Annotated in this window: 59 protein-coding genes (2 of these 59 cut by a window edge); 28 read left to right on the top strand and 31 right to left on the bottom strand. The window is 64.0% G+C overall.

Going from position 1 to position 54753, the window contains the following annotated elements:
* The 5 genes from AB8717_RS08400 to ygfZ all read right to left on the bottom strand — a co-directional run.
* A protein-coding gene (locus AB8717_RS08400; RefSeq protein ID WP_443750575.1) for a ribonuclease HII crosses the window boundary here: on the bottom strand, positions 1-544 show its 5' portion. 59 nt of this gene lie to the left of the window's left edge; the window shows 544 of its 603 coding nt (coding positions 1-544); it begins with the start codon at positions 542-544; its stop codon lies beyond the left edge, outside the window.
* Positions 545-603: 59 nt separating this feature from the next.
* Entirely contained in the window at positions 604-1197 is a 594-nt protein-coding gene (locus tag AB8717_RS08405; protein WP_443750576.1) for a DUF805 domain-containing protein, read from the bottom strand.
* A gap of 10 nt (positions 1198-1207) precedes the next feature.
* Positions 1208-1777, bottom strand: coding sequence for a DUF805 domain-containing protein (locus tag AB8717_RS08410; protein ID WP_443750577.1), 570 nt, complete (start codon positions 1775-1777; stop codon positions 1208-1210).
* A 176-nt stretch (positions 1778-1953) separates the two neighbouring features.
* Positions 1954-2538 carry a DNA-3-methyladenine glycosylase I gene (locus AB8717_RS08415; protein WP_443750578.1) on the bottom strand — a complete coding sequence of 195 codons (585 nt, stop codon included), beginning with the start codon at positions 2536-2538 and terminating at the stop codon, positions 1954-1956.
* Positions 2539-2601: 63 nt separating this feature from the next.
* Complete coding sequence (gene ygfZ, locus AB8717_RS08420) at positions 2602-3447, bottom strand: CAF17-like 4Fe-4S cluster assembly/insertion protein YgfZ (RefSeq protein WP_443750579.1); 846 nt, start codon at positions 3445-3447, stop codon at positions 2602-2604.
* 53 nt (positions 3448-3500) lie between these two features.
* Here ygfZ and AB8717_RS08425 point away from each other — a divergent pair, with 53 nt between their 5' ends.
* Positions 3501-4499, top strand: coding sequence for a glycosyltransferase family 9 protein (locus AB8717_RS08425; protein ID WP_443750580.1), 999 nt, complete (start codon positions 3501-3503; stop codon positions 4497-4499).
* Positions 4500-4519: 20 nt separating this feature from the next.
* Positions 4520-5848 (top strand): dihydroorotase, encoded by a 1329-nt coding sequence (locus tag AB8717_RS08430; protein ID WP_443750581.1) that lies wholly within the window; start codon positions 4520-4522, stop codon positions 5846-5848.
* Between the two features lie 97 nt (positions 5849-5945).
* Here AB8717_RS08430 and AB8717_RS08435 read toward each other — a convergent pair whose 3' ends face one another.
* Positions 5946-6860, bottom strand: coding sequence for an MBL fold metallo-hydrolase (locus AB8717_RS08435; RefSeq protein ID WP_443750582.1), 915 nt, complete (start codon positions 6858-6860; stop codon positions 5946-5948).
* A 116-nt stretch (positions 6861-6976) separates the two neighbouring features.
* Complete coding sequence (locus AB8717_RS08440) at positions 6977-8365, bottom strand: hypothetical protein (RefSeq protein ID WP_443750583.1); 1389 nt, start codon at positions 8363-8365, stop codon at positions 6977-6979.
* 220 nt (positions 8366-8585) lie between these two features.
* On the opposite strand from AB8717_RS08440, the gene AB8717_RS08445 reads away from it, so the two are divergent.
* The 5 genes from AB8717_RS08445 to AB8717_RS08465 all read left to right on the top strand — a co-directional run bounded on the left by AB8717_RS08445 (position 8586) and on the right by AB8717_RS08465 (position 12419).
* The gene (locus tag AB8717_RS08445; protein WP_443750584.1) at positions 8586-9338 is read left to right on the top strand and encodes an enoyl-CoA hydratase-related protein; all 753 of its coding nucleotides are present in this window, start codon (positions 8586-8588) and stop codon (positions 9336-9338) included.
* A gap of 137 nt (positions 9339-9475) precedes the next feature.
* Positions 9476-9994 (top strand): GNAT family N-acetyltransferase, encoded by a 519-nt coding sequence (locus tag AB8717_RS08450; protein WP_443750585.1) that lies wholly within the window; start codon positions 9476-9478, stop codon positions 9992-9994.
* A gap of 57 nt (positions 9995-10051) precedes the next feature.
* Complete coding sequence (locus AB8717_RS08455) at positions 10052-11287, top strand: CCA tRNA nucleotidyltransferase (RefSeq protein WP_443750586.1); 1236 nt, start codon at positions 10052-10054, stop codon at positions 11285-11287.
* A 26-nt stretch (positions 11288-11313) separates the two neighbouring features.
* Positions 11314-12039 (top strand): glutamine amidotransferase-related protein, encoded by a 726-nt coding sequence (locus AB8717_RS08460; RefSeq protein ID WP_443750587.1) that lies wholly within the window; start codon positions 11314-11316, stop codon positions 12037-12039.
* A complete protein-coding gene (locus AB8717_RS08465; RefSeq protein ID WP_443750588.1) occupies positions 12036-12419 on the top strand; it encodes a hypothetical protein in 384 nt (127 codons plus the stop codon). The genes AB8717_RS08460 and AB8717_RS08465 overlap by 4 nt, the downstream gene beginning before the upstream one ends.
* Positions 12420-12464: 45 nt before the next feature.
* Here AB8717_RS08465 and hemF read toward each other — a convergent pair whose 3' ends face one another.
* Positions 12465-13352: an oxygen-dependent coproporphyrinogen oxidase gene (hemF, locus tag AB8717_RS08470; RefSeq protein ID WP_443750589.1), complete on the bottom strand. Its 888-nt coding sequence runs from the start codon at positions 13350-13352 to the stop codon at positions 12465-12467.
* 17 nt (positions 13353-13369) lie between these two features.
* A complete protein-coding gene (locus tag AB8717_RS08475; RefSeq protein ID WP_443750590.1) occupies positions 13370-13843 on the bottom strand; it encodes a tRNA (cytidine(34)-2'-O)-methyltransferase in 474 nt (157 codons plus the stop codon).
* 377 nt (positions 13844-14220) lie between these two features.
* Between AB8717_RS08475 and petA the strand changes: the two genes are divergently transcribed.
* From petA to AB8717_RS08490, 3 genes are read left to right on the top strand one after another with little or no spacing between them, the layout of a single operon-like run.
* The gene (gene petA / locus AB8717_RS08480; protein ID WP_443750591.1) at positions 14221-14769 is read left to right on the top strand and encodes a ubiquinol-cytochrome c reductase iron-sulfur subunit; all 549 of its coding nucleotides are present in this window, start codon (positions 14221-14223) and stop codon (positions 14767-14769) included.
* 5 nt (positions 14770-14774) lie between these two features.
* A complete protein-coding gene (locus AB8717_RS08485) occupies positions 14775-16076 on the top strand; it encodes a cytochrome b (protein ID WP_443750592.1) in 1302 nt (433 codons plus the stop codon).
* A 17-nt stretch (positions 16077-16093) separates the two neighbouring features.
* Complete coding sequence (locus AB8717_RS08490) at positions 16094-16960, top strand: cytochrome c1 (protein WP_443750593.1); 867 nt, start codon at positions 16094-16096, stop codon at positions 16958-16960.
* 49 nt (positions 16961-17009) lie between these two features.
* Here the strand turns inward: AB8717_RS08490 and AB8717_RS08495 are convergent, their stop codons facing one another.
* The gene (locus AB8717_RS08495) at positions 17010-17894 is read right to left on the bottom strand and encodes a LysR family transcriptional regulator (protein WP_443750594.1); all 885 of its coding nucleotides are present in this window, start codon (positions 17892-17894) and stop codon (positions 17010-17012) included.
* 100 nt (positions 17895-17994) lie between these two features.
* Between AB8717_RS08495 and AB8717_RS08500 the strand changes: the two genes are divergently transcribed.
* Entirely contained in the window at positions 17995-18837 is an 843-nt protein-coding gene (locus AB8717_RS08500) for an oxidoreductase (protein ID WP_443750595.1), read from the top strand.
* 14 nt (positions 18838-18851) lie between these two features.
* Here the strand turns inward: AB8717_RS08500 and AB8717_RS08505 are convergent, their stop codons facing one another.
* The 12 genes from AB8717_RS08505 to lgt all read right to left on the bottom strand — a co-directional run bounded on the left by AB8717_RS08505 (position 18852) and on the right by lgt (position 30797).
* Positions 18852-19673: a hypothetical protein gene (locus AB8717_RS08505; protein WP_443750596.1), complete on the bottom strand. Its 822-nt coding sequence runs from the start codon at positions 19671-19673 to the stop codon at positions 18852-18854.
* A gap of 86 nt (positions 19674-19759) precedes the next feature.
* The gene (locus AB8717_RS08510; RefSeq protein ID WP_443750597.1) at positions 19760-20593 is read right to left on the bottom strand and encodes a hypothetical protein; all 834 of its coding nucleotides are present in this window, start codon (positions 20591-20593) and stop codon (positions 19760-19762) included.
* A 54-nt stretch (positions 20594-20647) separates the two neighbouring features.
* Entirely contained in the window at positions 20648-21760 is a 1113-nt protein-coding gene (ychF, locus tag AB8717_RS08515; RefSeq protein WP_443750598.1) for a redox-regulated ATPase YchF, read from the bottom strand.
* 64 nt (positions 21761-21824) lie between these two features.
* A complete protein-coding gene (locus tag AB8717_RS08520) occupies positions 21825-23156 on the bottom strand; it encodes a glycosyltransferase (protein WP_443750599.1) in 1332 nt (443 codons plus the stop codon).
* A gap of 119 nt (positions 23157-23275) precedes the next feature.
* On the bottom strand, positions 23276-23908 hold the full coding sequence (gene pth / locus AB8717_RS08525; protein WP_443750600.1) for an aminoacyl-tRNA hydrolase: 633 nt from the start codon (positions 23906-23908) through the stop codon (positions 23276-23278).
* A 110-nt stretch (positions 23909-24018) separates the two neighbouring features.
* Positions 24019-24618, bottom strand: coding sequence for a 50S ribosomal protein L25/general stress protein Ctc (locus AB8717_RS08530; RefSeq protein ID WP_443750601.1), 600 nt, complete (start codon positions 24616-24618; stop codon positions 24019-24021).
* A gap of 178 nt (positions 24619-24796) precedes the next feature.
* On the bottom strand, positions 24797-26137 hold the full coding sequence (locus AB8717_RS08535; protein WP_443750602.1) for a hypothetical protein: 1341 nt from the start codon (positions 26135-26137) through the stop codon (positions 24797-24799).
* 275 nt (positions 26138-26412) lie between these two features.
* The gene (locus tag AB8717_RS08540) at positions 26413-27348 is read right to left on the bottom strand and encodes a ribose-phosphate pyrophosphokinase (protein WP_443750603.1); all 936 of its coding nucleotides are present in this window, start codon (positions 27346-27348) and stop codon (positions 26413-26415) included.
* A 118-nt stretch (positions 27349-27466) separates the two neighbouring features.
* Complete coding sequence (locus AB8717_RS08545) at positions 27467-27829, bottom strand: nuclear transport factor 2 family protein (protein WP_443750604.1); 363 nt, start codon at positions 27827-27829, stop codon at positions 27467-27469.
* Positions 27826-28608, bottom strand: a complete 783-nt coding sequence (gene pgeF, locus AB8717_RS08550) for a peptidoglycan editing factor PgeF (protein ID WP_443750605.1) — start codon at positions 28606-28608, stop codon at positions 27826-27828. Before pgeF ends, AB8717_RS08545 begins: the two co-directional genes overlap by 4 nt.
* Positions 28609-28786: 178 nt before the next feature.
* The gene (locus AB8717_RS08555) at positions 28787-29848 is read right to left on the bottom strand and encodes a class I SAM-dependent methyltransferase (RefSeq protein ID WP_443750606.1); all 1062 of its coding nucleotides are present in this window, start codon (positions 29846-29848) and stop codon (positions 28787-28789) included.
* A gap of 16 nt (positions 29849-29864) precedes the next feature.
* Positions 29865-30797, bottom strand: coding sequence for a prolipoprotein diacylglyceryl transferase (gene lgt, locus AB8717_RS08560; protein WP_443750607.1), 933 nt, complete (start codon positions 30795-30797; stop codon positions 29865-29867).
* 175 nt (positions 30798-30972) lie between these two features.
* On the opposite strand from lgt, the gene AB8717_RS08565 reads away from it, so the two are divergent.
* The 3 genes from AB8717_RS08565 to proC are packed head-to-tail and all read left to right on the top strand — an operon-like array spanning position 30973 to position 32601.
* Positions 30973-31233, top strand: a complete 261-nt coding sequence (locus AB8717_RS08565; RefSeq protein WP_443750608.1) for an accessory factor UbiK family protein — start codon at positions 30973-30975, stop codon at positions 31231-31233.
* A 15-nt stretch (positions 31234-31248) separates the two neighbouring features.
* The gene (locus AB8717_RS08570) at positions 31249-31788 is read left to right on the top strand and encodes a YbjN domain-containing protein (protein ID WP_443750609.1); all 540 of its coding nucleotides are present in this window, start codon (positions 31249-31251) and stop codon (positions 31786-31788) included.
* Positions 31789-32601, top strand: a complete 813-nt coding sequence (gene proC, locus AB8717_RS08575; protein WP_443750610.1) for a pyrroline-5-carboxylate reductase — start codon at positions 31789-31791, stop codon at positions 32599-32601.
* 78 nt (positions 32602-32679) lie between these two features.
* Here proC and AB8717_RS08580 read toward each other — a convergent pair whose 3' ends face one another.
* Entirely contained in the window at positions 32680-34035 is a 1356-nt protein-coding gene (locus AB8717_RS08580; protein WP_443750872.1) for an ATP-binding protein, read from the bottom strand.
* 5 nt (positions 34036-34040) lie between these two features.
* A complete protein-coding gene (locus AB8717_RS08585) occupies positions 34041-34733 on the bottom strand; it encodes a response regulator (RefSeq protein WP_443750611.1) in 693 nt (230 codons plus the stop codon).
* 238 nt (positions 34734-34971) lie between these two features.
* Between AB8717_RS08585 and AB8717_RS08590 the strand changes: the two genes are divergently transcribed.
* A complete protein-coding gene (locus AB8717_RS08590; protein WP_443750612.1) occupies positions 34972-36255 on the top strand; it encodes a NupC/NupG family nucleoside CNT transporter in 1284 nt (427 codons plus the stop codon).
* Positions 36256-36467: 212 nt separating this feature from the next.
* Here AB8717_RS08590 and AB8717_RS08595 read toward each other — a convergent pair whose 3' ends face one another.
* The gene (locus AB8717_RS08595) at positions 36468-36923 is read right to left on the bottom strand and encodes a PaaI family thioesterase (RefSeq protein ID WP_443750613.1); all 456 of its coding nucleotides are present in this window, start codon (positions 36921-36923) and stop codon (positions 36468-36470) included.
* 22 nt (positions 36924-36945) lie between these two features.
* Between AB8717_RS08595 and AB8717_RS08600 the strand changes: the two genes are divergently transcribed.
* Both AB8717_RS08600 and AB8717_RS08605 read left to right on the top strand, forming a co-directional pair.
* Entirely contained in the window at positions 36946-37212 is a 267-nt protein-coding gene (locus tag AB8717_RS08600; RefSeq protein ID WP_443750614.1) for a DUF3253 domain-containing protein, read from the top strand.
* 57 nt (positions 37213-37269) lie between these two features.
* Entirely contained in the window at positions 37270-37815 is a 546-nt protein-coding gene (locus AB8717_RS08605; RefSeq protein ID WP_443750615.1) for a dihydrofolate reductase family protein, read from the top strand.
* Positions 37816-37869: 54 nt separating this feature from the next.
* On the opposite strand, the gene AB8717_RS08610 is transcribed toward AB8717_RS08605, so the two are convergent.
* Together AB8717_RS08610 and AB8717_RS08615 are read right to left on the bottom strand one after the other, a co-directional pair.
* Positions 37870-39600, bottom strand: a complete 1731-nt coding sequence (locus tag AB8717_RS08610; protein ID WP_443750616.1) for a hypothetical protein — start codon at positions 39598-39600, stop codon at positions 37870-37872.
* A gap of 186 nt (positions 39601-39786) precedes the next feature.
* Positions 39787-40200: a response regulator gene (locus tag AB8717_RS08615; protein ID WP_443750617.1), complete on the bottom strand. Its 414-nt coding sequence runs from the start codon at positions 40198-40200 to the stop codon at positions 39787-39789.
* Positions 40201-40407: 207 nt separating this feature from the next.
* Here AB8717_RS08615 and AB8717_RS08620 point away from each other — a divergent pair, with 207 nt between their 5' ends.
* The 7 genes from AB8717_RS08620 to AB8717_RS08650 all read left to right on the top strand — a co-directional run bounded on the left by AB8717_RS08620 (position 40408) and on the right by AB8717_RS08650 (position 46829).
* Positions 40408-41142, top strand: coding sequence for a Crp/Fnr family transcriptional regulator (locus AB8717_RS08620; protein WP_443750618.1), 735 nt, complete (start codon positions 40408-40410; stop codon positions 41140-41142).
* A gap of 142 nt (positions 41143-41284) precedes the next feature.
* Complete coding sequence (locus AB8717_RS08625; protein ID WP_443750619.1) at positions 41285-42913, top strand: DUF1800 domain-containing protein; 1629 nt, start codon at positions 41285-41287, stop codon at positions 42911-42913.
* A 2-nt stretch (positions 42914-42915) separates the two neighbouring features.
* Entirely contained in the window at positions 42916-44142 is a 1227-nt protein-coding gene (locus AB8717_RS08630; RefSeq protein WP_443750620.1) for a DUF1501 domain-containing protein, read from the top strand.
* Positions 44143-44202: 60 nt separating this feature from the next.
* Positions 44203-44376, top strand: a complete 174-nt coding sequence (locus AB8717_RS08635) for a hypothetical protein (protein ID WP_443750621.1) — start codon at positions 44203-44205, stop codon at positions 44374-44376.
* A gap of 45 nt (positions 44377-44421) precedes the next feature.
* Positions 44422-44967 carry an NADAR family protein gene (locus AB8717_RS08640; protein WP_443750622.1) on the top strand — a complete coding sequence of 182 codons (546 nt, stop codon included), beginning with the start codon at positions 44422-44424 and terminating at the stop codon, positions 44965-44967.
* 48 nt (positions 44968-45015) lie between these two features.
* A complete protein-coding gene (locus tag AB8717_RS08645; RefSeq protein WP_443750623.1) occupies positions 45016-46239 on the top strand; it encodes a pyridoxal phosphate-dependent aminotransferase in 1224 nt (407 codons plus the stop codon).
* Between the two features lie 44 nt (positions 46240-46283).
* Entirely contained in the window at positions 46284-46829 is a 546-nt protein-coding gene (locus AB8717_RS08650; protein WP_443750624.1) for a GNAT family N-acetyltransferase, read from the top strand.
* Between the two features lie 40 nt (positions 46830-46869).
* Here the strand turns inward: AB8717_RS08650 and AB8717_RS08655 are convergent, their stop codons facing one another.
* Positions 46870-48888 (bottom strand): VIT domain-containing protein, encoded by a 2019-nt coding sequence (locus AB8717_RS08655; protein ID WP_443750625.1) that lies wholly within the window; start codon positions 48886-48888, stop codon positions 46870-46872.
* Positions 48845-49234, bottom strand: coding sequence for a helix-turn-helix domain-containing protein (locus AB8717_RS08660; RefSeq protein ID WP_443750626.1), 390 nt, complete (start codon positions 49232-49234; stop codon positions 48845-48847). The genes AB8717_RS08655 and AB8717_RS08660 overlap by 44 nt, the downstream gene beginning before the upstream one ends.
* A gap of 313 nt (positions 49235-49547) precedes the next feature.
* Between AB8717_RS08660 and AB8717_RS08665 the strand changes: the two genes are divergently transcribed.
* The 4 genes from AB8717_RS08665 to AB8717_RS08680 are packed head-to-tail and all read left to right on the top strand — an operon-like array spanning position 49548 to position 53090.
* On the top strand, positions 49548-50687 hold the full coding sequence (locus tag AB8717_RS08665) for an MlaE family lipid ABC transporter permease subunit (RefSeq protein WP_443750627.1): 1140 nt from the start codon (positions 49548-49550) through the stop codon (positions 50685-50687).
* On the top strand, positions 50687-51487 hold the full coding sequence (locus AB8717_RS08670) for an ABC transporter ATP-binding protein (RefSeq protein ID WP_443750628.1): 801 nt from the start codon (positions 50687-50689) through the stop codon (positions 51485-51487). Before AB8717_RS08665 ends, AB8717_RS08670 begins: the two co-directional genes overlap by 1 nt.
* Before the next feature lie 2 nt (positions 51488-51489).
* Positions 51490-52425 carry an MlaD family protein gene (locus AB8717_RS08675; RefSeq protein ID WP_443750629.1) on the top strand — a complete coding sequence of 312 codons (936 nt, stop codon included), beginning with the start codon at positions 51490-51492 and terminating at the stop codon, positions 52423-52425.
* Entirely contained in the window at positions 52422-53090 is a 669-nt protein-coding gene (locus AB8717_RS08680) for an ABC-type transport auxiliary lipoprotein family protein (RefSeq protein ID WP_443750630.1), read from the top strand. The genes AB8717_RS08675 and AB8717_RS08680 overlap by 4 nt, the downstream gene beginning before the upstream one ends.
* A 422-nt stretch (positions 53091-53512) precedes the next feature.
* Here AB8717_RS08680 and AB8717_RS08685 read toward each other — a convergent pair whose 3' ends face one another.
* Together AB8717_RS08685 and AB8717_RS08690 are read right to left on the bottom strand one after the other, a co-directional pair.
* Positions 53513-54157, bottom strand: a complete 645-nt coding sequence (locus AB8717_RS08685; RefSeq protein ID WP_443750631.1) for a 3-oxoacid CoA-transferase subunit B — start codon at positions 54155-54157, stop codon at positions 53513-53515.
* A 3-nt stretch (positions 54158-54160) separates the two neighbouring features.
* A protein-coding gene (locus AB8717_RS08690; protein WP_443750632.1) for a CoA transferase subunit A crosses the window boundary here: on the bottom strand, positions 54161-54753 show its 3' portion. It continues 142 nt past the right edge of the window; the window shows 593 of its 735 coding nt (coding positions 143-735); its start codon lies off the right edge, out of view — the gene reads right to left on this strand; the stop codon is at positions 54161-54163.

Here is a 54753-nt window from a genome sequence, read left to right on the forward strand (position 1 = left end):
AGGGGCCGTGTTGGCGCAGGGCGTCGAGGTGCGTGGCCGCCTGATAGCCCTTGTGCTTCTTGAAGCCGTAGACGGGATAGACGTCGTGGAGTTCGATCATCACGCGGTCGCGCGCCGTCTTGGCCAGGATCGAGGCCGCCGCGATCGACAAAGACAGGGCGTCGCCGCCGACCAGGACCGTCGAGGGGATGGCCAGCTTCGGGCTGCGGTTGCCGTCGATCAAGGCGTGATGCGCGGCCGGCATAAGCTCCGCCACGGCGCGCGCCATGCCGGCCATGGTGGCGGCCAGGATATTCATCGCGTCGATTTCCTCGACCGTCACGGTCACCACCGACCAGGCGATGGCGGCGGCCTTGATCTCGGGCTCCAGGGCAAACCGCCGGGCCTCGGTCAGGGCCTTGGAATCGTCGATGCCTTCGGGCAGGCGCGAAGGATCGAGAATGACGGCGGAGACGCACAGCGGGCCGGCGCACGGACCGCGTCCGGCCTCGTCGACGCCGCAGACCAGGCCGCCGATACGGATTTCGTGGGAAAAATCGACCATTCCGACTGAATACTCCGATTCAGCCGGAATGTCTGCGCCTTCAGGCAAATGTGTTCCGGCTATCGCGCCCGGGGATTGGCGCCGAAACGGTTGTCGCCGCGCGTCCCTGGCCAGAAGAACAGCACCAGAAGCACGAGATAGGCGGCGGCGCTCGGCACCATGGTATAGGGCAGGGTCAAGGCATAGAGCGGCAGTTCTGCCTCGAAAACCTTCGAAAGGTCGAAGCCGTGCTGAACAGCGCCCTGCATGGCCGGGGTCATGTTCATCGACAGCTGCATCATCTCGTCGGCATGGAACAGGTACAGGACCGATTGGCCGATCGTGCTGGCGGCCATCGGCAGCAGCAGCCACCAGCCCGAGCGATTGGAGTCGTGGAGCCTGCGGACCTGGACGGCCAGCGTCGGAATGAACAGGGCCAGGCCGAGTACGAAGGTGATCATTGCCAGCGCCACTATTTGGCCGACGGCGTCTCCGCCAGGCGCCGCCCCTGTCTTACCGAACAGCGAGAAGATGAGATAGAACAGCCAGCCATACAGGGCCGTCACAATCACCCATACGGGGATCAGGAAGCCGAACAGTTCGAGGCGGCGTGACCGCCCCTGAAAGTCGGCATAGCGGACCAGCGGACGTAGGACGAGCGGCGTACCGGCCATGGCGGCCCCCTTAGAATACGTTGACGTCGCCGCCGCGGCCCTTGGGATCGGGACCGAAGCGATTGCTGCCGACCGTTCCATCAAGACAGAAAAAGACCAGCATGACGATAGAGGCTATTATGATCGGCAGCCAGATGAACAGCATAGCGCTGCCGATCACCGCAAAGACCGCCGATGGGTCGGTATTGCCGGTGTGATTGTTCATCAGGCTCATGAACTTGCCCATATTCGTGATCAGGAAGAGGGTTACGCCCAGGATAAATACGCCCAACGGCATGACTATCCACCAGCCCGTACGGTTGCTGTCATGCAGACGGCGCACCTGCACCGCCAGGCTCGGCAAGAAGAGCGCAAGGCTGATCAGATTGACGACGGCGGAGAAGCCCATGAAGTGACTGGCGAACTTCGAAGGATCGGATGACGCGGTCATTGCTGGCAGGGTCGACATAAGGACTGTGTCAAGCACTATGAAGAGGACGACCTGCGCCAGTGTCCAAAGCCAGAATTCGGATCGCCGCGCCCGTCCCTTGAAATCTACATATTTGACCAAAGGCTGAAGAAACAAAGGAACCTGTTGCATGACTTTTTTCCGAAAGCTCTATGGATGGGAAGCGAAATGGGTGCCGGATATGGCCGCCGGCGCATGATGGAGGCGCGGAAAGACGAACCGGCACCCAGAAGGTCCGATGAACAGGCAGTCTTTACAGGATGAAGATGTGCCCCGCATGCGTCCCCCAAGTTCGCATGGGCCAGAGCCTACGACCTTTTCATCAGTTCCGCAACTTCAGCGTGACGGAAGCAGGTAACGACGTGATCGTTGACCATGCCGACCGCCTGCATGAAGGCGTAGACGATGACCGGGCCGCAGAACTTGTAGCCATATGATTTGAGCAGCTTGGCCAGGTCCTGGGAGGTCTTCGTTTCCGCCGGAACCTCGCCGTGTTCGAAATGGTTGATCACGGGGTGGTGGTCCTGGATCTGCCAGATCAGGTCGCTGAATTCCATGCCCTTGTCGCGAAGCGAAAGCGTGACGCGCGCGCTGTCGATGGCCGAAGCGATCTTGGCGCGGCTGCGGATGATGCCGGCGTCGTTCATCAGACGTGCCACATCCGTGTCATCGAAACGCGCTACGATTTCGGGATCGAAACCTGCGAAGGCTTTACGCAAGGCTTCGCGTTTCCTGAGGATGGTGATCCACGACAGGCCGGCCTGGAAGCCGTCGAGCACCAGTTTTTCCCAGAGGGCGCGCGAGTCAAATTCTGGCACACCCCATTCGATGTCGTGATAGGCAATGTATAACGGATCCTGGTTTGGCCAGTGGCAGCGTTCGTGAGCCTCCATCGCCATTTCCTTAAACGAATCCAGTTGTTATAACGCCTGTATTATTATGGTTAACGTGCGTTACTACGAAGCGTCTTCTGCCGACTGAATGTGCGGAGCGATCCAGGCCGGGACTGCCACGACGACGGGGTGATCGCTGCTGTGGGGATCGGCATTCGTCATCCGGTCGAGGCGCATCAGGCCCAGCCCGATGCGGCCATAGGCGGCTGCTACCTCGCCGATCTTGCGCTCCGCGACCAGGATTTCGGCGCCTTTTTCGAGATCGCCGGCACTGGTGAGCGGCAGCAGCCGGTTCTTGATCTGGCCGCGCCGTTTCATGCGCGACGTCAGTTCCTGCCCGACATAGCATCCCTTGTGGAAGTCGATGGCGTCGAGGAGGTCGAGGTTGGCGTCGATGGCATAAAGCGCGTCCGCGTCGAAGTCCTCGCCGGCCGAGGCGATGCCAAGACCGACGCGGAAAGCGGTCCAGGCGCCTTCGTCTGCGGTGGCCGTCCGGGTATCATAGGCAAAGCCGAAAGTATCTCCGGCGATGACGCCGCGCGGATCGTCGGCAAAGCCTTCCGGCAGGTCGCCGCCGAAGGCCACGAAGACCGGTTGCTCCAGCGCCTCGATCGTCACGTGAGCGCGCAGCTTGTACATGTTGAGCTTCGCCAGCAGTTCGGGGCGCGCGGACAGGGGCACATCCAGCCAGATGTCCTCAGATCCTTTGGCCATCAGCAGGCAATCGGCGTACATCTTTCCCTGTGGCCGCAAAAAAGCGCCATAATGCAGCGTACCCATGCGGCCGTCCGCCACCTCGGCGGTGATTCGGTCGATATGGGCCGTGCACAGCCCTTTCAGGAAGGCTGCCCAGTCGGGTCCGGTAATACGGATCAGGGCGCGATGGGGGAGGCGGGCGATCTCGGTCATGTGAGCACGTCGTTTCTTGCGGTCGTTAGCTTATGTCGTAAGTAGATAGGATTATGAAGGCGAGTTTTCCGATTCTTTTGCTGGCGATCTGCGAACCTGCCAAGGTGATGACCCTGGGCGGGCTGATCCGGCGTTTCAAGCAGGAGATCCCCAATGCGCGTATCACCCTGGTCACCTCGAAAGCGTCGGCCGAGCTGTTCGGTGACGACGATTGCGTCGATGAGATCCAGGTTTTCGACGGCGCCCTGTTCAAGCTGAAGAGCCTGGGTATGCTGAGCGAGATCAGCCGCCGCCAATGGGGATTGTGCGTCGATATCGGTCCGACCATGGTGTCGCGCCTGATCCCGGCAAAGACGCGTTTCACCCTGAACGCCAACGATCCGGCCAGTCCGCTGGTCCAGATCTGCAAGGCCCTGCGCTTGCCCGAGGCCGAGGTTCGGCCGTCCCTGAGGGTTTCGCCGGCGCGCGAGGCCGGCGTTCGCACCTTTCTAGACAACGGCCGCGGCATCGCGCCGCTGATCGTCATGGCGCCCGGCGCCTCCTGGATCGGCAAGCGCTGGCCGACCGAACGCTTCGCCGTGCTGGCGACCAAGCTGATGCGCGACAACGGGCCGTTCGGCGGCCACTCGCTGCTGATCCTGGGCGGAGAAGAAGACCGCGACACGGCCATCGCCCTGCGCATGGCGACGCCGCGCGCCCGTGTATTCGAGTTGACCGGCCGCCTCGACCTGTTGAGCGCCTATGCCGCGCTGAAGCACGCCTCGGTCTTTATCGGCAATGACGAGCAGTGGCTGCACCTGGCCGCCGCCGCCGGCATTCCGTCGTTCGGGCTGTTCGGGCCTTCCGACGACACGACCGCGCCGTATGGCGACAATGTCCACGTCGTGCGCGGTCCACGCAGCTTCGCCGAGGTCCAGGCCGTTGACCCGAAATTGAAGCAGAACGTCTGCCATATGCTCGACCTTTCAATCGATCGCGCCTATGACGGCATCGTCCGCGTCATGACCGGTGCGCAGGAGTTGCGCGCCTCGGCCTGGCAGGCGGTAGGATAATCCCAAACAGGAGACCCAAAATGGCCCGTACCTTCGATCTGATTATTAGAAACGCCGACATCATCAATCACGCGGGGCGGGGCAAGGGCGACATCGGCATTGTGAACGGCAAGTTCAATGCCTTCGGCGACCTGTCGCAGGACAGCGCCGGCGAGATTTTCGACGCCACGGGCCTGCTGGCCATGCCGGGCGTGATCGACACCCAGGTCCACTTCCGCGAGCCGGGCCTGGAATGGAAGGAAGACCTGGAAACGGGGTCTCAGGCCGCCGTCATGGGCGGGGTCGTGGCCGTGTTCGAAATGCCGAACACCAATCCGAACACGGTCAATGTCGCGACCTTCGAAGACAAGCTCAAGCGCGCCCACCACCGCATGCATTGCGACCATGCCTTCTATATCGGCGGCACGCATGAAAACGTCATGCTGCTGGGTGAACTCGAGCGCCTGCCGGGCTGCTGCGGCGTAAAGGTCTTCATGGGTGCGTCGACGGGGACGCTATTGATCGCCGACGACGCGGGCGTCGCCGCCGTCCTGGCCAATGTCAACCGCCGCGCCACCTTCCATTCGGAAGACGAATACCGCCTGGCCGAGCGCCGGCCGCTGGCGCGCGAAGGCGACTGGACCAGCCACGACTATGTCCGCGACGCCCAGTCCGCGATCCAGTCGACCCAGCGCCTGGTGCGGCTGGCGCGCGAGGCCGGCAAGCGCATCCACGTCCTGCATGTCACGACGCGCGAGGAGATCGAGTTCCTCAAGGATCACAAGGATATCGCGACCGTCGAGTTGACGCCGCAGCACCTGACGCTGGAGGCGCCCGAGGCCTATGAGCGCCTGAAGGGGCTGGCGCAGATGAACCCGCCGATCCGCGACCGCTATCACGTCGAAGGCCTGTGGCGCGGCATCACCGGCGGCATCGCCGACGTGCTGGGTTCGGACCACGCGCCGCACACGCTGGAAGAAAAGGCCAAGCCGTATCCGCAGTCGCCGTCCGGCATGCCGGGCGTGCAGACCCTGCTGCCGGTCATGCTGAACCATGTGAACGAGGGCCGCATGTCGCTGGAACGCCTCGTCGACCTGACCTCGGCCGGCGCGCAGCGCGTCTTCGGCGTCGCCAACAAGGGCCGCATGGCCGAAGGCTATGACGGCGACGTCACCCTGGTCGACCTCAAGATGAAGCGCGTGTTGCAGCACAAGGACATGCGCACCAAGAGCGGCTGGACGCCGTTCGACGGCATGGAGGTCACGGGCTGGCCCAAGGCCACCATCATCCGCGGTAAGGTCGTCATGCGCGACGACGAGATCATCAGGCCGAGCCAGGGCGAAGCCTGCCGGTTCATGGAATCGCTCTAAAGCATGGATTTGGCTTCGCTCAAATCCATGCTTCAGGTTTTTGTTTTGTCGCGCAATCCAAAAGGCCTCCCGTTTCCGACGGGAGGCCTTTTCTCTTTTAGGGCTTGTGCTTCTTCTTCCCTGGCTTGGCCGTCAAATCCGCCGGCTGCCAGGCGAAGCCGTCGCCCGAGGCCACGACCGTGCCCACGCCGGGATAGGGGAAGTGCGGGGCAAACACCCGTTCATGATCCTTGGCCAGTTCCGTCAGCGTCTCGCGGCGGCTGGCCTTGGCGACGGCGGCGTCGCTGTCGAAACCCATGGTCCAGTCGGGCTTGGCCAGGGATATGATCGAGCTGTGCGCCGTATCGCCGATATCGAGCAGGCGGTCCTTGCCCGACACGATCTGATAGCCGACATGGCCGGGCGTATGCCCCTTGATGGCGATCGCGGTGATCGACGGCGTCACCTGCGCGCCCGGTTCGAAGGTCGCCACCTGCGGCGCGATCGCCTTGACCATGTCGGCCATGCCGTCCTGGCCTTGCAGATAGGTCCAGTCGGCCGAAGACAGGCGGACCTTGGCCTTGGGGAAGGCCGGTTGGCCGGAGGCGTCGAGCAGGCCGCCGATATGGTCGCCATGGGCATGGGTGACCAGCACGTCGGTGATCTGGTCGGGCGTCACGCCGGCCAGTTTGAGGCTGGCGGTCAGGGCGCCGCCCATCTTGGCGCCGAAGCCCGTGTCGATCAGCACCAGGCGGGCGCCGTCGCGCACCAGCAGGGCGTCGACGCTAAGCGTAATGGTGTCGGTCGGCGCGTGCGCGGCCTTGAGCACATCGGCAACCGCGGCCGGACCCGCGTCGCCGCCGAAGATCTTGCCGTCATTGGGCGTGGAGAAGGTCGCATCGCTCAACGACACCAGCGACAGCTTGCCGACATGGAAGGCGGTGGCGGCGGGCTGGGCCGGAGCGGGGCCGGCGAACGCGGGCAGGGCGAAGACCAGCGCTGACGCGGCGAGAACACTGATAACGGTTTTCATGAACAGCCTCCATCGTTTCGGATGCAGACTCCATAGGGCAAAACCAGGCCCCGGGGCCATAAAAAAACGCCCGCGAGGCGAACCTCGCGGGCGTCGTTCATGAAAAGGGACCGGCCCTATTCGTTGTAGGTGCCGTTGCCGGCGATCTGGCACTGCTGCTCGTCATTGTGCGCCTTGGCGATGCGGCAGGGGGTAGCCTGCTCGGCCAGCTTGGTGCGGTCGCCGCTGACGACGACGATGTAGCCGCGCTTGTTCTTGCAGGCCAGTTCGGCGATGACGCCGTTGGCGACGCCCGTCGACTCGCCGATGTAGCGGACATCCGCGACATCGCAGGCCTTGGCGGGCTCGGCCGCCTTGATCAGCACGTCCAGTTGCGCCTTGAGCTGGTCGGTGGTGACGAAGCTGCAGCCCTTGTGGCCGACCTGGTCGAGGAAGCAGTCGGTGACGCGAACGCCGGCGCTCGAGCCCTGTTGCGGAACGAAGCCGATCAGGCCCCACTTCTGTTCGGGGCACTTGAATTCGACATAGTCGCGCTTGCTGCTTTCCTGGGTGCCGAGGACGTTGAAGTCCGAAACCGTGCAGGAGATGCCGGCCTTCTTCAGAGTGTCGGTGTAGTAACCCTTCTGGCCGCCGGCGGCAGCCGCCATGTCGGTGAATGTACAGCCGCCGCCCAGGCCCGCGGCTTGCGCGCACGGAATGGCCTTGACGAAGGTGTTGTCCATCTTGGTCTGGACCATGAAGCCCGGCTGGTTCGCGCAGCCGAATTCATAGAAGGTCGAGTCGTTTTCCTTGGAGACGCCGACAAAGCGGACATTGTTGACCTGGCACTTGGGGTCGCCCTTGGCGCCCAGCGGCGCCATCTGGGCCGACAGCTGTTCCTTGGTCGTGAACTGGCAGGCCGAAGCGCCTTCCATGACCAGGCAGCTCTTGAAGGCGGGCTGGCTGGTCGTGCCGAGTTGCGGATAGTCGAGGATGCCGCCGGCCTTGCCGGTACAGCCGACTTCGTAGCGGTCGATCAGCGGTTCCGTCTTGCTGGAGCCGATCAGGCGGGCATTGGCGGCGTCACAGCCCGGGACATAGGGCTGGATCACGGCGGCCAGCCACTTATAGGGCTGAGCGTTTTCCGGCAGGGTGCAGTTCACGCCCTGGGGGTTCTTCTTGTGCGCTTCGAAGGCCGCGGCGCAGGTGAAGGTCTGCGAGATATCGGTGGGGCTGGCGACGACGGCGATGAAGCCCGGGCCGACCTTGCAGCCGACCTCATATATGTTGCCCTTGACCTTGGTGCCGTCGGCCTTGGTCACGTCGGTCGGGCCGACCAGCTTGGCGCCGGACGGATCGCAGGCGATCTTGGCGGTGGCGATGATGACCGGGGCGTCGGCGGCCGGATCGACCTTGGCCTTGGCGTCGGCGGCGTAGGCCTGGGTCGAACCCAGGCTGGCCACGACGGCAAGACCCGCGGCCACGACGAGGGTACGGACCCGCTCGGCGAGAGGAGTGAGTTTCATGGGGCGACTTTCTGTAAGTTGCGCGAAAAGCCTGTAGTCCACCGCGCCGGGCGCGGCCGTATTCTTGTTAACCGAGGCTATTTACAGGATGTGGCGAAGCGATGGCAAGGGCCTGTTATGTCATAACCTGGGAATACACTTGACCTTGCGTCATAGTTGCCGTCAACGTCAATTTAGAGTACCTCTATCGACTGATTTTGTAGGATTAATGGAGGCGCGCGTGGCTGAAATTCTTTGCGATACCGATCGGGGCGTCATGCGCCTGCGACTCAACCGGCCGGAAAAGAAGAATGCGCTGACGCGGGCCATGTACAGCGAGCTGACCGCGCGGCTCGACGCGGCGTCGGGTGACGATGCCGTGCGGGCCGTGGTGATCTCGGCCGAAGGCGGCGACTTCTGCGCCGGCAACGATATCCTCGATTTCGCGCAAGGGGCGGCGGAGCTGCAGACGGCCGATATCGACGCCATCCCGGTGTTCCGGTTCCTGAAGGCGCTGACCTTTTTCGAAAAGCCCCTGGTCGCCGCCGTGCGCGGCCAGGCGGTGGGCGTCGGCGTGACCATGCTTCTGCACTGCGATCTGGTCGTGGTGGCCGACGATGTGCGTCTGAGCCTGCCGTTCCTCAAGCTGGGCCTGGTGCCGGAGGCCGGCTCGACCCTGCTTTTGCCGCAACGTATCGGTCATCAGCGCGCCTTTGCCTGGATGGCGCTGGGCGAGGTCATCGGGGCGGACGACGCCAAAGGCCTGGGCCTGGTAAACCGCATCGCACCGGCGGCTGAGGTCGAGATCGTGGCGGGCGAGATGTCGGCGAAGGTCGCTTCGTTGCCGCCGACGGCGTTGAAACACACCAAGGCCTTCCTGCGCGATGCCGAAGACGTTTGGGACGTCGTCAAGGCCGAGGGCGAAGTCTTCCGCACGCTGCTGACCAGCCCGGAAGCCATGGCGGCGTTTTCGGCCTTCATGAGCAAGGCCTGACAGAGACGTTCGAAAACCTTCACCATAAACCGTTACAACCGCTGGCATGTTGTGATTTGACGGCTGCCGCGTTTGACCGTATTGGCGCGGCTCTTTTTTCCTGCGGGGTGGTCCCGCGAAGGTCAACGGACATGCCCTTGGACAGCCGCGATTCGGAGCCCCTGCTTCAGGGCTTCACCATCGGGACCGAGACGCCCGAAATGGATGCGCACATTATCGGAATGACCGACCGTGCCTTCGGTCCGGGCCGATATGTCAAAACCGCCGAGCGCCTGCGCGAAGGCGCTGTGCCGTACCGCGACATGAGCTTCGTCGCCCAGAAGAACGGCCGCCTTGCCGGCTCGGTTCGCCTGTGGCCGATCGTCGTCAAGACCGACGAGACCTCCGAGACCATCGCCTTTCTCGGGCCGATCGTGGTCGAGCCGGAATTCCGCTCGCTGGGCCTGGGCAAGCAACTGATCCGCCGCGCGCTCGAAGCCGCCGCGCGGTCCGGCCTGCGTGCCGTCGCCTTGGTCGGCGACGCCACCTATTTCGGCGAGCTGGGCTTTGCCCGCGCCGACCTGACCCTGCCGGGGCCGGTCGATCCGCGCCGCGTGCTGATCCACTATTTCGAAGACGGCGTGTCGCTGTCGGGTGAGATCACCAGAGCCGGCTAACCTGGCAGACTGACCTGACCGATTGATCTTGCGGGCGCAACTGGTTAAGCGTCCGGCATGACCCAGATCACCCTGTCCGCCGATATGGGCGCGCCTGCCACGCGCGCCGTCTTTGCCGCCCTGGAAGCCAGGGGCGGAAAGGGCTGTGTGCGCTTCGTCGGCGGCAGTGTGCGCAATGCCCTGATGGGGCGGGATATCAGCGACCTCGACCTGTCGACGCAGCTTCTGCCCGATGAGACCGAAGCGGCGCTCAAGGCCGCGGGCATCAAGAGCATCCCGACCGGCAAACCGTTCGGCACCATCACGGCCGTGATCGATGTCGACGGGGTGCCGCAGCTGTTCGAGATCACGTCCTTGCGCGAAGACGTCGAGACCGACGGCCGCCGGGCCGTGGTCAAGTACACGACCGAATGGGAAAAGGACGCCCAGCGCCGCGACTTCTACCTCAATGCCCTCTATGCCGATATCGAAGGCCAGGTCTACGACCCGACCGGCCACGGCATTGACGACGCCAGGGCGGGCAGGGTGCGTTTTATCGGCGAGGCCGAGCAGCGTATCCGCGAGGATTACCTGCGAATCCTGCGTTTCTTCCGGTTTTCGGCTGGCTATGCGCAAGGCTTCGACCAGCCGTCGCTCGAGGCCTGCATCGGCCTGATGGCTGGCATAGATGGCCTGTCGGGCGAGCGCATCTGGCAGGAGATCGGCAAGATGCTGGTCCTGGCCGATCCGCTCAAGGCGTTCGAGACCCTGTCGGGCAGCGGCATCATGCATCATGTCCTGCCGGGCTGGACGCATGACGCAAAGACCTTGCCCGAACTGTCGGCCATGATCGGCCTGACGCAGGACCTGCCGCGCCGGCTGATGGCGTTGCTCGACAACGGCATCGGGCTCGATGAAACCCAACTCGAAGCCGTGCAGGCCCGGCTGAAATTCTCCAATGTGCTTTATGACCGGCTGTTGCAGGCCGGGCGCGCGGCGGCGCAACTGGCCGATGTCGACGAGGGTGTGCTGAAGCGCCTGATCTACCGCCAGGGCCGCCTGGCGGTCGAAGACGCCGTCTATCTGATCGCGGCGCACCTCGGGCGTTCACCGCACGGCCTGCTGGCCCACATCGCGGCCATGGACATTCCGGTCTTTCCGCTGAAGGGCGCCGACCTGATCGCGCGCGGCGTAAAACCCGGAAAAGTCCTGGGCGAGCATCTTAAGCAAATCGAAACCGAATGGCTTAATCATGATTTTTCACAAAGCGTGATTGACCGGAACCTTGACGGCATTGGCAAAAAGCCAAACTAATTGAGGCGAACTCGGACGAAATTGTGATGCGTAACCCAGACTATGTCGCCATCCTCGAGACCGGCGTGCCGCCGGCGGGCCTCGACGAAACCTACGGCAGCTATGCCGACATGTTCCAGGGCACCCTGGCGCGCGAGGGGCGGACGTTCCGCGTTTTCAAGACATTGCAGGGCGAACTGCCCGATGCCGACGCGCATCTGAGGGGCGTGGTCATCACCGGCTCGCCGTCTGGTGTCTACGAAAGCGATCCCTGGATCGGCGCGCTGATCGGCTGGCTGCGCGGGCTCGACCCGGCCATTCCGGCCGTCGGCATCTGCTTCGGCCACCAGATCATGGCCCAGGCCTGGGGCGGCCATGTGGAAAAGTCGCATAAGGGCTGGGGCGTAGGCTTGCACGAATACGAAATCCATGACCAGGCCGTCTGGAAAGGGCTGCTGGGACCGGCGGCCGAGCATTCCGCCATCCGCATCGCGGTGACCCACCAGGACCAGGTCGTGAAGAAGCCGGACGCGGCGATCTGCCTTGCCGGCTCTGACTTTACGCCCAATGGCGCGCTGTTCTACACCGACCGCAAGGCGCTGTCCTTCCAGTGCCACCCGGAATTCTGCGAACGTTTCGCCAGCGACCTGCTGATCAGCCGGCGCGGTGTGCGGATTTCGGAAGAGCTTGTGGACAAGGCTGTGGAAACCTTGAAAGGCGATAACCACCGCGCCGATGTGCTGGGCGCCATTTCGAAGTTCCTCGGCGCATGAACGGGACCCACCCCTATTACGAAGCTGTCGACGACCTGAAGAACGTTTATCTTGAAGACAGTTTCGTGCTGGGCATCCACGAGGGCGAGGACAGCCTGTTCTTCGACCTCGACGCCGTGTTGACGGACGAACATCCGCTGTATCGTCCGCCGCCCGAGGATCTGCGCTATTGCTACCGGACGGCGCGGCTGATCTTTTCGGGCGATATCCGGGTGACCTGGGTCGAGCGCAATCTCGAGGCGCGCAACGAGGACGGCATGGGCAATGTCGACCTCGGCGAAATCGACGGCTTCGAATGCGGGCCGGACGGCTATTACCTCGACGGCGAATGGGGCGCGGTCAAGGTCGCTGCGCAGGAAGTGCATCTGGTTTTCAGATGAATTGCACCTCCCCATTTTCTGCGAAAACGGGGAGGTCAAAGCGGCCTACGGCCACTTCACCACGGGCGGCATGGACGACAGGATCGAAGCGACATTGCCGCCGGTCTTGAGCCCAAACAGCGTGCCGCGGTCGTAAAGCAGGTTGAACTCGACATAGCGCCCGCGCTGGACAAGCTGCGCTTCGCGGTCGTCCTCGGTCCACGGCTGGTTCAGCCGGCCGCGCACGATCTGCGGATAGATGGCGAGAAACGCTTCGCCCACGGCCTGCGTAAAGGCGAAATCGGCGGCATGGTCGCCGCTGTCGAGATGATCGTAGAAGATACCGCCGACACCGCGCGGCTCATCGCGGTGCGGCAGGTAGAAGTATTCCTCGCACCACGCCTTGAAGCGCTCGTAATAGCCGGCGTCGAAGCGGTCGCAGGCCGCCTTGAAGGCGCCGTGGAAGGCGACGGCGTCGGGCGCGTTCTGGTGCCGGTCGGCCGCCATCAGCGGCGTCAGGTCCGCGCCGCCGCCGAACCAGCTCTTTGTCGTCGTGATGAAGCGCGTATTCATATGCACGGCCGGCACGTGCGGATTGGTCATGTGCGCGATCAGCGAAATGCCGGTGGCGTGGAAACGCGGATCCTCGGCGGCGCCGGGAATCGACCTGGCGAACTCCTTTGAGAAACTGCCATGCACGGTCGAGATATGGACCCCGACCTTTTCGAACAGCCGGCCGCGCAGGATCGACATCTCGCCGCCGCCGCCTTCCGGGCGCTGCCACGGCGTGCGCTCGAACCGGCCGGGTGCGCCGGCGTAAAGCGGTTCCGGCGCTTCATCCTCCAGCGCTTCGAAGGCCGTGCAGAGGGCGTCGCGCAAACGGCGAAACCAGGCGGCGGCGTCGGCCTGGCGGTGCGACAGGATATCGGCGGTGAGGGGAGCGGCTGCGGTCATGGGCGTCTCTTATCCTGTCAGTCGCGAACCGGAAAGCTGTTCGTTTGCCGCAGGGCTTCGGCCAGGCCGATGGCGGCGGCCGTCACCACGTTGATCGAGCGTGCGGCGCGACTAATCGGAATGAAGACGCGGGCGTCGGCGGCGTCGTGCACGTCGTCTGGCACGCCCGCGCTTTCACGGCCCATCAGCAGGATGTCGCCGGGGCGGAAAACGAAGTCTGTCATCGGGACCGCGCCCTTGGTCGTGAACAGAATCAGCCGGGCTTCGGCGCCCAGGACATCGCGCCGGAAATCGAGAAAAGCCTCCCATCCGGAGTGGTGCGACACTTTGGCGCACTGGCCGTAATCCATGGCGGCGCGGCGGATCGCCTTGTCGCTCAGCGGGAAGCCGCAGGGCTCGATAATGTCGAGATCGGTCTCGAACGCGGCGCAAAGGCGGATGGAAGCCCCGAGATTCTGCGGGATGTCCGGCTGATAGAGCGCAAGGCGCATGAGGCTTACTCCGCAAGGCAGTGATTCGGCGCACTTGCCAAAAAATACCGTTCTCCGTCCAGCCGAAAGTGCCGCCGGCGCCTGTCTTTTACCGCCAAAGCGGACATGCGCGAAAAACGGCAAAACGGCGTTTGGACATGCGGCATAATTGTGTTTATAGACGACGTTATCTACGCAGGCCGCGCATCCCTGCGGCAATTCGCGCCGGGCCTTGCCCGCAACGGCGAATTGCGTCACGGGAAGCGTTTGAGCTTTTTAAAAATTCGTCTATGTAGCTTCGGCATCCTGCCGAACGCGACAACGACTCAAATAAGTGGCGTGGCGCGGACGACCCGCAAGGGGCGGCAGGGCGCGAGAGGTAACGAAGAGGTGGCAAGGTGAGCGAACCTGGGCAGAATCACGCGTCGATCGGGGATCACAAGGACCCCAACCGGCGCGACTTTATCTATATCGCGGCCGCGGCAGGTGCCGCCGGTGCGGCTGCGATGGCGGCCATCCCCCTGATCGGGCAGATGAATCCGGCCGCCGACACGCTGGCGCTCGCGTCCATCGAATACGATCTCGGCAAGGTCGCCGAAGGCCAGCAGGTCGTCGTCAAGTGGCGCGGCAAGCCCCTGTTCGTCCGCTACCGCACGCCCAAGGAAATCAAGGAAGCCCAGGACGCGGACTGGAAGACCTTCCGCGACCCGCAGCCCGACGCCGACCGCGTCAAGAAGGGCCACGAGCAATATCTCATCCTGGTCGGCGTCTGCACCCATCTGGGCTGCGTGCCGAACTTCGGCGCCGGTGACTACGGCGGCTGGTTCTGCCCGTGCCACGGCTCGCAGTACGACACGTCCGGCCGCATCCGCCAGGGACCGGCGCCCAAGAACCTCGAGGTTCCGGACTACACCTTCCTCTCCGACACCAAGATCAAGGTGGGCTGACAGCGATGAGCGACCATAAATCGACCTATGAGCCCAAGACGGGCATCGAAAAGTGGCTGGACGCGCGCCTGCCCATCATCCGCCTCGGCTATGACAGCTTCGTCGACTATCCGACGCCAAAGAACCTGAACTACTGGTGGACCTTCGGCGGCATCCTGTCGCTGTGCCTCGGCATCCAGATCATCACCGGCGTCATCCTGGCCATGCACTACGTGGCCAGCGCGGACCTGGCCTTCAACAGCGTCGAGCGCATCATGCGCGACGTCAACTACGGCTGGCTGATCCGCTACGCGCACGCCAACGGCGCGTCGATGTTCTTCTTCGCGGTCTACATCCACATGTTCCGCGGTCTCTACTACGGCTCGTACAAGGCGCCGCGCGAAGTGTTGTGGCTCCTGGGCTGCGTCATCTACTTCCTGATGATCGCCACCGCCTTCATGGGCTACGTCCTGCCGTGGGGCCAGATGTCCTACTACGGCGCCGTCGTCATCACCAACCTGATCGGCGCGATCCCCGTGGTCGGCCCGTCGATCCTGACCTGGCTGCAAGGCGGCTTCTCGGTCGACCAGCCGACGCTGAACCGCTTCTTCTCGCTGCACTACCTGCTGCCGTTCGTCATTGCCGGCGTCACCGTCCTGCACGTCTGGGCGCTGCACGTCACCGGCCAGAACAACCCGACCGGCGTCGAGATCAAGTCCAAGGAAGACACGGTTCCGTTCACGCCGTACGCCACGATCAAGGACGGCTTCGCCATGATCCTGTTCCTGATCATGTTCGCGGTCTTCGTCTTCTTCGCGCCGGATGCTCTGGGCCACGCCGACAACTACGTGCCGGCCAACCCGCTGCAGACGCCGAACCACATCGTGCCCGAATGGTACATGCTGCCCTTCTACGCCATCCTGCGCAGCATGGTGTTCGACATCGGCCCGATCCCGTCCAAGCTGATCGGCGTCGTGCTGATGTTCGCGGCCATCGCGGTCATCTTCCTGCTGCCCTGGCTCGACACGTCGAAGGTGCGCTCGATGCGCTACCGCCCGGTCATGCGCTGGTTCTTCGTGCTGTTCGTCATCACCTGCGTCGCGCTCGGCTGGTGTGGTGGCAAGCTTCCGACGGACATGGTGTTCTCGATGGGCACGGACAGCCACAACAACCCGATCGGCCTGTCGGTCGTGCTGCTGTCGCAGATCCTGACGGCCTATTATTTCGCCTTCTTCCTCATCATCATGCCCTGGATCGGCCTCAAGGAAGATCCTCTGCCCCTGCCGGCCTCGATCTCCGAAGCCGTGCTGGCCGGTCAAAAGCACTAAGAAGGGGGAGGAGCATAATGTCCATCTTGACCAAAAGCTTAAAGGCCCTCTCGGGCGCCGTCCTCGCGGTGTCCCTGATGGCCGCGCCGCACTCGATCGCGGCGGAAAACTTCAAGGAGCCGGAAGCTCCCAAGGAAGGCTTCTCGTTCGAAGGGCCGTTCGGCACCTTCGACCAGGCCCAGCTGCAACGCGGTTACAAGGTCTACCGCGAAGTCTGTTCGGCCTGTCACTCGATGAAGCTGCTGTCGTTCCGTAACCTGGCGCAGAAGGACGGTCCCTTCTACGACGAGAAGTACAAGAACCCGAACGACAACCCGATCGTGAAGCAGATCGCGTCGGAATACGACATTCCGACGATCGACCCCGACACGGGCGACGAGACGACCCGCAAGGGCACGCCGTCGGACCGCTTCGTGTCGCCGTTCAAGAATGACGAAGCCGCCAAGGCTTCGAACGGCGGAGCCTTGCCCCCCGACCTGTCGGTCATGGCCAAGGCCCGTGAAGGCGGCGCCCGCTATATTTATTCGATCCTGACGGGCTTCCGCGCGCCGCCGGCCGGTCTGACGGTCGCCGACACCCAGCACTACAACCCCTACGTCCACGGCTCGCTGGCCACCCAGTGGAAGGGCGACCCGAAGGACGTGCCGCCGGGCGGCGTCCTGGCCATGCCGCCCCCGCTGGCGGACGGCCGCGTGACGTTCGACGACGGCCGCAAGTCGACGCTGGACAACGAAGCCGCCGACGTGGCGACCTTCCTTGAGTGGGCGTCCGACCCGCACGCCGTCGAGCGCAAGCAGACCGGCTTTGCCGTGATCATCTATCTGCTGCTGATGGCCGGCGTGACCTACATTGCCTACCGCCAGGTCTGGAAAGGAAAGCACTAAGCTTTCCGTTCGCTGAAAATTGGAAGCCCGCCGGAAACGGCGGGCTTTTTCATACGTGGATCAGGTCGAGCAGGGCGCGCAGTTTCGGTGCATGGCGCTGGCGTTCGGGGAAGTAGAGAAAGAAACCCGGTTCCTCGATCGCGGTCTCGGGCAGGATCTGGACCAGTCGGCCGGCGGCGATATCATCGCTGACCTGGAAGTCGAAGACGTAGGCGATGCCCATCCCCGCCAGGGCCAGTTCGCGGGCATAGAGCCCGTCGGTGATGCGGACCGGGCCTGAGACGCGCACCGACACGTCATGGCCCCGGTCAGCGAGGTCCCATTCGTAGATGCCGCCGGACGCGAGCTGGCGATAGCCGATGCAGGCGTGCTTTTGCAGATCGGCCAGGGTCTGCGGCAGGCCTTTGCGCCCGATATAGGCGGGCGCCGCCACCATGATGGCCTTCATCGGCGGCGTCAGGCGCACCGCCACCATGTCCTGGGCAATCATATTGCCGAGCCGGATGCCGGCGTCGAAGCCCTGGCCGACAATATCGGCCAGGGCTTCGTCGGCAATGATCTCGACCGTCAACTCCGGATGGGCTTCGGCCGTGCGCACCAGCAATGGCGTCAGGTGGGGCAGGGCGACACGCGGTACATTGAGCCGCAAGGTGCCCGTCACGCGCCCACGATCGGCGCGCAAACGCTCGGAGACTTCCGACAGGTACCTCAAGCCCGGCAGGACAGCGTCCAGCAGGTCGCGCCCGGCGTCGGTCAGGCGCACGCTGCGCGTGGTCCGCACGAAGATAGGCTGCCCCAGGTGCGTCTCGACCACGCGCACGGCGTGGCTTACGGCGGAGGGGCTCATCTGCAATTCCGAAGCGGCGCGGGCAAAGCTGGCATGGCGTGCCACGGCGGAAATCACGGGCAGGTGCGGCAGGAGATTGCGATCCATTATGCAATCATATCGCATAATTCATGCGCAATGAAACGGATTTTCATTCAATGCCAGCAGCGGCATCATGGTCTCGTTCTCAAGGACAGGAGAGACCATCATGACCAGGACAGTTTTCATCACCGGCGCCTCGGCGGGGTTCGGCCGCCACTTTGCCGAAGAAGCCTTGCGTCTCGGCTACAACGTCGTCGCCACCGCGCGCCGCCTGGACCGGCTCCAGGCGCTGGCCGCGCAGGCGCCGGATCGCGTGCTGCCGCTGAGTGTCGATGTCGACCGGCCCGACATGATCGCGTCCGCTGTCGAAGCGGCGATAAGGCGTTTCGGCCGGATCGACGTGCTGATCAACAATGCGGGCTACGGCCTTGTCGGCGCGCTGGAAGAAACGCCGGCCGAGGAATGGCAGGCGGTCTTCCGTACCAACCTGTTCGGCGCGGTCGAGACGACGCGGGCTGTCCTGCCGGTCATGCGCGCCCAGCGTTCGGGAATGATCGTCAATATCTCGTCGATGGGCGGCCAACTGTCGTTCGCCGGTTTCTCGGCCTATTCGGCGACCAAGTTCGCCCTCGAAGGGCTGAGCGAAGCCCTGGCCGACGAGGTCAGGGGCTTTGGCATCAAGGTGATGATCGTCGAGCCCGGCGCCTTCCGTACCGACTTCGCCGCCGGCGGCGCACTCCGTCACATGCCGGTTATCGACGCCTACGACGACAGCGTCGGGCCGACGCGCGCCTTCGCCCATGGCATGGACGCCACCCAGCCCGGCGACCCCGTAAAGGCCGCCCGTGCCGTCTTCCAGGCGATCGTGTCGGACAATCCGCCGCTGCGCCTGGCGCTGGGCAACGATTCGCTCGACGGCATCCGGGCGCACGCCGAAGCCGTGCTCAAGGACCTGAAGGACTGGGAGGCCGTATCGCGCGGCGCGGTGTTTGAGGCCGAGACAGCCTAAGGCAGGGCCGGCGGTCAGCCGGCGCCTCGTGGCTTGCCTTTGAAGACCCGGTGCCCATCAGGCGCCGGGGCAGGCTTCTGCTCCGGCGAGTAGGCCAGGATGCGCGTGGTAACGAGAGTCCATTGGCCTGTGGCGTCCAGCGCTGCCAGGGCTTCGAATTTTACCTCTCCGGCATCATCCAGGGTCTCGCACAAGGCGGTGAATTGCGCAGGGCCGGTCCATTGATTGGGCATGCAGGACGGTTCGAAGACGATCTCCGGCTTTTGGCCGGTCATATCCCGGATCGTCAAGTTCTGGTTGGTGTTCAACTCGTCGACCCCTTCACCGCCGGAAGCCAGCCAATGCCCGTCCGGAGAGCCCGAGGCTTCACCATTCGTCCGGATGGGCTTGCCGTTTTCCAGCGGAATGAAATAGCCGTAGGTCTCGTCATGCAACTCGACGATTTGAGCGTAGGCTTCCATCTTGTGCGTCGACGGCGAGATCAGGGCAACGGGGCCCACGAACGCGAAATTATGGCAGCCCGCCGTCGCAATCTTCCCGCAACTGGTCAGAGTCGTAATCAGCTTGCCGTTATGAAAAATCTTGAGCTTGGCGCCATCGCGCTTCGCCAGCTCCGGGTACGCCGCCAACTCTTCGGCTTTCGGGTTACCGCCCGCAAACGATGTTCGATAATTGGTGGGCAGCGCATTTTGGTAATCGGGCCAGGCTGCCGACGAATTCGTGGCCGAAGTGGAAACAGACGCGTTTTCCGCCGGCTGTGAATGCCCGACGGCCAGCCGGTCGCATCCCGAAACCGCGACGGCCGCGGCCATCAGCGCAATAAGGCGTATATGCATGGACTTCCCCCTCCAGACCGTAACCACGTTACGATCCGGAGCGAGGTGGGTCAACCTGGACCTTGAAGCGGAGGTTCATGACGGCCTCAGTCTGATCCGCCGGTCTGCGGGGATTGCGGGGACGGCGTGAACGGCGTTCCCACATAAACCTGGTGCGGATCGACCGGCGTATTGGTCTTGCCGAAGGGCTGATAGGCCAGGATCCGCGTGGTGGTCAGCGTCCACTGTCCCTTGGCGTCCAGGGCGGCCTGGGCTTCGAACCACAGATCGCCGGTGATGGTGGTGCGTTCGCACAGGGCGGTGAACTGGTTCGGGCCCGTCCACTGGTTGGGCATGCATGATGGATCGAAAATGATATCGGGGTGCTTGGCCGCCATGTCGCGGATCATCAGATTGCCCAGGGTTTCGCCCTGGTCGTCGATGCCGTCGCTGCCCGAAGCCAGCCAGTGGCCGTCGGGGGAGCCGCTGGCCTCGTGATCCGTATCGACGGATTTGCCGCTTTCGAGCGGAATGAAGTATCGGGCAGCCCCTTCGTAAAAGCCTTCGGCGACCTGGGCGTAGGGCTCCATCCTGTGCGTTACAGGCGACATCAGCGCCACCGCGCCGATGAAGGTGAAGGCGTCGCAGTTCTCGGGATCCTTGTCGCAATCCGTCCCTTTCAGGGTCCGAATCAGCTTGCCGTTATGGAAAATCTTGAGCGTCAGACCGGACCGCACCGCCAATTCCGGATGCGCCGCCAGCCGCTCGGTCTCGCCTTCATTGAGATCGGTCGCATGGCGATAAGTCGTCGGCAGGCGATGGTCGAGGTTCGGCCAGGTCGGTGCGGTCGCGGAAACTGACTGTACGGGCGGTGCCGGCAGCCGGTCGCATCCCGAAACCATGACGACCGCAGCCGTCAACGCGATAAGGCGTATGTGCATGGATTTCCCCCTCCAGACCGTAAGCAGATTACGGCGTGGAAGGGGATCGGTCAATTACACGTTGAAGCGGAAGTTCATGACGTCGCCGTCCTTGACGACGTACTCCTTGCCTTCCTGGCGGAACTTGCCCGCATCGCGCGCCCCGGCTTCGCCTTTGAACTGCACGTAGTCGGCATAGGCGATGGTTTCGGCGCGGATGAAGCCCTTTTCGAAATCCGTATGGATGACGCCGGCGGCCTGGGGCGCCGTACAGCCGACGGGGATCGTCCAGGCGCGGGCTTCTTTCGGACCCACGGTAAAGTAGGACTGAAGGCCGAGCAGCTTGTAGGCCTCGCGGATCAGGCGGTTCAGGCCCGGCTCTTCGAGGCCGAGCGTTTCCAGGAACTCCTGGCGCTCTTCGGCGTCGAGCATGGCGATTTCGGATTCGATCTGCGCCGAGATGACGACGCTGTTGGCGTGGTCGGCTTTTGCGCGTTCGGCGACCTTGGCCGACAGGTCGTTGCCCTTGTCGGCAGCGCCTTCCTCGACGTTGCATACATAGAGGGCGGGCTTGGAGGTCAGCAACTGGAGCATGGCCCAGGCCTTCATGTCTTCCTTGCTGACCTTGCCGTTTTCGACGGCCAGGCGGGCGGGGCGGCCTTCGCGCAGGTAACCCAGCGCCGCATTGATCAGCGACACGGTGATGGCCGCTTCCTTGTCGCCGCCGGTCTTGGCGCGCTTTTCCAGCTGCGGCAGGCGCTTTTCGAGGCTTTCGAGGTCGGCCAGCATCAGTTCGGTTTCGATGATCTCGAGGTCGCTGATCGGATCGATGCGGCCTTCGACGTGCGTGATGTCGGTGTCGACGAAGCAGCGCGCCACATAGGTGATGGCGTCGCAGTCGCGGATATTGGCCAGGAACTGGTTGCCCAGGCCTTCGCCCTTCGACGCGCCGCGCACCAGGCCGGCGATATCGACGAAGTTGATGCGCGCCGGGATGATTTCCTTCGAGCCTGCGATTTCGGCCAGCACGTTCAGGCGCGGCTCGGGCACCGCGACATCGCCGGTATTGGGCTCGATGGTGCAGAAGGGATAGTTGGCGGCCTGGGCGGCGGCCGTCTGGGTCAGGGCGTTGAACAGGGTCGACTTGCCGACGTTCGGCAGCCCGACGATAGCGACTTTAAGGGCCATTATGGGTCTCGGGAAACGAATATGGCCGCTTCCCTAGAGCATTTCGGCGCCAATCACCAGCGACTTATATGGAATTCAGCACCACGTCGGCGGCGCGGCGGGCACCGTCTTCGGCCGCGATCATCACGGCGCAGGCTGCGGCCTGGGCGGCGATCGCCGGATTGGCCAGCAGGTCGCGGATCTGGCGGACGGCGGCGCTCTTGCGCCACTTGTCGTAGTTCAGCGTCAGGCTGGCGCCCGACTTGGCGATGCGGAAGGCATTGTCGAACTGGTCGCCGAACACCGGCGTGACGAGCTGCGGGCGGCCTGAACGCAGGGCCTGGGCGGTCGAGCCGATGCCGCCGTGGTGGATCACGGCCTTGCAGCGCGGGAAGAGCAGGGAGTGCGGTGCATAGGCGACGACGCAGACGTCCGGCCCGAAATCCTCGTTGAGCAGCGGGCTTTCACCACCGACCAGGATGACGCAGCGCTCGCCCAGCGCCTTGGCGACATCGACGGCACGGCGATAGAAGACTTCGCCGCCATAGACGACCCAGGTGCCCAGGCTGAAGACCAGCGGCGCGGGACCGGTGTCGAGGAAGGTTTGAAGCTTGGCCGGCAGGGTCGGCGTCGTGCCGGACTCGCTGTCGTGGAAGGGGAAACCGACGATTTCGGTATTGGCCGGGAAGTCCGGTTGCAGGTCCTGCAGGACCTTGGAATAGAAGGCGATCGTCTGGTGGTCCGAAACGATCCCGCCCAGGCCGATCGTCGGGTTCAGACCATAGCGGCGATAGATGGCCATGACCTCGATATGGCTGGCGGCCATGAACTTTTCGCCGGTCTTCATGATCAATCGATTGTAGGCGGCGGCCAGTTTCGATTGCGGTGACAGGATGAAGGGGGCCTGCTTGATCTTGGGCGGGTCGTAGCGCGACATCATGACGGTCGGCTGTAACGCCACGGTGGTGAAGGGCTTGCCGGCCAGGCTGGCGGCGATATGGGCGCCGTAGGCGAAGGGTGAGCCCAGTACGATGTCGCAGTCGCTGACGGCGGCCTGGATGTCGCGAATCGACCGTTCCAGATAGGGGGCGATCAGGCGGCGGATCAGGAAGCCGTGGTCCGACGAGATGCGCTTGACGATCTCGGCCGGGCGCAGGCGCAGGGTCTGGACATAGTCGTCGCGGCTGATGCCGTAGGGAATAAAGTTAAGGCCCGCGGTTTCGACCTTGGGGCGGTAGTCGGGGTGCGAGGCGAGGCTGACTTCGCAGCCCTTGTCGGCCAGGGCGCGGCCCAGCGCGATGAAGGGATGCAGATCCCCCAACGACCCATGGGTCGCCAAAACGACCTTGCGCTGCGCCGGTAAGGGCTGCGCGCCGTTGTCTGTCCGTCTTTCGTCTGACAGAGTCCCGTGTGCCACTGATTAAGCCCTGAAATTACCCCGAACGCTTATGCGCTCGCACGACAATGGGGCGAAATAGCGACCAAAATCAATCCCGACTTTCACACTTAGGCCTTTCGTTACCATAAAAAGTAACATTACTGCGGCTTTTGCGCAGCCAGCTGGCGCGCATCGAACTTGGGGGCGGGGGCCAGGCGCATGACTTCCGCCTGGTAGCGGTCTGCCGCGTCCGGCGCGCCGGAAAAGAGCATGGGAAGGGCGCGAACGCAAGCGTCGTCGAGGGATTCGACCCAGGTTTGATCGCTTTTCGCGAAGTCGGCCAATACCCAGGTCAGCACCAGTTCCTTGGCGCCCGGGTGGCCGATTCCCATCCGGCCGCGCATGAAGTTCGGACCGATATGCGCCATGATCGAGCGCAGGCCGTTATGGCCGGCATGACCGCCGCCCATCTTCATGCGCAGGCGGCCGGGCGCCAGGTCCAGTTCGTCGTGGAAGACGGTGATCTGTTCGGGCTTGAGCTTGTAGAATTGCAGGGCCTTGGCGACGCTAAGCCCCGAATTGTTCATATAGGTCTGGGGCTTCAGCGCCAGGACCTTTTCCTTGCCCTTGGGCGTGTCGATCAGGCCTTCGGAGACGAAGCCGTCGAAGGCCTTTTTTTCAGGGCCGAAGCTGCCCGACGCGATCAGGGCGTCGACCATCATGAAGCCGATATTATGCCGGTTTTTCGCGTATTGCGCCCCGGGATTGCCGAGGCCGACGATGAGGTGCATGAAGCGCTCCGGCGAAAGTTGACCCGTGACCTAATAAAAAAGACCCATCCAGAGGACGAGTCTTTTTATCGTGTAATCTGTGAAGAGGCGAAAAGGGCCTCTCCGTGGCCTTAGCCTTCCGAAGCCGCGGCGGCGTCTTCCGACTGGCTGGCGCCCGACGAGCGGACCGAAGCGACGACGACTTCGCCCTTGAGAACGGGAGCGACGTCCGACGGCAGCTTGAGGTCCGAAATGTGGACGCTCTGGCCGATTTCATAGCCGGTCAGGTCGATGATGATGTCTTCCGGAATGTGATCGGCGGGAACCAGGATTTCCAGCTCGTGGATCGAAACGTTGAGCGCGCCGCCCTTCTTCAGGCCGGGCGAGGCTTCGTGGTTCTTGAAGTGCACGGGAACCGCGATGCGGATCTTGGCATGCTCGTCGACGCGCAGCAGGTCGAAGTGCACGGGCACGTCGGTGACCGGGTGGAAGTCGATCGCCTTGGCGATGACCTTCTGGGTTTCGGTGCCGTGCTTCAGCGTGACCAGGTGGCCAGCCAGCTTGCCCGTGTACAGGGCCTTCTTGAATTCATTCAGGCTGACGGCGATCGGCACGGGGCCCAGGTTGCCACCGTACAGGATACCCGGCAGCTTGCCGGCATTGCGAACTTCGCGGGCGCCGCCGGTACCGGTGCGTTCACGCACTTCGACGTCCAGAACAATCTCGGCCATGAGCCTTCATCCTCAAACAGAAAACAGCGCCGCGGCCGCTTGGGCGCAGCGCGAAAATTTCAAGAGCGCGGGACATACACGACTCCGTTCAGGGACGCAACCGCCTGCAAGCGCCAATTCCCAATAAAAAATACGCCGGGGGGCAACCCCGGCGTATTTATCGAAATCAAAGGGAAGATCAGCCCTTTTTCTTCTTTTTCGACGTGCTCTTGGTCGTGGCGGACTTGGTGGTCGCGGCCTTGGCACCGGACGGCGCGGCCTTGCACTTCTTGCCCTTCCGGCACTTCACCGTGGGCTCGGGCTGCAGGTAGGGCTGGGCGTCGGCGTGGGCGATCGAGCCGTCGTCGTTGAAGCCGATCTTGCGGACGGGATCGAAGCTGAGCGCATTGCTCGACATCTTGCCCAGGCACTGGCCGGTATCCATCAGCACGTGCTGGCCCAGGCAGAAGACGTCCTCATAGTGCGGCTTGGCCACGGCCAGGCACTGATAGAGGTTCAGTTTGCTCATGCTCAGGCACTTGGCGCCGTCGCCTTCGTCGAGCAGGGCCACCAGGTTCGGCGCGTTGTTGTCGCCACCTTCGCCCAGGATGGCGACGGCCGCGATGGTCAGCGCGCGGTTGACCGTCTGGGTATAGGGCTGGTCGAACAGGTCCGGACGGCCGAAATTGGCGTTGGGATCGTCGACCTGGGCAGCGGCCGGATTTGCCGAAGCGGCGGCGGGCGCCGGATCGGTCGAAGGCGCCGTGGTGCTGGCATTGGTGCCGGCGGGCAGGGGGCTGCCGCCGACCGCGGCGTCGCCGGTGGCTTCACCCGTGCGGGCGCGCGTCACGAGGCCCTCACCGGTCAGGGCGGCGGCCAGCAGCTTGGCGCTCTGGTCCGATTCGACGCTTTTCAGCGTGACCGAGTTCTGCTTGGCCAAGGCCAGGCGCTCGTCGCGGCCGTTGATGAATTCCTTGGACCAGGCCTGACGCTGGATGTCGTAGGCCGATTGCTTGACCGCGGCGCCGGCCTTGTAGATCGACTGTCCGTCGGTCGACAGGGCCAGGATGACGCGGCGGGCGGCGATATTGGCCGACGGCAGGCCGGCGGCGTAGCTGGGGTTGCTCAGCAGCTTCTGGACCATGTCGGCGCGCGTCGCCGGATCGGCGGCGTAGGCGCGAAGGGCGCTGCGGAAGGACGGCTCCTGCATGGCGACGATGGCGCCATAGGCGACGGCGCCGCGCGCCAGCTGGGTCGGCTCATACGATTCACCGGTCTGGAGCTCGGCCTGGACCGAAGCGCCGTCGGCGAAGTTGGCCGGCAGCTTGCGGGCCTGTTCGACATAGGCGACGTAGGTCGCGGCGGCGTCCGAGATCTGAGAGCTGAGCGCGACCGGAGGACCGGCGGGCGCGGGCGGCGGCGGAGGGGGCGGTGCGGGCGGCGGCGCGTCGGTGGCGCAGCCGGCCAGCGTCAAACCAAGGGCAAAAAGGCTGCACGCCATGAACCTGTAGGCATGCCCCTTGGAAACTGACAACTTCATACGCAACTCCTTGGAAGCGAAAGGATCGGGATGTGGATTTGTGCCCGTTATGGGCATGAATTGTAAAGGCGCGGCGACAATGGCCGGCGTTATTTTGGATACGTCTCTTGTGGGGACGATTTGCTGCCCACAGGGAAGCCCTACGAAAACGCCGAAAATAAGGCACTTTCGTAGCCCGGCAGCGTCCCGGCTCCGGATAAGGGAATCGATTAGGTAAACGCCGGAAAGGCGTCAATCAATGAAGTGAACGCGCGGGATCAAAAAGACTTGATCGCTTAATCAAACAGCTTGGAGACCGACTCTTCGTTGGCGATGCGGCGGATGGCTTCGCCGATCAGCGGCGCCACGCCGACAATGCGGATCTTGGCGTTGGCGCGGATGGCTTCGGTGGCTTCGATCGAATCCGTGATGACCAGTTCGCTGAGCACCGAGTCCGCCACGCGGCCGAGCGCCGGGCCCGACAGGACGCCGTGGCTGACATAGGCTGATACCGCTTTGGCGCCGCGGTCCATCAAGGCCTTGGCGGCGTGGCAAAGGGTGCCGGCGGAATCGACGATATCGTCGAACAGGATGCAGCGGCGGCCGGTGACGTCGCCGATGATGTTCATGACTTCGGATTCACCCGGACGCGGGCGGCGCTTGTCGACGATGGCCAGGTCGACATTGAGGCGGTCGGCCAGCGCGCGGGCGCGCACGACGCCGCCGACGTCCGGCGACACGATCATCAGTTCGTGCGGATCGGGATAGTTGGCCTTGATGTCCTTGGCCATGAACGGAATGGCGACCAGGTTGTCGGTCGGGATATCGAAGAAGCCCTGGATCTGGCCGGCGTGCAGGTCCATGGTCAGGACGCGGTGGGCGCCGGCGCGGGTAACGAGGTTGGCCACCAGCTTGGCCGAGATCGGCGTGCGGCCGCCGGTCTTGCGGTCCTGGCGGGCATAGCCGAAATAGGGGATGACGGCGGTGATGCGCTTGGCCGAAGCGCGGGTCAGGGCGTCGATGCAGATCAGCAGTTCCATCAGGTTGTCGTTGGCCGGATAGCTGGTCGACTGGATGACGAACACGTCTTCGCCGCGCACGTTTTCATCGATGGTGACGAAGATTTCGTTGTCGAGGAAGCGCTGCACGCGCGCCTTGGTCAGCGGAATGTCCAGGTAGTCGCCGATGGCCTGGGCCAGGGTCCGGTTGGAGTTGGCGGCAAGCAGTTTCATGGGAGACCTATTTGGGGACATGGAGCCGATTGGGGGTGCGGTTTTCACGCGGGCTTTTAGCAGGGGCTGCTGTGTCCACAAGACCAATTCGTCGCAAAACCGTAAAATTATGTGACGATTATCGCCGATTTTGAAACTCTGGCTGGCCGCTGATGAACCAGGCGCGGGCAATCTTTCCGTCCTTCACCTCATAGATGGCGACGACGTCGATTTCGCCCCGGCCCTGCGGAAAGGTGCGGGTGACGCGCTCGCGGTCGATGACGGTCTCGCCGATCGCCTGGCGGTCGATCAGCCGGGCGTGGAGGTCGGGTTCGTCGAAGCGCTCGACATGGCGGGCGCGGATAGCCGCGTGGCCTTCGCACAGCAGGGTGTCGGGATGGGCGTAGAAGCGCGCATCGTCCGCCCAGCATTGCATGAAGGCGTCGATATCCTTCGCATTATAGGCGTTTAGCTGCGCCTCGACGACGCCGGCGGGCGTCATGGCCGCAACATGATGCAGGCGATGAGGCGGCCATAGTCCGGCTCGCCATTGAGGAAGGCGCGGCGGTTGGAGAAGAAGAGCTGGGCATCGGCGCGGGTGTCGTGGCCGGTGGCGGCGCACTGGTCGACGCCGGCGCGCTTCAGCCGCATCAGGCAATAGCCGGGCAGGTCGAACATGCGCTTGCCGGGGCTGGCGCCGGGGATAAAGAAGGCCGGGCTGTCGGGATCGGCAGTAGCGAAGGTCTCGGCATAGTCGGCGCCGACCTCGTACGAGGCCTGGGCGATACAGGGCCCGACGACGCAGCGGATGCGGTCGGGGGATGCGCCCTTCGTTTTCATCAGCGCGATCGTGTTTTCGATGACGCCGTAGAGCGCGCCCTTCCAGCCCGCGTGGCACGATCCGATGACGCCGGCCTGCGGGTCGGCGAACAAAAGCGGCGCGCAGTCGGCCGACAGGGCCGACAGGATCAGGCCGGGCACGGTGGTGACCAGGCCGTCGGCCTCCGGCCGAGTGTCGGTCTCCCACGGGCCGGAGACGTCGAACGCGGTGGCGGAATGGATCTGGTAGAGGCTGAGCAGGCGCTCTTCCGGTTGATCGAACGCAGCGGCCACGCGGCGCCGGTTTTCGCGGATCGCTTCCGGCTGGTCTTTCGAGCCCAGGCCGACATTCAGGCTTTCATACGGGAAGTGCGACACGCCGCCCTGGCGCGTGAAAAAACCGTGCTGAATGGTGGGCAGGTCGAGCATCGGGTGGAGAATGCGCGGGGGCAGGGGGGACATGTCGGTGCCTCTGGAAAGGGACCTCTCCACCGCTTCGCGGTCCCCCTCCCCACGCTTCGCGTAGGGAGGAGAAATCTGCGCGAACGCTCCTCCCCATCATCGATGGGGACTTGCGCTTGCCGACGCTATACGTCGGCTGCGCTCACCGCGAAGCGGTGGAGGGGTATCTTCCTGCGGTCTAATCCGCTGTTGTGTCCGCTTCAAGCCCGATCATCGGCACGCCGTCGGACGTGAAGGCGACGACCTTGAAAAGCGCGCCCATTTCGTCGCTGTCCATCAGGCGGTGGTACTGGCGTTGCAGCTTTTCGGCCTTGTCGGGGTGCCTGGCGGCCAGGTCGGCAAAACGGGCGTCGATGCCCATGGCTTTCAGGAATTCCGCCTGTGTGGCTATGCGGCTGACGGCGACGCCCTCGGCGCGGGCGGCATCCGCCACCGCCGGAAAATCGGCCCATTGCGTCAGGTCGTGTTCGCCGGGGGCATCGAGCGGATCGTACTTCCGGTGGCGGTGGAGCGCCTGAAGCGTGTTGCCCGGGCCCGGCACGTCGCGGCCATAGTCGATCAGCAGGGCCGCGCCGCCGTTTGTCTTTATATGCGCGGCCAGCATGGCGGCAAATCGGCGCTGGGCGGGGCTGTATTCGCGGAAGTCGCCGAGCTGGCCGGGCAGGGGCGCCAGATGCTCCGCCACCTCGGCGCTGAGGCCGAAGGCCAGCTTGCCCTCCGAAAGCCCCACCAGGCATTCGTGCCACCCGGTCTCGCCGCGCACATATTGATTGGCCGGCAGGCAATCCAGGACCTCGTTGCCGATGACGATCAGCGGGGCGTCACCATCGTCCAGGGCCGTTGCGAAACGCGCGTCGGGGAAGCGGGCGGCCTGGATGGTCCGCAAGGCGGGCGAAGGCTCGATCAGCACAAGCTGCATCGCCATGCGCATCCCCGGCACGCGTGCCACCACGCGCAGGATATCGCTCATCAACGTGCCGTCGCCCGGGCCGATCTCGGCCAGGCGGAACGGCGCGGGCCGGCCCATGGCGGTCCAGGTCTCCGCCGCCCAGACGCCGATCATTTCGCCGAAGGCCTGCGACACCATGGGCGCGGTGATGAAGTCGCCGGTTTCGCCGAACGCGACATGCTTGGTGTAATAGCCGTCGATCGGATCGAGCAGGCAGCGCGACACATAGTCGGCCACGCTCATCGGGCCTTCGAGCACGATCTGCTCGATCAGTCGTTCGCGCAGGCGCAAGTCAGGCCGCCCCCAATCAAGCCGCGGGCGTCTTGGTATTGGCCGGTTCCGGCACGGCGGGCGCGGGCGGCAGGGCGTCGGGCTTCAGCGCGCGCCAGATCAGCCAGGCGCCGCCGATCACCATCGGCAGGGACAGCAACTGCCCCATGGTGACGACATTCTTGAAGAAGCCCCACATCTGTTCGTCGGGATTGCGCACGGTTTCGACCAGGATACGGATAATGCCGTAGCCGGTAATGAAGATGCCCATGATCAGGCCGGGGCGCTGCAGCTTGTGCAGGCGCTGGCCGAGGAACCACAGCAGGGCCAGCATCAGCAGGCCTTCGCCGAAGGCTTCGTAGAGCTGGCTGGGGTGGCGGGGAATATCGACCCATGTCGTGCCGTTGAAATTCGCCGGGCATACGCCGTGGTACTGATCCTTGATGTACTTGTTGCAGAAGACCATGCCCCACGGCAGGCTGGTTGCCCGGCCCCACAGCTCGCCATTGACGAAGTTGGCCAGGCGTCCGAACAGCAGGCCCATCGGCGCGACGGTGGCCAGCAGGTCGCCCAGGCTCAGGGCCTGCCTGAAGCCGAAATTGTTCCTGCGGCACCACAGGACCGCCGCCAGCAGCACGCCGGTGAAGCCTCCGTGGAATGACATGCCGCCTTCCCAGACCTTGAACACGTCGAGCGGATGGTGCCAGATGATCGAGGCGTCATAGGCCAGGATATAGCCGATGCGGCCGCCCAGGATCACGCCGCCGGTCAGCCACAGGATCAGGTCGTCGAGCTGGTCGGCGCTCAGCGGCGGCTTGTGGTCGGGCCACAGGTCGGCGCGCTTAAGAAGGCGTCCGGCATAGAGCCAGCCGAGCACGATCCCGGCGACATAGGCGAGAGCGTACCAGCGGATGGCGACGGGGCCCAGGTGGATCAGAACCGGATCGATATCAGGCAGGCGCAGCGTCATGATTGGCATGTCTCCCCATGGGCGTCGCGCTCATTTATCAACTTCAATCTGCTTCGTCGCGACAAAACAGCGGCAGGATTTACGAGAATCATGGAAAAACTTTGTTGCGGGCGCGATATCGCCTATATTGATGACAGATATCGCGTCACGCCCTTAGTTTGAGGACCTTATTCCCATGCAAAGCCAGAACCCTTTCCTCGACGAGATGGCAAAGCTCACCTCCTCGGCGATGAGCCTGGCGCAGGCGGCGGGCGAAGAAGCCAAGGCGGCGATGCGCAGCCAGGCCGACCGCTTCGTGGCCGACATGGATCTTGTGCGCCGCGACGAAATCGATGCGCTGAAGGCGGAAATCGCCGCATTGCGTGAGGACGTCGCCGCGCTGAAGAGCGCGAAGGCGGCAAGGACGAAGCCGGCAGACCCGGCGGCCGGGATTTGAAATAAGAGATTTTATATGAACACCTCTGAGGTTTACGACAGCGATGCCACCTTCGACCCGCTCGACATGGTGGAATCGATCCTGACCGAAGAAGGCCTTGAATTCGAACGCACGCCCGAGGGCGACCTCGGTTTCGCCCTGTCGGGCGACTGGCGCACTTACGAAATGTGGTTTTCCTGGCGGCCCGAAGGCGAATGCCTTCAGCTGTGCTGCGCGCTTAACGTCGAGCAGGGCACGGGCATGACCCTGACCAAGGACCGCCTGCCGGGGCTCTACGAGCTGCTGGCCGTGGTCAACCAGCACGTCTGGTTCGGCCACTTCGAAGTCTTTCGCGATGTCGAGGTCCGCGACGGCGGCTATGACATCGTCTTTCGTCACACGGTCGCCGTCATGCCGCAGGACCGCGGCTCCGTGGCGTCGTCCGCCCATATGATCAACAGCGCCGCAGAAGCGGTTGACCGGTTCTTTCCGGCCTTCGACTTCTGGTTCAAGGGCGCGATTTCAGCGCAGGACGCCTTCGCGGCCTGCCTGTTCGAGACCCGCGGAGAAGCCTAAGTGTCCGAAGCCGTCCTGCCCAAGCCGATCCTGCTCATCGGCGCCGGCGCCCTGGGTTCATCCATGCTCAAGGGCTTCCGCATTCGCGGCCATGTCCTGCCGTCCGACCTGATGATCCTGGACCTGATGCCGGGCGAGACCGCCCAGGACTGGGCCAGGGACGGGGCGCAGCTCAATCCGCAACCCGACGAATGGCACAAGGCGAAGACGGTCATCCTGGCGGTCAAGCCGCAGGGCTGGCATGCCGTGGCGCAGATCCTCAACGGCAACCTGTCGCCCGACACGGTCATCGTGTCGGTGATGGCGGGCGTGCAGGCCAGGGTGCTGAGCCAGGGGTTCAGCGGCCATGCGGTGGCGCGTGTCATGCCGACGACGGGCGTAGCCACGGGCCGTGGCGTGGCGTCGATCTATTCCGACAAACCGGAAGCGTTGGCCGCGGCGCGCGGCCTGTTCGAACCGATGGCGGCGACGGTCCTGCTGAAGAGCGAGGACCAGGTGGATTCGGCGACGGCGGTGTCGGGCTCGGGCCCGGCCTATGTCTATGCCTTCGTGCGCGCGCTTGAAAAGGCCGGCAAGGAAGCGGGGCTGTCATCGAGCCATGCGCGCGACCTGGCGCGCGGGACGCTGGTGTCGGCGGCACGGTTGCTGGATGCCACGGGCGAGGAGCCGGATGAACTGATCCGCAAGGTGGCGTCGCCGGGCGGCACGACCGAGGCGGCTTTGAAGGTCCTGTGCAAGCCGGGCGAGGGGCTGGACGAGCTGGTCCTGGCGGCCGTCCAGGCCGCGCATCAGCGCGCGAAAGAGCTGGGGTAGAGAAGGTCCCGAGCCTTCCCTGATTCGGGGGAGGTTCTGATTATTTGCAAATTCTCGAATAGAAAACGATTCCTAAATTCAAGAATCGACCTGTTCCACCGGCAGGGTAATCGTCGCTCTCAGTCCCCCCATCGGGCTCTGGTCCAGCGTCAGGTTTCCCCCGTGCCCGCGCACGATGTCGCGGGCGATCGCCAGGCCCAGGCCCACGCCCTTGATGTTCTGGTTGCGCGCCTCATCCAGCCGCGAGAACGGCTTGAAGGCCTCCTCGCGCTTTTCCGGCGCGATGCCCGGACCGTCATCGTCGATATTGAGATTGACCTCGCGGCCGACGATCACTGCGCTCAGCCGCACCGTCTTGCCGTAGTGAAAGCCGTTCATGATCAGGTTGGTCATGGCCCGCTCGATCGACAGCCGGCGCACGCGCACACTGATCGTCTCGGACGGCAGCTCGACCGCCAGCGTATGCCCCGTGCGGGCCGTGCCTTCGCGTAAGGACTCGATCAGGTCGCCGACGAAGACCGTGTCGGTATCCTCACCGGCCTCGCCGCGCGCGAAGGCCAGGTATTCGTCGATCATATAGGCCATTTCCGACACGTCCTGCTTCATGCGCTCGGTGGCGGTATCCTGCGCCGCCATGGCCAGCTCGAGCTTCAGCCGTGTCAGGGGCGTGCGCAGGTCGTGGCTGACGGAGGCGAGCAGGGTGGTGCGCTGCTCGATCTGGCGCTGGATGCGAGACTTCATCTCAAGGAAAGCGCGGGCCGCGGCCCGAACCTCGGTCGCGCCATAGGGCTTGAAGCCGGGATCGTCCTCGCCGCGGCCGAAGCGTTCGGCGGCATCGGCCAGCCGCTCGATGGCGCGGACCTGGTTGCGGATGAACAGCATGGCGATGGTCGTCAGGACCGCGGTCGCGATGATGATCCAGAAGAAGAAGATGTGGCCGGTCGTGACAAAGCCCCGGTCCTTCGGCACGAAGATGCGCAGCAGGCCCTGCCTGACCTTGACGCGGATATCGAGAAAGCCGGGATAGCGCGTGGTGTCGAACCAGTAGGGCTCGTCCAGCGCGTTGTCGAGCGCGTGGTTGAGTGCCCGGTCGAGCGGCACGAACAGGGATGGGCGGCGGTTTTCCGGCAGGTCGACGCCCTTGAGCAGCGAAATCGTCAGCCCCATCGGCTTGGCCTGTTCGGTGATGCGCTCGAGATTGGCGTCGGAGGGATCGGTCTCGTAGGTGCTGACCGCCCAGGCCACATCGCCGGCCATGCCTTCCGACAGCTTGGCGGTCACCGTCTCCCAGTGCATGTCGAAGAAGACCCAGGTGACGATAAGCTGCATGATCACGATGGGAGCCACGATGATCAGCAGGACACGGCCCATCAGCGAGCGCGGCAGGCGGCGCTGGATAATGGCCGGCCAGAATTTCAGCCGTGGCAGTTTCAGACCCATCAGTCGGGCGCCAGCATATAGCCCTTGCCGCGCACGGTTTGCAGGTAACGCGGGTTCTTCGGGTCCGTCTCGATCTTGCGGCGCAGGCGCGTGACCTGGACGTCGACGGCGCGGCCGGTCGTGTCGACGCTGTCCTTGGCCAGGTCCATGCGGTCGACGGGGATGTTGGCGCGCTCCGCCAGGTATTTCAGCAACTGGGCCTCAGCCTCGGTCAGGCGCACAGGCGCGCCGGACTTGGTCAGCTCGCCGCGTTCGAGGTCGAACGAGAAGTTGCCCATGGCGATGGCCTTGGGCAGGGCGGGTTTGGTGCCCGTCCGGCGCAGGATCGCTTCGACGCGCAGCAGCAGTTCCTGCGGCTCGAAGGGCTTCGACAGGTAGTCGTCGGCGCCGATGGTCAGGCCCATGATGCGGTCGTCGGCCAGGCCGCGCGCCGTCAGGATCATGATCGGCACGTTGGAATTGCTGCGCACCCATTTCGACAGCGAGAAGCCGTCTTCACCCGGCATCATGACGTCGAGGATCAACAGGTCGAAGTCGAGCAGCTGCAGCATGCGCTTGGCGGCGTCGGCATGGGCCGCGGCCGTGACGCGGAAGCCCTGACGCGACAGGAATTCCTTGAGCAGGGTGCGGATGCGGTCGTCGTCGTCGACGACGAGCAGGTGCCGGGCGGTGACATCGGTGGCGGCTGTCATGGTGTCTTCTTCAAGGGGCCGGCGCGAGCGGACTCGCAATAGACTCAAACAGGTACTCTAGTTCGGGATGTCGCGCTTGTCACAAGCAATCTCCCATTCACCGCATGGCGTCAAAATTGGGCGCGGGTGAGGCGAACGGGGCAACACTTCTGTCCCTTTCGCATGTCCCGGTAAATTAAGCCTTGCATTGGTTTCAGCTGCTACGGATAGTGGCGCCGGTCAAAAACGGGGCGCGTACATGAACTTCCACTATGGTCCGGAAAACCTGCAAAGCCTGCTGGGCATCGCCGTCATCCTGGCGGCCTGCTGGCTGTTGTCGGAGAACAAGAAGCGGTTTCCCGTCTTCCTGGCCATAGGCGCCGTCGCCACCCAGGTCGTGCTGATCCTGATCCTGTTCGCATTCCCGCAGTCGCATGTGGTGCTCAACGGCATCGGCAACGGCATGCAGGCTCTGTCGGACGCCACCAGCCACGGCATGCAGTTCGTCTTCGGCTATATGGGCGGGGGCGACCAGCCCTATGCGGTGGTGAACCAGGGCGCCCTGTTCGTCTTCGCGCTGCGCGTCCTGCCGCTGATCCTGGTGATCGCGGCGCTTTCCGCGCTGCTGTGGCACGTAGGCATTCTCAAACTCATCATCCGCTTCTTCGGCGTCATCTTCGAACGCGCCATCGGGCTGGGCGGCGCCTCAGCGCTCGGCGTGGCGTCGAATATCTTCGTCGGCAATGTCGAAAGCCTGATCATCATCCGCGCCTATCTCGACAAGCTGACGCGGTCGGAACTGTTCATCATGATGGTGGTCGGCATGGCCAATGTCGCCGGCTCGACCATGGTGGCCTATGTGCTGATCCTGCACGATGTGCTGCCGAACGCGGCCGGCCATATCCTGGCGGCGGCCATCGTGTCGGCGCCGGCAGGCGTCCTGCTGGCGCGGATCATGGTGCCGGAGCTGGCCGAGCGCCAGCACGAGAAGGTCGATTATTCCAGCACGCTGAAATACAACAGCGCCATCGACGCCATTTCCAAGGGCACGGCCGACGGCATGATGGTCGTCATGAACATCGCCGCCATCCTGGTCGTCATGGTGTCGCTGGTGGCTCTGGTCAATATGTGCATCGGGGGCTTCGTCGTCGGCGGTCAGCCCCTGACGATCGAGCGGATTCTCGGCTTCCTTTTCACTCCGCTGGCCTGGCTGATCGGCATTCCGTGGCAGGAAGCGCAGACGGGCGGCTGGATCCTGGGCGTCAAGATGGTGCTGACTGAGTTCGTCGCCTTCCTGAAGCTGGCGGCGATTCCGGTGGCCGAGATGACGCCGCGCACGCGTATTATCCTGACCTATGCGACCTGCGGCTTCGCCAATATCGGCTCGGTCGGCATTTCGGTGGCGGGCTTCAGCGCGCTTATGCCATCGCGCCGGCCGGAAATCCTGAGCCTGATCTGGAAGGCGCTGTTCGCGGGCTTCCTGGCGACCTGCCTGTCGGCTGCCGTCGTCGGTGCGCTGCCAAACGCGGTGTATGGGTTGTAGGTATTGGTGCGTGTGTCCGCGGGTCTTAAGTGATCCACAGATTGCACAGATTGCACAGATTTCACAGATTTTTCAGAGTGTTATCGGCTGGATTCTGAGCTGGCTACAAATACGGATATTGCGCTTCGCGCGTAGGGCCTCTTTGGCGGTTGGCGCGAAAGGGGACGGTAAGGCGCTGAATAATCTGTGAAATCTGTGAATAGCCCTTAAGCCTACCCGTCGCGGCTGCCCTGGGGCGATTTGCGCGCCAGGATGCCTGTAAAGCTCATCAGCAGGCGATCCTTGCACTTCAGCTCGCCGCGGCCGAAGACCAGCGTCTTGCCGGCGCGGGTGATCTCGCCCGTGGCGATGATGATGTCGTCCAGCCGCCCCGGCTGCTGGAACTGCGAATCGAGCTGGACGGTCACCGCGCCGCCGCCTTCGAGGTGGGGCAGGGCGAAGATGAACAGCGACGTGTCCGCCAGGGTCAGCAAACAGCCGCCGTGGACCGTGCCGCCGCCGTTGAGGTGGCGTTTTTCGGCCTTGAACGCCACTTCGACCTTTCCAGCCGCGTCCTGGCGGTAGTAGTAGGGGCCGACAAGGCCGTTGAAGTTTTCGGCGGGTTCGGACACGACCCAGCCGGCGAATTCGCCGTCGCTGATCAGCTGGCGCTTTTGTTCATCGGCCATCACGTTACTCCGGAGGTTACTCATGTCATCGCAGGTCGAAGAGACTCTGTTGGCGCTCTTATCGCAATTGCGAGACAAGGAGTCCATAAGCCCCAACGACCTCGCCAAGACGCTGGATGCCGAAAACTGGCAGCGCGAACTGCCGAAAATCAGGGGCGTCATCATCGGCCTGGCGCGCCAGGGCCGCGTCGACGTCCTGCGCAAGGGCAAGCCGGTGTCGCCTGAAGGGCTGAAGGGCGTCTACCGCGTACGGCTGGCGGCGGACGCCGAAGGCGAACTGCCCGAATAGCTGGATGACGCATTGCGCTGCCGGTGTTAGCCTTGGCATGCGATAGCGGAGACCGTCATGGGCAAGCTTATACTGGCAATGAATGTGTCGCTCGACGGCTATGTCGACGATGCCGGCGGCAATCTGGTGATGCCGAGGCCCGGCCCGAAGCTTTTCCAGTACTGGATCGACGCGGTCGCCGGCCAGGCCGCCACCATCTACGGCCGGCGCATGTACGAGGTCATGCGCTACTGGGACATCGACGATCCGGCCTGGGACGAACCCTTGCGTGAATTCGCCGAAGCCTGGCGCCGGCTGCCGAAATGGGTCGTGTCGGGGACGCTCGGCAGCGTCGGCCCCAACGCCACCCTGGTCGCCGGCGATATCGAAGCCCGGGTCCGCGCGCTCAAGGACCGCACCGACGGCACGATCAGCGTGTCGGGACCACAGGTCGCAGGCCTGCTGACAAGCGCCGGGCTGATCGACGAGTACCATCTGGTCATGCGGCCCTTCGTGCTCGGCCAGGGCAAACCGTTCTTTCACGACGCCCGGCCGCCGCTGCGGCTGGTGTCGAGCGAGCGGATCGACGACGAGACCATGGGGCTCATCTACGTTCCGGCATAAAAAAGACCTGGAGGCGAACCTCCAGGCCTTGGGGTTTGCGCGTCGGCGCCGAAGTTACGGCGCGGGCGTCCAGCCGGCATTGTTGTTCCAGCTGGCGAAGATCTTGGCGCGCGAATTCAGGCCGCTCAGGTCGGCCGTACTCGACGAGATGGCGGTGTTGCGGCCGCTCATGCTCAGGGCTGCGCCGGCCGCATTCATGCTGCCGCTTTCGCGCCAGCCCTCGGTCGCCGTTGCCGTCAGATTGGGCAGCGGATTGTTCCACCAGCCGGCCGTCGCCACGTGCGTCCCCATCTTGGTGTTGATATAGGCCACGTTGTCGCAATAGATGTTGCCGTTGGCCAGGCTGCCGCTGGTGAACGGCGTGGTGCAGTAGCCGCCGGCCTGGGTGACGCCGGACGAGCGCGCCAGGTAGGTCGAGCCCGCCGGCACGGCGGCGTCCGCCGTCAGCGACGAGTTCAGGACGACGAAGCCCGGGAAACCCTTGGCCGACCGCGCCTGGAAGACGAAGCCGCCCGAGGTCGGCGCGCTGGTGTCGACGACGGTATGCAGTTCGTCGTTTTCGAGCGCCACGGCGAACGGCGAGCCCCAGATGAAGTCGACATCGCCCGAGATCAAAGAATTGTAGATCCACACCCAGCCCTTGACCTGGATGGTGTCCTGGGTGCTGAGGAAGTTCATGTTGGTCGCCACCAGGCGCGAGCCGGTGAGGGTGGCCGAGTTGAAGTAGATGGTCTCGGCCTGGCCGTTGGTGTTGGCGTCCTTCACGTGGGTATTCTTCAGCGTGAAGTTGGTCAGCGTCACCATGTCGCCGCCTTCGATCAGCAGGACCGGCCGCCCGCCGCCCAGCGCGCGGCGGTTGCCCAGGGCCGCGTTGCCGCCGATATTGGTCAGGGTCGTGGCCGCTGCCGTCTTGCTGCCGCCGGTGCCGGAGTTGAAGGCTTCGAAATTGTTGGTCTGCACGATCACGCCGTCGCGGCTTTCGCCGACCAGGCTGAGATTGCTGACATTGCGCAGGAACAGCTGTTCGTCATAGGTGCCGTTCTTGATGGTGATCGTCTTGGCGGTGTTGGCGTAGCCGCAGGTGGTGCAGCCGTTCCACATTTCCCAGTTCAGCGCGCCCTGGACGCTGCGGAAGTCGGCGGGGCCGTCGTCGTCGACAATGACATTGACATTGGTCGGCGCCTTCTTCGTCGTGAAGGTCCAGTCGGTCGCGGCGCTGAAGCCGGTAAAAGCGGTGCCGCCGACCGTGCCGTTCAGCACGCCGTTGTCCATGGTTACGTAATAGCTGGTGGCGAAGTCGAGCACGTTGTCGTGCAGCTTGATGACCGCCTTGTTGCCCGTGATGGTGACCGGGCGGTAATAGGTAAAGCGCCACTGCGTCAGGCCCGGGACATTGTTGCCGATCTTGTCGATTTCGGTGTTGGTCCTGGCAAAGGTGGTCTGGGTTTCGCCGCCGGCGTTGACGACCGTCGCGCTGACGTCGATCGTGTCGACCAGGGTGCCGTCGGACTTGTAGACCTTGATCAGGCCGGTCGTCCCAAGGGTAGGGGGCGCGTCGAAGGTGATCTGCAGGCGGGTGTCGTTATAGGCGGCCGTATCGTTCTTGGCCGGGATGAAGTTCCCGGACGGGTTGGCGCCACCCCAGTTGTTGAGCTGGGCGGCCGTCAGGCCGGTCGAGGACGAGGAACTGCTGCCCGAACTGGACGAGGACGACCCCGAACCGCCGCCGCCGCACGCGGTCAGCAGCAATAATATCGAACAGGTAGCGAGATATACTGGTTTCATGTTTTCACTTCCCTTTTTGACACCGGTGTCATTTCCCGGCTTAATGGTACAGCGAAAGGCTGTCCAATTGTCTGATGATAGGTATGGATTTACGGCGCTGTCAACAAAACATCTTTCACATGTAAAGATGTCGGTAAGCATTAACCGGCCAGTGCGGCGTGCGGCCCACACCCGGCTCAGGCCACGTCACTTAAGGCGTGACGCCTTGCGTTCGGCGGCCTCCGCCAGAAGCGTCTCCAGCGTCAGGGCCTCGAACGGCTTCAGCAGGAAGTGCGCGAAACCGGCCTCGGCGGCCAGCGCCCGCGTCCGGGCGTCGCCATAGCCGGAATGGGCGATAAAGACCGTGCCGGCAAGGCCCGGCATGATCTTCATGTCGCGGCAGATGTCGAGGCCGTTGGTCCCCGGCAGGCCGATATCGAGGATGACCACGTCGGGCGGTAGCGTGGCCGCGCTGGCGATGGCCGTGCTGCCGCGGTCGGCCAGGGCGTAGGTATAGCCCATGAGCTCGACCATCCACCCCGTGGTCTGGGCTGCGGACACATTGTCGTCGACGATCAGGACATGGAGCGGCACGTTTGCAGTGCCGGCCGGGCGCGTCATGGAGAGCCTTGTATGATAGAGTCTTATCCCGGCTAAACCCCGGGAAACATTGCCGCTTTATGCGGGAGGGCGCGACAAAGCCGTGTCGCGCCGCTTTTCAGGACGCGCAGGCCTTGTGTTCGCGGGTAACATTTCCCGGCAACCGTGTCTGTCCACTAGTGCACATACCGAACGTTATTTTTTCCAGGGACTGTTGAAGGTGCGCCCATGACCTCTCCAACCCAGCAGCAGATGCGGCAAAACGCCTTGCTGTCCGTACTGCGCGACGAAGACAAGCAGCGCCTGCAACCGCATATGCTGGCGCTGGATTTACCGCCGCACGCGGTGCTGACCCACGCCGGCCAGGACGTCACCGACACGTGGTTTCCGTGCGGGAATGCGCTGGCCGCCTTCTGTATCGCCGGGGTGGACGGGCAGGGGGTCGATGTCGCCTTTGTCGGCCGCGAAGGCGCGATCGGCGGCATCGTGTCGAACGGAAACGTGCCGGCCTACGCAACGTCGGTGGTGCGGCTGGGCGGTCCGTTCCTGCGCATCAAGACCTCGGCGCTGGAACAGATGAAGCTGGAGTCTATCAGCCTGCGCCACTGGTTCTCGCGCTATGCCGACTGCCTGCTGGCGCAGGTCTTCCAGACCTCGGCCTGCAACGCCGTCCACACCATCCGCCAGCGCGTCGCCAAGATGATCCTGGCGGGCCTGGCGCGTAACAGCGAGCCGGAATTCAGGATGACGCAGGACCAGCTGGCCGACATGCTGGGCGTAGGGCGGACCTTCATCAGCCGCGTGCTGGGAAGTCTGCGCCGCGACGGCATTATCGAGACGGGGCGCGGTGTCATGATCATCAAGGACTTGCAGGCCTTGCGCGCCCTGTCGTGCACCTGCACCATGGTCATCGAGGATCATTTCGACAAGGTCCTGCACGGCATCTACCCGCCGCCCGCATGACGGCGGCCATAGGTGCATGTTTCAGGTCTGACATATTTGGCGCCTTCTCCTCATTGTGAGGCCATAACCGGGCACCGCACGGTCCACGAAAAGAACACAATGGGGCGGCACCTTGTCGCGGACAGGCTGGAGGTCAACCGCCATGCGCCGCGCACTCTTTTTCGGTCTGTATGCGTGTTCGGGTCTTGCGTTTGCGCCGGGACCGGCATCCGCCGAACGCACGCTCCGTCCCGAAGACATCGCCCTGGCCAACCGCATCAGTTTCGGCGTCAACGACGCCCTGCTGGACGACCTGTCGGCGCGCGGAGCCGAGGCGTGGCTTCAGGCGCAGCTCCACCCCGACAGCGATATCGGGCTGCCGCCCGACGTGGCCGCGATGATCGACGCCATGCCGCACCTTCACAAGAAGGCGAACGATCAACTGGCCGAGGTGGCGGCGCTGCGCAAGAAGGTCGAAGACGCCAAGGCGGCGTACGATGCCGCCCAGGCCGCCGCCGTTGCCCCTGTCCCCGCGGCTCTGGCCTCTGCGACGATGGCGCCGGCGCCCGCCGAGGCCAAACCCGCCCCGCAGGCGCCTCCTCCTCTGGCGGCCTCACAGGTGCTGAACGCCTATCGCGGCGAGACGCTCAGCGAGACCCAGGCCCGGCGCGTGCTGCGCGAAATCTACGGCCAGGACCAGTTGCGTGAGCAGATGGCGTGGTTCTGGTTCAACCATTTCAACGTGCTGTGGGACAAGGGCGACATTACCTATCGCCTGGCCGATTACGAAGACAGCGCCATCCGGCCCAATGCGCTCGGCAAGTTCCGCACCCTGCTGGAAGCGGTGATGCGGCACCCGGCCATGGTGCAGTATCTCGACAACGCCCAGAACGCCGCGGGGCACATCAACGAGAATTATGCCCGCGAGCTGATGGAACTGCACACCATGGGCGTCGGCTCCGGCTATACCCAGGCCGACGTCGAGGCGCTGGCCCATATCCTGACCGGGGTCGGTTATCTGGCGCCGGGGCAGACCCTCAAGGTGCCGGCGGCCCAGCAGGCGCTTCTGATCCACGACGGCGATTTCGTCTTCAATCCCGCCCGCCACGATTTCAGCGACAAGGTCTTCCTGGGACACACCATCAAGGGCAGCGGCTATGCCGAGGTGCAGCAGGCGCTCGACATCTTGTGCAAGGAACCGGCGACCGCGCGCTTCATCTCAACCAAGCTGGCGCGGCTGTTCGTCTCGGAAGACCCGCCGAAGTCGCTGATCGACGCCATGGCCGGCCGCTTCCAGGAAACGGACGGCGATATCGCGGCGGTGCTGGACCTGATGTTCCATTCGCGTGAGTTCCGCAAGGCGCTGAAGACGCCGCTGCTCAAGGACCCGGAACACTATGTGGTTTCCGCGATGCGGGTGTCCTATCCCGACCGGGGCATTCTCAACGCGAAGCCCGTCGTGTCGTGGGCCGGGCAACTGGGCGAGCCCGTCTACAGTCACGTGACGCCCGACGGCTATCCGGCCACGCGCTCGTTCTGGAACGGGCCGGGACAGATCGAGCAGCGCTTTGAAATCGCCCGCTCCATCGGCAGCGGATACAACAACCTGTTCAAGCCCGACGGGGTCGCCCTGCCGCTCGAGACGACCCTGCCGCAGGTGCAGGGCCGCCGGTTCGACACCCTGGTCGCCAAAAGCTACAGCGCCCCGGTCCAGGCCGCGCTTGCCCAGGCCAAGTCGCCGGCGGAATGGAACACGCTGCTTCTGGCCTCACCGGATTTCATGGGAAGATAGTCATGGTGTCTCGACGCTCATTCTTTGGCGGTGCGCTCGGCTTCTCCTTCGCCACCGCAAGCGGGCTTGGGGTTGCCGCCCGCGCTCTGGCCGCGCCCGACGCCGGCAGCCGGCTGATGGTCGTATTCCTGCGCGGGGCTTATGACGCGGCCTCGATCGTCATCCCGACCGGCAGCGACTTCTATTATCAGTCGCGGCCGACCATCGCGATCGCGCGGCCGGACCCAGCCAATGCTAAGGCGGCGCTGGCGCTCGACGCCGACTGGAGCCTGCATCCGGCCTTGGCCGACAGTCTCTATCCGCTGTGGCAGGCGGGGCAGGTGGCCTTCGTCCCCTTTGCCGGCACCGACGATGTGACGCGCAGCCATTTCGAGACGCAGGACACGATCGAACTGGGCCAGCCGATCGGCGGCAGCCGCGACTACAATTCCGGCTTCCTGGGGCGGCTGGCGACGGCGCTGGGGCAGTCGGCGCAGCCGATCGCCTTCTCGCAGGACGTGCCGATCATCTTCCGGGGCGGAGACAAGCCCGTGCCCAACCTGACGGTCAATTCGATCGGCAAGCCGCCCTTCGACGCCCGGCAGCAGGCGCTGATCGAGTCGATGTACCAAAGCCCCGAGGCCGCGGCCATCGCGCCCCTGGTCGGCGTCCAGACTGGCTTTTCCGTCCGTCAGGGCGCCTACAAGGCCATGCAGGACGAGATGGCGGCCGCCAGCCGCGGCGCCGTCGACGCCACGGGCTTTGCCTTGCAGGCGCAGCGCATGGCCGGGATCATGGACCAGGGCTATAACCTGGCCTTCCTCGATGTCGGCGGCTGGGACACGCACGTCAACCAGGGCAATGCCGACGGCCAGCTGGCGTCGAAGATTTCCGACCTGGGCAAGGGGTTGGCCAGCTTTGCCCGTGCCAGCGGGCCGGCCTGGAACCGCACAACGGTGGTGGTGATTTCCGAATTCGGCCGCACCTTCCGCGAAAACGGCGACAAGGGCACCGACCACGGCCACGGCAGCGTCTATTGGGTGATGGGCGGGGCGGTGCGCGGCGGGCGCATGGCGGGGCCGCAGGTCCGCATCGCCGCCGACACCCTGTTCCAGAACCGCGACCTGCCCGTGCTGACGGATTACCGCGCCCTGATCGGCGGCATCATCCAGAAGCAGTTCGATCTGCGGCAACAAGGCCTCGATACGGTGTTTACCGGCGCGGCGCCGATCGACCTGCAACTGATTTAGGCAGCGCGCGGCGCGATTTGTTAAGCCCGATGGCGTAGGGTTGCGGCCTGGAGACGCCCGATGCCGATCGATCAATGCCGTAACATCATAATGCTGTACCGCCTGCGGGAACGCGCGCGGAGCCTGATCGAGGCCAGCCGCAAGACCGGCAATCCGGCGGTGGCGCAGATCTACACGCAGATCGACAACTGGCTTGAAACCCAGATGGCCTATGCGATGTCCGCTGCCCGGTAACGGCGGCATATTGACAGATGCGCTCACCGCGCGTTTATCCCGCCCATGTATTATGATCGCGCCGCTGTCGAAAACGCCTTCAAGGCCAATGAACCCCAGAACTTCCTCTTCTTTTGGGGACATCAGCCGTCGAAGGACGGCAGGATAACCTCTTCTTGCCTCAGCCAGTGGTGGCAGAGCGCCTTTGAGGTCGATGGCGTCGTGTACCGCACGGCCGAGCACTGGATGATGGTGCATAAGGCCCGACTGTTCGGCGACGACGAGACCGCAACGAAAATCCTGGCGGCCGAAAGTCCCAAGCAGGTCAAGCAACTGGGGCGGGAAGCCAGGGGATTCGACGCGGCGCGGTGGGACGCGCGAAAGCTCGCTGTCGTTCAGGACGGGAACTTCCATAAGTTCAGCCAGAACGTGGACCTGCGCGATTATCTTTTGGCGACCGGTGACCGGGTTCTTGTCGAAGCCAGCCCCGTCGATCCCGTCTGGGGTATAGGGCTGGCGGCCGACAATCCCGATGCGGCCGATCCGTCGCTTTGGAAGGGCGATAATCTCCTCGGCTTTGCCCTGATGCATGCACGCGAGCGCTTGCGCTGACGCGCCCCAGCGGGTAGCGCAATCGCAGTATTTTTTCGGAAGCCTTTTATGAAGACCATACGCAAGTCGAGCAAGCTCGCTCACGTCCTCTACGACATCCGCGGCCCCATCATGGAACGGGCCAAGCAGATGGAGGAAGAGGGCCAGAAGCTGATCAAGCTGAACATCGGCAACCTGGCGGCCTTCGGCTTCGACGCGCCCGAGGAAGTCCAGCAGGACATGATCCGCAACCTGCCGAACTCCGCCGGCTATTCCGACAGCAAGGGCATCTTCGCGGCGCGCAAGGCCATCATGCACTATACCCAGACCCAGGGCGTGCAGGGCGTGACGCTGGATGACGTCTACCTGGGCAACGGCGCGTCCGACCTGATCGCCATGGCGACCAATGCCCTGCTCGACGACGGCGACGAACTGCTGCTGCCGGCGCCCGACTATCCGCTGTGGACGGCCGTCGCCACCCTGTCGGGCGGCAAGCCGGTCCATTACCTGTGCGACGAAAACCAGGGCTGGATTCCCGATCTTGCCGACATCCGCGCCAAGATCACGCCGCGAACCAAAGGCATAGTGATCATCAATCCGAACAATCCGACGGGCGTCGTCTATCCCGACGCCGTGCTGCAGGACATCGTGACGCTGGCGCGCGAGCACAACCTGGTCATCCTGGCGGACGAGGTCTACGACAAGGTCCTGTACGACGACGTCAAGCATACGGCCATGGCCAGCCTGTCGACCGACGTCCTGACCCTGACCTTCAATTCGCTGTCCAAGAGCTACCGCGCCTGCGGTTACCGCGCCGGCTGGATGACGGTGTCGGGCGACAAGCGCGCCGCCCGCGACTATATCGACGGCCTGGACATGCTGGCCAATATGAAGCTGTGCGCCAACGTGCCGGGCCAGTGGGCCATCCAGACGGCGCTGGGCGGCTACCAGAGCATCAACGACCTGGTGCGCGAAGGCGGACGCCTGCGCCGGCAGCGTGACCTGGCCTACGAGCTGATCACCGCCATTCCGGGCGTGACCTGCGTCAAGCCACAGGCCGCGCTCTACATGTTCCCGCGCCTCGATCCCGACGTCTATCCGATCAAGGACGACCGGCAGTTCTTCCTCGAGATGCTGGAGGCCACACGCGTGATGCTGGTCCAGGGGACAGGGTTCAACTGGGCGTCGCCGGACCATTTCCGCATGGTCTTCTTGCCGCATGAGCCCGACCTGCGCGAAGCCATCGGCCGGGTGGCAGGGTTCCTCAAGGCGTATCGCGAAGGCGTATCCTAAGCCGGTTCGCCGGGCGGCAGCGCTGTTGACGGAGATACGATGCCATGCCGGACAGTGATGCGATAAGGCTGCGCGTTGCCGGATTGGACGATGTCGAGGCGATCAGGGGCCTGATGAAGGTTTCGATCGCGCGGCTTCAGAAGGGCTTTCTGACGCCCGAACAGATCGCCGTCAGCCACCATTTCATGGAACTCGACACCCAGCTGATCCGCGACGGCACCTATTTCATCGCCGAGATCGGCGGCGTGCTGGCCGGCTGCGGCGGCTGGAGCTATCGCGCGACCCTCTATGGCGGCGACGCGTCGCTGGTGGCGCGCGAACCGCAAAGACTCGATCCGGCAACCGACCCCGCGCGCGTCAGGGCCATGTATACGTCACCCGACTTTATCCGGCGTGGCGTCGGCTGGGCCATATTGCAGGCCTCGGAAGACGCCGCCCGCGCGGCGGGCTTTACGACGGCGGAGCTGATGGCGACACTGGCCGGCGTGCCGCTTTATGAACGCTGCGGGTACCGGACGATCGAGGCTATCGCCACCGATCCGGTTGACGGCGTATCGATCCCGCTGAAACGGATGCGGAAGGCGCTTTAGGGAGCGCGAAGGCTGTTGTCGCCCGCCGCATACCGCAGGCTCAGGTCGTGAACTCGGCGAGCCCGAGCTCGCCGAGCATGGCGTTGAGCACGCCCGGATCGCACTTGCCGAGGATGATGCGTGCCAGTCTTGAGGCACTGCGCGAACCGTCCGACGCACAGTGCGCCAGAAGCGCCAGGGCGAGCTTCATGGGCGGTAGGCCGAGCGCCTGTGCCTTGTCGAGCAAGTCCTCCGCCAACGCCTTGATCTCGTCGGCAAGATCGGTCGGCAGGCCGCTCAGGTCGAGCGCCATCAGGCGCGACGCCCCGGCGTCCCAGCCGATCAGGCAGGCGATATCCTCAAGCCGCATGACGAAGTCGCTGGCGGGCTGGGCCACAATGCCGCGCGTCTTTCCCAGTTTGCGCATCCTTAAGGCGCCGCCAGGGAAGGCTCCGCCCGCCATCGGGGCAGCCGCCGCAACGGCGACCGGACCGCCCATGTACATCGGTGTTTCCAGCGCCACCTTGCGCAGATTGGGCAAGCTGTCGACGCCTTCGCCGGCTTCGTCGACAAGGACAAGGCTGGTCAGGTGGGTGACCAGGCCTTCGGCTTCGGCTAGTTGCCCGGCGCGGGTGTCGTCGAGCGCGGGCAGGGCCAGCGCGGCGGCGAAGGCAGCTACAGCTCGGCCGAGCGGTGTCGCCGGTTCGGCCTCTTTGGCCGTCGTCCAGTGCGCCGTCAGGTCCATGCCGCCGCGGCGCGCCGACACGACATCAAGCGGTCCGGTGATCGGCACGATGGGCAGGAACGGGCTGCGCACCACGCCCAGCATGGCTTCGGCGACAGCAGCGAGGTTGGATGGCGTGGCGATGAAGACTGCCCCGCCGGTCAGCGTGGCCAGATGGCCGACGCGGGCCTCCAGGCTGCCTTCGCCGATCAGCAGGACGCTGATGCGGCGGCCGCGCTTCGCCAGCGCCTGCACGTCCAGCGCATAACTCTGTCCGTCGGTCACCAGCAGGATGTCGGTGACCTCGGACTTTGCCAGCACGGTGTTGAGCGCGCCGCCGATTTCCGTCCCGCCGCGCGGGGCCGACATCTTGGCTATGGCGCCATCGATTGCTGGCGCGTCGAACTGCATCAGGGTGGCGACGTGTTCCGCCACGGTGTCGAACTGCCAGAGGTCGAGATAGTCGTGGGCCCGGAGCGCGCCCGCGACGGATTTCACCAGCTTGATCGCCGCCGTATGCTTGGACTGGCCGGGGCCGAAGGCATCGCGCATCGAGCCCGAAAAATCGGTAAGGACGGCCAGGCGGCAGACCTCTTCGCCGCGCGGGCTGGCGCCGATCGTCAGATCGACGGTCCGGCCATCGGCGGCCGTTCCGCTGAGCGTTATGCCCGCCGGGACCGGTGCGACTAGGTCGACTGGCCGATTGAGCGGCACGGTCCAGTAGTCGCCGTCCTTCGCCGCCGCATGGGCGACCGTCACGGCGCCATCGGTGCAGGTGATGTGCAATTGCGCCGATTGTGGTGCACGCACCTCGTGTGTCAGCTGGTCGGCCTCCGGCAGGCCCGAAAAACCGTAGATATCGCCCACGGTCAGCGGAATGCGCAGGGCGCCCTGGCCGGCGACTGCGTTGAGCGACGCCGCCCAACGCAGGGTCACTTCGATCTCGCCGCCCGGACGGATGTTCGCCACCGACAGCGTATGGATGCCGCGCAGAACCTCTTCGTGCAGCACGGCCGCTTTGCCGGTTTCAACCGCGGCCTCATAGGTTTCGTGCGCCTGCTGGCGGCTTTGCGCGTGGCCGATGACGTGGCGGCCATCGATCCGCGCCTCCAGCGCGAACAGCACCGCGTGCACCGGCACGGGGAAGGTCATCACCGCTTCTATCGGCGCGTCTTCGGTATTGCGGAACCGGCGGCGCGTCTCGACGACGGCCAGGCTCGAGGCGATCTCGACATCGATTTCGGTCGCGATCAGGGGCAGGGGATGGCTCTGGCGCGTTTCGAGCCAGCCGGCCATGAAAACGGCCAGAGGATCAGTCAGAGGCGCCGGAATCTGGTGTGTCGGAATCTTGGGCATCGGAAACATCCTCCTTCAGGATCGCGGTCAAGAGTTTTTCGAGCTTAGTCAGTACCGGGTCGACGGCCTGACCGCTGGCGATGACGTCTGGGCTCACCAAAAGGGTGATGCCGGGCGCGACGGGAAATGGCGTGCCTTCACGCGCCAACAAGAGCAGGCGGATCGCCGCCGGCGGAAAGCCAAGCTCACGCAACCGCATATAGCGGCGGGCACCGTGGACATGCGCCTCGCCATACTGGGCATTGGCCCGTCCTCCGGACGGCGCCGGAATGAAGCCTTCTGCGATCAGGTAGCGAACCTGCCGCTCAGAAATTCCAGCCCGCTCCATTAATTCGTGGATTCGCACGGTATCTCCTTTCGACAGCAAATATGTCGAAAGGAGAGGTGGAGGTCAAGTGCTATTGACAAAAATCTTGTCGAAAGGATTTTCAATTTCAGCCGGGTTAGCGGGATGTCTGCATCCTCCATCGCTGTTCATCTCCCTTCCCACGCGAATCCTGCTGAATTTTTATGCCGCCTGTGAAAACCGTACGGTTCGGTTCAATTTTTTGCGGTCCGGCTATTGCCAATTTATCAATTTCCTTCATGTATAAGGGCCTTGAAACGCCGGGTTTCGTTCTGCGAGTCGATTTCGCGCATGTCTCTTATTGCCGAGCTTTATGTCGAAGGCTGACTATTCTATCGAAACGGCGGACAATGGCCGCGCGCGTTTAATCCTGAAAGGGCAGTGGACGATCACTGAGCTGCACGGCTTTGCCGTGCGCCTGCGCGCCCAGCTCAACAAGGCCCAGCACATAGAGGTCGACTCGTCGCAGCTGGAAGCGCTCGACACCGCCGGCGCGCTTTTGTTGCGCACCATCGCCGGCGACCGCATCGAAGGCGACCTGTTCAAGGGCCAGGACAAGTTCGCCCATATCTACGCCCTGACCGAGACGACCTCGAACGAGGGCGTGGCGATGGACAAGTCGTCCGAGCCCGCCAGGACCCTGTGGCACAACCCGCTGGCCGGGCTGATGGTCCGCATCGGCAAGGCCATGGAGACCTTCTGGGAACATTTCATCGCCCAGTCGGTGTTTATCGGCCACGTCACCACCCTGTTCCTGCTGTCGATCGTCAACCCCAGGCGCATCCGCTGGCCCGCCGTGGTCAACATCATGCAGCGCGCCGGGCTGGAAGCCATTCCGATCGTCACCCTGACCAACTTCTTCGTCGGCGCCGTGCTGGCCTTCCTGATGGTGCTGTCGCTCAGGCAGTACGGCGGGGCGGTTTTCGCCATCGACTTCGTTTCCATCGGCGTGTTGCGCGAATTCGCGCCGGTCATCGCCGCCGTGTTGATCGCGGGGCGCTCGGCCTCCAGCTTCGCCGCCGAAATCGGCGCCATGAAGATGAACCAGGAAATCGACGCCATGCGCGTCATGGGCATCGATCCGTATGAGGCGCTGGTGCTGCCGCGCGTCTTCGCCCTGTGCGTGATGACGCCGCTGATTACCTTCCTGGGCGCCATCGCCGGCATGATGGGCGGCGCGGTCGTCATCTGGGCGGTGCTGCAACTGAGCCCGGGCTACTTCCTGCAACGGCTCTATGATTATGTGCCGTTCGAGAACTTCTTTGTCGGCATCATCCGCACGCCGGTCTTCGCCGCCACCATCGCCATTGTCGGCTGCCGCATGGGCATGACGGTCAAGGAAGACGTGATTTCGCTGGGCCGCAAGGTCACGACCGCCGTGGTGCAGTCGATCTTCCTGGTCTTCATGATCGACGCCATGTTCGCCATCCTGTTCAACGGGTTCACCTTCTGATGGCCCGCAAGAAACCCTTACCGCCGATCGAAACCCACGAAGACGAGGCGAATGCCGCCATCGTCATCAAGGGCCTGCGCAACCAGTTCGGCGAGCACGTCGTGCACGACGACCTGAACCTGGTCGTCAAGCGCGGCGAAATCCTGGGCGTGGTCGGCGGCTCCGGCGCCGGCAAGACGGTGATGCTGCGCTCGATCCTGGGGCTGCAAAAGCCGACGGCGGGCGATATCCTCCTGCTGGGCCAGCGCCTGAACAGCGAAAGCCCGGATGAGCGCCGCCGCGTGCAGGCGCGCACCGGCGTGCTGTTCCAGAGCGGGGCGCTGTTTTCGACCTTGTCCGTGGCCGAAAACATCATGGCCCCGATGGCGGAATTCACCGATCTCAACGTGCGCGAAATGCGCGCCGTCGCCATGCTGAAGCTGGCCCTGGTCGGCCTGCCGGCGCGGGCGGCGGACCTGATGCCGTCCGAACTGTCGGGCGGCATGATCAAGCGCGCGGCGCTGGCGCGGGCTTTGGCGCTCGATGCCGAACTGCTGTTTCTCGACGAGCCGACGGCGGGGCTGGACCCGATCAGCGCCGCGGCCTTCGACACGCTGATCAAGGATCTGGCGTCCAGCCTGGGGCTGACCGTATTTATGATCACGCACGATCTTGATAGTCTCTACGCCATCTGTACCGAAATCGCCGTGCTGGCCGACAAAAAGGTTGTCGCCAAGGCGCCGGTTTCGGAGCTGGAAAAATCAACCCACCCGTGGATCCATGAATATTTCAATGGACCGCGTGGCCGAGTGAAGGCTTGAACATGGAACGCCAGGCGCACTATGCCGTCGTCGGCTTGATTACCTTTACGCTGGCATTGGCGCTGGTCGCCTTCGCCTTCTGGTTCATCAAGTTCGACTTCAACCAGAGCTACGCCATCTACGATGTCGAGTTCAACACGCCGGTCGACGGCCTGACCAAGGGCGCCGAAGTACACTTCAACGGCATCAAGGTCGGCGAGGTGACGGACCTGCGCCTGGGCCAGGCCAATACGCACCAGGTCATCGCGCGCGTGCAGCTGGACGCCGGCACGCCGGTGCGGACCGACTCGATCGCGTCGCTGGAGCCGCAGGGCGTGACCGGCCTGTTCTACATGCAGGTATCGCCGGGCTCGGCGCGCGCGCCGCTGTTGAAGCATACGGCCGACGGCCCGCCGCCCATCATCCATTCGGAGGAAAGCGCCCTGTCCAAGCTGTTGCAGGGTTCGGGCTCGGTCATCGAAAACACCTATGAAAGCCTGAACCGCGTCAACCGTTTGCTGTCGGATCAGAATATCAAGACCTTCTCGCAAAGCCTGGACAACCTCCAGCAGCTGACGGCCGACCTGAAGAGCCGCGAGCAGATCCTGGATGACGCGCACGAAGCCATCGTCAGCGCCGGCCAGGCCGCCGACGCGGTGACCGAACTGGCGCACACCACCAACAGCGTGGCGGGCACCCAGGTGCCGGAGACCATGGCCAAGATCAACGCGGCCACCGACAAGCTGGCGGCGGCGGCCGACAATTTCAGCAAGACGACGGCGTCGATCCAGAAGCCGTTCGACACGGTGCAGACCACGACCCTGCCGGAATTGCAGGAGTCGCTTGAGAACCTCAACGAGGCTTCGCGCTCGCTCAAGCAACTGGTCGACGACGTGCACAACGATCCCAAGGGCTTTGTCATCAAGCCGGAAGCCAAGGAAAGAAAGGTCAATCCATGACGCGGACCGGAATGAAGACTTTGGCTGTCCTGATGACGGCGGGCATCGCCCTGTCGGGCTGCGTCAATGTGCTGCCCAAGACCAAGCCGATCCAGCTCTATCGCTTCGGCTACGCGCCTGAGGTGAAGAAGAGCGACAAGGACGAGGCGCCCGTGGCGCCGCCGGTCAATGGCGCGGCCATGCCGGTGCAGCTTGGCCAGATCGACTTCCCGCAGGAGGCCGGCAGCGACCGTGTGCTGACGACGGAAGGCAACGAAGTCGCCTATGCCGGCGGAGCGCGCTGGGCGGCCCCGGCGTCGGAACTGTTCCAGGACGCGGTCAAGGAAGGCTTTTCGCGCTCGGCGACGACGGTCAGGCTCGATCGCCGTGGCGGATCGAACACCAGCTATCGGCTTGAGATGGTCGTTCATCACTTTGAAAGCGCCTACAAGCGCGGCAGACCGACCGTGTCGATCGCGCTCGATGCGCGGCTGGTGCGGTTGTCGGATCGCTCCGTGGTGGGGCAGCGGTACATCACCGCCGATGTCGGCGTGCGTCACAACGACATGTCGCTGATGGCCGACGCCTACGACCAGGCGACGACCGAGGTCGTGCAGGCTCTGGTGGGCTTTACGCAGGAAACGGTGGCGGCAAATCCGTTGCCGGATACGCAGGTCAAGCCGTAGGTAGAACGGGGACTCTTTCGCCCTCTCTGCTTGCGGGGTGTAACGGTCGAAGCCACAGCGTTTGCCGCCTGTTACCTAGATCGTTGTGATTTTAGGCGGAAGCAGTATTAGGCGTGACAACGTTCTCCCCCCTTCCGTCTGGCTCGGCTTGACGCCGATCCAGCCACCTTCCCCGTAAACGGGGAAGGAAGGGTGTTAAGCCATCTAATTCCTTCCCCGTTTACGGGGAAGGTGGCGCGAGCGGAGCGAGTGACGGAAGGGGGGGAGCCCAACGCGTCACAAATGCCGCCGCTTCAAGCAAAAGTCATAGTGCCCTAAAACGAAGCAGGTTGTCGGTCGCGAGCAGCGCAAGTGCCCCGCCCACCGCCTTCGGCAGTCCCTCCCCATAAATGGGGAGGGCGAAGTGGCTACGAAGCCGGTTCTTATTTCAACCGCACCTCATACGCCGCCTGGGTTAGTTGCGCGACCTCGTCCAGCGTCACATCCGGCGCCAGCTCGATCAGCACCAGGCCCGATCCATCCGGCTTGACCTCGAATACGCCCAGCGTCGAGATGATCAGGTTGACGACGCGGGTACCGGTCAGCGGCAGGGTGCACGCCTTCAGAACCTTGGATTCGCCGTGCTTGTTGGCGTGTTCCATGACGACGACGACGCGCTTGACGCCCGCCACCAGGTCCATGGCGCCGCCCATGCCCTTGACCAGCTTGCCCGGGATCATCCAGTTGGCGATGTCGCCGTTTTCCGCCACTTCCATGGCGCCCAGGATGGTCAGGTCGATATGGCCGCCGCGGATCATGGCGAAGCTGTCCGACGACGAGAAGAAGGCCGTCTCGGGAAGCGCGGTGACGGTCTGCTTGCCGGCATTGATCAGGTCGGGGTCGACCTCGTTGTCGTACGGGAAGGGGCCCATGCCCAGCATACCGTTTTCCGACTGGAAGGTGACCGTCATGCCGTCGGGGATGTGGTTGGCGACGAGCGTCGGGATGCCGATGCCGAGATTGACGTAGAAGCCGTCTTTCAGTTCCTTGGCGGCGCGCTCTGCCAGTTGTTCGCGTGTCCAGGCCATGGCTCAGTTCTCCGTCGTTTCGCGGGTGCGCACCGTGCGTTGCTCGATGCGCTTTTCGAACGTGCCCAGGACCAGGCGGTCGATATAGATGCCGGGCGTGTGGATGTTGTCGGGATCGAGGCTGCCCACGGGCACGATCTCCTCGACCTCGGCGACGCAGACCTTGCCGGCCGTGGCCATCATCGGGTTGAAGTTGCGCGCCGTCTTGCGGAAGATCAGGTTGCCGCGTTCGTCGCCCTTCCACGCCTTGACGATCGACAGGTCGGCGACCAGGCCGGTTTCCAGCACGTAGTCGCGGTCTCCGAAACGCTTGATTTCCTTGCCTTCGGCCACGACCGTGCCGACGCCCGTGGCGGTATAGAAGCCCGGAATACCCGCGCCGCCGGCGCGGATGCGCTCGGCCAGGGTGCCCTGCGGATTGAATTCCAGTTCCAGCTCTCCGGCCAGGAATTGCCGCTCGAATTCCTTGTTCTCGCCGACGTAGGAACTGATCATCTTCTTGATCTGGCGGGTGGTCAGGAGCTGGCCCAGGCCAAATCCGTCGACGCCGGCATTGTTCGAGATGACCGTCAGGCCCTTGACACCCGAGTCCCGCA

This window comes from Asticcacaulis solisilvae (assembly GCF_052327315.1).
GTDB lineage: Bacteria > Pseudomonadota > Alphaproteobacteria > Caulobacterales > Caulobacteraceae > Asticcacaulis > Asticcacaulis solisilvae_B.

Excerpts from the sequence above, each read along its gene's own strand:
- AB8717_RS08405 (WP_443750576.1), bottom strand. The coding sequence starts at position 1,197 with ATGGCCGGTACGCCGCTCGTCCTACGTCCGCTGGTCCGCTATGCCGAC.
- AB8717_RS08410 (WP_443750577.1), bottom strand. The coding sequence starts at position 1,777 with ATGCAACAGGTTCCTTTGTTTCTTCAGCCTTTGGTCAAATATGTAGAT.
- AB8717_RS08415 (WP_443750578.1), bottom strand. The coding sequence starts at position 2,538 with ATGGAGGCTCACGAACGCTGCCACTGGCCAAACCAGGATCCGTTATAC.
- ygfZ (WP_443750579.1), bottom strand. The coding sequence starts at position 3,447 with ATGACCGAGATCGCCCGCCTCCCCCATCGCGCCCTGATCCGTATTACC.
- AB8717_RS08425 (WP_443750580.1), top strand. The coding sequence starts at position 3,501 with ATGAAGGCGAGTTTTCCGATTCTTTTGCTGGCGATCTGCGAACCTGCC.
- AB8717_RS08430 (WP_443750581.1), top strand. The coding sequence starts at position 4,520 with ATGGCCCGTACCTTCGATCTGATTATTAGAAACGCCGACATCATCAAT.
- AB8717_RS08435 (WP_443750582.1), bottom strand. The coding sequence starts at position 6,860 with ATGAAAACCGTTATCAGTGTTCTCGCCGCGTCAGCGCTGGTCTTCGCC.
- AB8717_RS08440 (WP_443750583.1), bottom strand. The coding sequence starts at position 8,365 with ATGAAACTCACTCCTCTCGCCGAGCGGGTCCGTACCCTCGTCGTGGCC.
- AB8717_RS08455 (WP_443750586.1), top strand. The coding sequence starts at position 10,052 with ATGACCCAGATCACCCTGTCCGCCGATATGGGCGCGCCTGCCACGCGC.
- AB8717_RS08460 (WP_443750587.1), top strand. The coding sequence starts at position 11,314 with ATGCGTAACCCAGACTATGTCGCCATCCTCGAGACCGGCGTGCCGCCG.
- AB8717_RS08465 (WP_443750588.1), top strand. The coding sequence starts at position 12,036 with ATGAACGGGACCCACCCCTATTACGAAGCTGTCGACGACCTGAAGAAC.
- hemF (WP_443750589.1), bottom strand. The coding sequence starts at position 13,352 with ATGACCGCAGCCGCTCCCCTCACCGCCGATATCCTGTCGCACCGCCAG.
- AB8717_RS08475 (WP_443750590.1), bottom strand. The coding sequence starts at position 13,843 with ATGCGCCTTGCGCTCTATCAGCCGGACATCCCGCAGAATCTCGGGGCT.
- AB8717_RS08485 (WP_443750592.1), top strand. The coding sequence starts at position 14,775 with ATGAGCGACCATAAATCGACCTATGAGCCCAAGACGGGCATCGAAAAG.
- AB8717_RS08490 (WP_443750593.1), top strand. The coding sequence starts at position 16,094 with ATGTCCATCTTGACCAAAAGCTTAAAGGCCCTCTCGGGCGCCGTCCTC.
- AB8717_RS08495 (WP_443750594.1), bottom strand. The coding sequence starts at position 17,894 with ATGGATCGCAATCTCCTGCCGCACCTGCCCGTGATTTCCGCCGTGGCA.
- AB8717_RS08500 (WP_443750595.1), top strand. The coding sequence starts at position 17,995 with ATGACCAGGACAGTTTTCATCACCGGCGCCTCGGCGGGGTTCGGCCGC.
- AB8717_RS08505 (WP_443750596.1), bottom strand. The coding sequence starts at position 19,673 with ATGCATATACGCCTTATTGCGCTGATGGCCGCGGCCGTCGCGGTTTCG.
- AB8717_RS08510 (WP_443750597.1), bottom strand. The coding sequence starts at position 20,593 with ATGCACATACGCCTTATCGCGTTGACGGCTGCGGTCGTCATGGTTTCG.
- ychF (WP_443750598.1), bottom strand. The coding sequence starts at position 21,760 with ATGGCCCTTAAAGTCGCTATCGTCGGGCTGCCGAACGTCGGCAAGTCG.
- pth (WP_443750600.1), bottom strand. The coding sequence starts at position 23,908 with ATGCACCTCATCGTCGGCCTCGGCAATCCCGGGGCGCAATACGCGAAA.
- AB8717_RS08530 (WP_443750601.1), bottom strand. The coding sequence starts at position 24,618 with ATGGCCGAGATTGTTCTGGACGTCGAAGTGCGTGAACGCACCGGTACC.
- AB8717_RS08535 (WP_443750602.1), bottom strand. The coding sequence starts at position 26,137 with ATGAAGTTGTCAGTTTCCAAGGGGCATGCCTACAGGTTCATGGCGTGC.
- AB8717_RS08540 (WP_443750603.1), bottom strand. The coding sequence starts at position 27,348 with ATGAAACTGCTTGCCGCCAACTCCAACCGGACCCTGGCCCAGGCCATC.
- AB8717_RS08545 (WP_443750604.1), bottom strand. The coding sequence starts at position 27,829 with ATGACGCCCGCCGGCGTCGTCGAGGCGCAGCTAAACGCCTATAATGCG.
- pgeF (WP_443750605.1), bottom strand. The coding sequence starts at position 28,608 with ATGTCCCCCCTGCCCCCGCGCATTCTCCACCCGATGCTCGACCTGCCC.
- lgt (WP_443750607.1), bottom strand. The coding sequence starts at position 30,797 with ATGACGCTGCGCCTGCCTGATATCGATCCGGTTCTGATCCACCTGGGC.
- AB8717_RS08565 (WP_443750608.1), top strand. The coding sequence starts at position 30,973 with ATGCAAAGCCAGAACCCTTTCCTCGACGAGATGGCAAAGCTCACCTCC.
- AB8717_RS08570 (WP_443750609.1), top strand. The coding sequence starts at position 31,249 with ATGAACACCTCTGAGGTTTACGACAGCGATGCCACCTTCGACCCGCTC.
- AB8717_RS08585 (WP_443750611.1), bottom strand. The coding sequence starts at position 34,733 with ATGACAGCCGCCACCGATGTCACCGCCCGGCACCTGCTCGTCGTCGAC.
- AB8717_RS08590 (WP_443750612.1), top strand. The coding sequence starts at position 34,972 with ATGAACTTCCACTATGGTCCGGAAAACCTGCAAAGCCTGCTGGGCATC.
- AB8717_RS08595 (WP_443750613.1), bottom strand. The coding sequence starts at position 36,923 with ATGGCCGATGAACAAAAGCGCCAGCTGATCAGCGACGGCGAATTCGCC.
- AB8717_RS08600 (WP_443750614.1), top strand. The coding sequence starts at position 36,946 with ATGTCATCGCAGGTCGAAGAGACTCTGTTGGCGCTCTTATCGCAATTG.
- AB8717_RS08605 (WP_443750615.1), top strand. The coding sequence starts at position 37,270 with ATGGGCAAGCTTATACTGGCAATGAATGTGTCGCTCGACGGCTATGTC.
- AB8717_RS08610 (WP_443750616.1), bottom strand. The coding sequence starts at position 39,600 with ATGAAACCAGTATATCTCGCTACCTGTTCGATATTATTGCTGCTGACC.
- AB8717_RS08615 (WP_443750617.1), bottom strand. The coding sequence starts at position 40,200 with ATGACGCGCCCGGCCGGCACTGCAAACGTGCCGCTCCATGTCCTGATC.
- AB8717_RS08620 (WP_443750618.1), top strand. The coding sequence starts at position 40,408 with ATGACCTCTCCAACCCAGCAGCAGATGCGGCAAAACGCCTTGCTGTCC.
- AB8717_RS08625 (WP_443750619.1), top strand. The coding sequence starts at position 41,285 with ATGCGCCGCGCACTCTTTTTCGGTCTGTATGCGTGTTCGGGTCTTGCG.
- AB8717_RS08630 (WP_443750620.1), top strand. The coding sequence starts at position 42,916 with ATGGTGTCTCGACGCTCATTCTTTGGCGGTGCGCTCGGCTTCTCCTTC.
- AB8717_RS08635 (WP_443750621.1), top strand. The coding sequence starts at position 44,203 with ATGCCGATCGATCAATGCCGTAACATCATAATGCTGTACCGCCTGCGG.
- AB8717_RS08640 (WP_443750622.1), top strand. The coding sequence starts at position 44,422 with ATGTATTATGATCGCGCCGCTGTCGAAAACGCCTTCAAGGCCAATGAA.
- AB8717_RS08645 (WP_443750623.1), top strand. The coding sequence starts at position 45,016 with ATGAAGACCATACGCAAGTCGAGCAAGCTCGCTCACGTCCTCTACGAC.
- AB8717_RS08650 (WP_443750624.1), top strand. The coding sequence starts at position 46,284 with ATGCCGGACAGTGATGCGATAAGGCTGCGCGTTGCCGGATTGGACGAT.
- AB8717_RS08655 (WP_443750625.1), bottom strand. The coding sequence starts at position 48,888 with ATGCCCAAGATTCCGACACACCAGATTCCGGCGCCTCTGACTGATCCT.
- AB8717_RS08665 (WP_443750627.1), top strand. The coding sequence starts at position 49,548 with ATGTCGAAGGCTGACTATTCTATCGAAACGGCGGACAATGGCCGCGCG.
- AB8717_RS08670 (WP_443750628.1), top strand. The coding sequence starts at position 50,687 with ATGGCCCGCAAGAAACCCTTACCGCCGATCGAAACCCACGAAGACGAG.
- AB8717_RS08675 (WP_443750629.1), top strand. The coding sequence starts at position 51,490 with ATGGAACGCCAGGCGCACTATGCCGTCGTCGGCTTGATTACCTTTACG.
- AB8717_RS08680 (WP_443750630.1), top strand. The coding sequence starts at position 52,422 with ATGACGCGGACCGGAATGAAGACTTTGGCTGTCCTGATGACGGCGGGC.
- AB8717_RS08685 (WP_443750631.1), bottom strand. The coding sequence starts at position 54,157 with ATGGCCTGGACACGCGAACAACTGGCAGAGCGCGCCGCCAAGGAACTG.